Genomic DNA, 56,078 nt, shown 5'->3' on the forward strand with positions numbered 1-56,078 from the left:
CAGCCAGGCGGTCTGGTAGGAAACCCAGCCATAGGCGGCGGAGTGGGATTTGTTGAAGCCATAACCGGCGAACTTCTCCACCAGATCGAAGATGTTGCCCGCCAGCTCGGCATCGATGCCATTGCTGGCACAACCTTCGATGAAGCCGCCGCGCTGCTTGGCCATTTCCTCGGGCTTCTTCTTGCCCATGGCACGACGCAGCATGTCCGCGCCGCCGAGGGTGTAGCCCGCCATCACCTGGGCGATCTGCATCACCTGTTCCTGGTACAGGATGATGCCGTAGGTGGGCTTGAGCACCGGTTCGAGGCCGGCGTACTGGTAGTCCGGGTGCGGGTAGGAGAGCTCGGCACGGCCGTGCTTGCGGTTGATGAAGTCGTCCACCATGCCGGACTGCAGCGGCCCCGGACGGAACAGGGCCACGAGGGCGATCATGTCTTCCAGGCAGTCGGGCTTGAGCTTCTTGATCAGCTCCTTCATGCCGCGGGATTCAAGCTGGAAGACCGCTGTGGTCTCCGCCTTCTGCAGCATGTCGTAGGTCTTCTTGTCATCCAGCGGGATGCGGTCGATGTCCACCAGCGGCAGGCCGTTCTTCTCCTGCTCGCGGTTGATCATCTCCATGGCCCACTTGATGATCGTCAGCGTGCGCAGGCCGAGGAAGTCGAACTTCACCAGGCCGGCCGCCTCCACGTCGTCCTTGTCGAACTGGGTCACCAGGCCGCCGCCTTCCTCGTCACAGGCGATGGGCGCGAAGTCGGTCAGCTTGGTGGGGGCGATCACCACGCCACCGGCGTGCTTGCCGGTGCCCCGGGTGATGCCTTCGAGCTTGAGGGCCATGTCCCAGATTTCCTGGGCTTCCTCATCGGACTTGAGGAAGTCCCGCAGGACCTCTTCCTGGTTGTAGGCCGCCTCCAGGGTCATGCCCACTTCGAAGGGGATCATCTTCGACAGGCGATCGGCCAGGCCGTAGGACTTGCCCTGCACACGCGCCACGTCACGCACCACCGCCTTCGCCGCCATGGAGCCGAAGGTGATGATCTGGCTCACCGCATTGCGGCCATACTTCTCGGCCACGTAGTCGATCACGCGGTCGCGGCCGTCCATGCAGAAGTCGACGTCGAAGTCGGGCATGGAGACGCGCTCGGGGTTGAGGAAACGCTCGAACAGCAGGTCGTAGGCCAGCGGGTCGAGGTCGGTGATCTTCAGCACGTAGGCGACCAGCGAGCCGGCACCCGATCCACGGCCAGGCCCCACCGGGACGCCGTTGTTCTTCGCCCACTGGATGAAGTCGGCAACGATCAGGAAGTAGCCGGGGAAGCCCATCTGGATGATGGTGCCCAGTTCGAACTCCAGGCGGTCGATGTAGAGCTGGCGCTTCTCTTCGTAGTCCGGGGTCGTCTCCTTCGGCCAGAGCACCGCGAGGCGTTCTTCGAGGCCTTCGTAGGAGGCGTGGCGCAGGTAGTCGTCGATGCCCATGCCATTGGGCGTCGGGAAGTCGGGGAGGAAGTGCTTGCCCAGGCGCACGTCGATGTTGCAGCGCCGGGCGATCTCGACGGTGTTCTCGATGGCGTCGGGGAGGTCGCTGAACAGCTCGGCCATCTCTTCCGGTGACTTCAGGTACTGCTGGTTGGAGTAGTTGCGCGGACGGCGGGGGTCGTCGAGGGTCCGGCCTTCGCCGATGCACACGCGGGTCTCGTGGGCCTCGAAGTCGTCGGCCTTGATGAAGCGCACGTCGTTGGTCGCCACCAGCGGTGCTCCGCAGCGATCCGCCAGGGCCACGGCCGCGTGCACATGTTCCTCGTCATTGACGCGGCCGGTGCGTTGCAGCTCCAGGTAGAAGCGATCCGGGAACACCGCCTGCCACTCCGCCAGCAGGCGTTCGGCGGCTGCCGGGTCGCCGTTGAGCAGCGCCATGCCGATCTCGCCTTCCTTCGCGCCGGACAGAGCGATCAGGCCTTCGGCGGCCTCCTTCACCCAATCGCGCTGGATGATCACCAGGCCGTTGCTCTGGCCATCGGACCAGCCACGGGAGATCAACTCGGTGAGGTTGCGATAGCCCTTGCCGTCCATCGCCAGCAGCGTCATACGGCTGAGGGGGCCGTCTTCGTCCAGGCTCGCCAGCCAGATGTCGGCGCCACAGATGGGCTTGATGCCGCCACCCTGGGCCGCCTTGTAGAACTTGACCAGGGAGCACATGTTGCTCTGGTCAGTGACCGCCACCGCTGGCATGCCGGCAGCCGCCACGGCCTTGATCAGGGGCTTGACCCGCACCAGGCCGTCGACCAGGGAGTACTCGGAATGGAGACGGAGATGCACGAAGGAAACGGTCATGACGATCCTTTGGAAGAGGCAGAAACGGCAGGGCCCGGATTGTACCGGGCCCGATGGTAAAGCTACAGGTTTGCGCTCAGCGGGGAACCGGGGTCAGCGGCGATCGTCCCAGATGCCGGGTTCCAGCTTGTCCTGGATCTCCGGGTACTGGCTGGCATCGAAGGTCGGCAGCTTGCCGGCCTTGCGCTGGGCGTTGTAGTCCCGGGCCAGCTTGATGGCCAGGTTGGAGAGCAACAGGATGGCGATCAGGTTGGTGATCGCCATCAGCCCCATGGACACGTCCGCCAGGTTCCAGACGAAGGGCAGCGACGCCAGGGCGCCGAACATCACCATCCCCAGCACCGCCAGGCGGAAGACCAGCAGACCGCCCGGGTGGTTGTGCTCGAGGAACACCAGGCAGTTCTCGGCGTAGAAGTAGTTGGCGACGATGGAGGTGAAGGCGAAGAACAGGATGATCACCGCCAGGAAGTACTTGCCCCACAGGCCCACCTGGCTGGTCAGCGCGTTCTGCACCAGCATGATGCCCTCGCCTTCCTGCGGGCCGGCCAGGAGGATGATGGCCGCCGACGCGGTGCAGATCAGCAGGGTGTCGATGAACACACCGGCCATCTGCACGTAGCCCTGGGAGGCCGGGTGCGGCGGATAGGGCGTCGCCGAGGCGGCCGCGTTGGGCGCCGAGCCCATGCCCGCCTCGTTGGAGAACAGGCCACGCTTGAAGCCGTTCATGATCGCCGCGCCAATGCCGCCGGCCGCCGCTTCGTGCCAGCCGAAGGCACTCTTGACGATCATCACCAGGATGCCGGGCAGTTCGCTGGCCTGGGTGATGATCAGCACCACGGCCACCAGCAGGTAGGCGACCGCCATGAAGGGCACCGCCAGCTCGGAGAAGCGGGCAATGGAGCGCAGGCCACCGAAGATGATCAGTGCCGTGATCGCCACCAGGGCGAGGCCGCTGATCCACAGCGGCACGCCGAACGCACCCTGCATGGCGCCGCTGATGGTGTTGGCCTGGACCGAGTTGAAGACGAAGCCGAAGGCCAGGATCAGGAACAGCGAGAACAGCACGCCCATCCAGCGGGCACCGAGGCCTTTCTCCATGTAGTAGGCCGGGCCACCACGGAACTGCCCCTTGTCGTCACGGATCTTGAACAGCTGGGCCAGGGTCGCCTCGACGAAGCCGGTGGCCATGCCGACCATCGCGATCATCCACATCCAGAACACCGCGCCAGGGCCACCCAGGGTGATGGCGACGGCCACACCGGCGACGTTGCCGGTACCGACCCGTGCGGCCAGCGAGGTGCACAGGGCCTGGAAGGAGGAAATGCCGGAATCATCGGCCTGGCGGCTGCCCTTGAGCACGCTGAAGGTGTGCCCGAAGTGGCGGAACTGGATCAGCCCGAGGCGGACGGTGAAGTACAGGCCGCAGCCCACCAGCAGCCAGATCAGGACCTTGCCCCAGATGAAGCCGTTGAGCGAGTTGACCACCAGGTTGGCCATGTCTTGCATGAGGAACTCCTTGGGCCGCTTATGGCGGCACTCAGTGAAACGCTGGAATACCCGGATGAAGTATCGCAGCGGAAAGATGATCTCGCTGGGGCGCCCGGTTGCCGACTGAGAGGCAGCGCATGGCGTCCGCGAAGCCACGCGGGCCTTGAGACGAGATCAGACGATCAGGGTGGCGGATCAGTGCCCGGTTTCGAGCAACTCCCGGACGGGCGCGAACGAACGCCGGTGGATCGCCGTAGGACCGAGGCGTTTCAGCGCCTCGAGGTGCACCGGGGTCGGGTAACCCTTGTGCCCGGCCAGGCCGTAGCCCGGGTAGAGCGCGTCCAGCTCGGCCATTTCACGGTCCCGGGAGACCTTGGCCAGGATGGACGCGGCCGCAATCGCGGGGACTTTCGCATCACCCTGGACAACAGGCGCGCTGGGTACCGCGAGCCTGGGGCAGCGGTTGCCATCGATGAGGGCCAGTTTCGGGGTCACGGAGAGCCCCTCCACCGCACGCTGCATGGCCAGCATGGTGGCGTGCAGGATGTTCAGCTGGTCGATTTCCTCGACCTCGGCCCGGGCGATGCACCAGGCCAGTGCCTTCTCGCGAATCTCATCGAACAGCGCCTCGCGGCGTGCCTCGGAGAGCTTCTTGGAGTCGTTCAGGCCCAGGATCGGGCGGGCCGGGTCGAGGATGACGGCAGCCGTCACCACCGGACCGCACAGCGGGCCGCGACCGACTTCGTCGACGCCTGCCACCAGTTCCTCGACCAGGTCGAAATCCATGCCCATCTGCATCAGCGCGCCTCCGCCAGTTGCAACACCGCCTGGGCGGCTTCTTCGGATGCATCGCGACGCAGGGCGCGATGAATGGTGTCGAAACCCTCGGTCTGCGCCTCGCCGCCGTCGAGCAACGGCGACAGGGTCTGGGCCAGGGCTTCGGGGGTTGCGGCGTCCTGGATCAGCTCCGGCACGAGCAGGCGCTGGGCCAGCAGGTTCGGCAGCGACACATAAGGGCTCTTCACCAGGCGCCGCAGGATCTTGTAGGTGAGTGGCGCCAGCCGGTAGGCCACCACCATCGGGCGCTTGTAGAGCAGCGCCTCCAGGGTGGCGGTGCCGGAAGCGATCAGAACGGCATCGCAGGCGGCCAACGCCTGGTGCGAGCGTCCATCGAGCAGGGTCAGCGGCAGGTCGCGCCCAGCCAGCATCTGCTCCAGCTGCTCACGGCGCGCAGCATTGGCGCACGGCAGTACGAACCGGATTCCGGGACGCAGCGTGCGGAGCTGCTCGGCAGCATCGAGGAACAGCGCACCGAGCTTGCCGACTTCGCCACCCCGGCTACCGGGCATGAGCGCGACGACACTGCCCTCGGCAGGCAGGTCAAGGGCCTGCCGGGCGGCAGCGCGGTCCGCCTCAAGGGGGATGGTGTCCGCCAGCGGATGCCCGACGAAGCGGACCGGCACCTGGTGCTCTTCGTAGAAGCGCGCTTCGAAGGGGAACAGGGTGAGCATGAGGTCGCAGGCGTCGCGGATCTTCAGCACCCGCTTCTGCCGCCACGCCCATACCGAGGGGCTGACGTAGTGCACGGTGCGGATACCCGCCTGACGCAGCTTGAGCTCGACACCCAGGGTGAAATCAGGCGCATCGATGCCGATGAAGACGTCGGGCCGGGCCTCGATCAGGGTACGGATGAGGTGCTTGCGCCGACGGAGCAGTTCGGGAAGGCGTCCGAGCACCTCCACCAGCCCCATCACCGCCAGGCGCTCCATCGGGAAGTAGGAAACCAGCCCCTCGGCCTCCATCAAGGGACCGCCAACGCCGATGAACTCGATATCGGGGCGGTGGGCCTTGAGGGCCTTCATCAGGCCGGAGCCGAGGATGTCACCGGACGCCTCGCCAGCGACCAGCGCGATGCGCAGGGGACGGGCCATGGCTCAGCGGGTGATGCCGCGGGTTGAAGACTGGATGGAGTCGCGGAACACGGCCACCTCGGGGAACTGGGCGGCGGACTCGGCCAATTCGGCCAGGGCCTGCTCGACCGTCAGCCCCTGGCGATAGACCACCTTGTAGGCCCTGCGCAGGGCCTGGATGGCCTCGGCACTGAAGCCACGACGGCGCATGCCCTCGAAGTTCATGCTGCGAGCTTCGGCAGGGTTACCGAAGACGGTAACGTAGGCCGGGACATCCTTGCCGATGGCGGTGCCCATGCCGGAAAAGCTGTGGGCGCCGATGCGGCAGAACTGGTGGACCAGGGTGAAGCCGGAAAGGATCGCCCAGTCGTCGACATGGACATGCCCCGCGAGCGCGGTGTTGTTGACCAGGATGCAGTGGTTGGCGATGACGCTGTCATGCCCGACGTGTACATAGGCCATCAGCAGATTGTGATCGCCGATGGTGGTCTCCGCGCGGTCCTGTATCGTGCCGCGATGGATGGTGACGCCTTCGCGGATCACATTGTGATCGCCGATCACCAGGCGAGTGGGCTCGCCCTTGTACTTCAGGTCGGGGGTGTCCTCCCCGACCGAGGAGAATTGGTAGATGCGGTTGTGCCTACCAATGCGGGTCGGTCCCTTGATGACCACGTGCGGACCGACCACGGTGCCCTCGCCGATTTCCACATCGGGTCCAACGATCGACCAGGGGCCGACCTGAACGCCATCCGCCAGCTTCGCCGACGGATCGATGATGGCGCGAGGGTCAATCAAACTCATAGCTTGCGTTCCGCACAGATGATCTCGGCCGAGCAGACTTCCTTGCCATCGACGTTGGCCTTGCATTCGAACTTCCAGATCCCGCGTTTGACGCTGAGGAATCGCGCCTCGAGGATCAGCTGGTCACCCGGCAGCACTGGCTGGCGGAAACGCAGCTTGTCCGAACCGACAAAGTAGTAGAGGGTGCCGTCGGCCGGCTTGACGTCGAGCATCTTGAAACCAAGGATCCCCGCCGCCTGGGCCATTGCCTCGATGATCAGCACGCCCGGCATGATGGGGTGCTCAGGGAAATGGCCGTTGAAGAATGGCTCGTTGATGCTGACATTCTTGTAGGCGCGAATGCGCTTGCCTTCGATATCCAGGTCCACGACCCGATCCACCAGAAGGAAAGGGTAGCGGTGCGGCAGATATTCGCGAATCTCGTTGATGTCCATCATATTCCTGGAGCCTTGAATGGGGATTTGGGACGCGCGGCGCTGCGCGGGTCACGCATCAGATGAAGCATCCCCGCCCGGGGTCACTGCCGCCAGGCGCTTTTCCAGCTGTTGCAGACGACGCGCCATGTCGTCCAGTTGACGAATCCGGGCGGCGCTCTTCTTCCAGTCCGCTGCTGTCTGCATGGCGGTACCGGAGGAATAGGCACCCGGTTCAGTGATGTTGCGGGTCACCATGGTCATCCCGGTGACGAACACGTTGTCGCACACCTCGATGTGCCCGACCATGCCGACGCCGCCTGCGATCATGCAGTTGCGGCCGATCTTGGTGCTGCCGGAGATGCCCACGCAGCCGGCCATGGCGGTATTGTCACCGACCTGCACGTTGTGGGCGATCATGATCTGGTTATCCAGTTTCACGCCGTTGCCGATGAGCGTGTCGGACAGGGCGCCGCGGTCGATGGTGGTGTTGGCACCAACTTCGACATCGTCACCCAGGGTCACGCCGCCGATCTGGGCGATCTTCTGCCAGACACCCTTTTCCTTGGCGAAGCCGAAGCCTTCACCACCGATCACGGCACCGGACTGGATGACCACGCGCTTGCCGATCTTCACGTCGTGATAGAGGGTCACGCGCGGTGCCAGCCAACCGCCTTCACCGATGACGCTGCGCGCACCGATGACGCTATAGGCACCGATGGTCACGCCTGCCCCGATACGGGCGCCCGACTCGATCACCACCCCCGGCCCGATGCTCGCGCTGGGGTCGACCTGCGCATCCGCTGCAACGACGGCAGACGGGTGGATGCCCGCAGCAGCGACCGGTTTGGGATCGAACAGGTGCGACAGGCGCGCATAGGCCAGGTAGGGGTCCGGCACCACCAGCGCATCCCCCGCAAAGCCTTCGGCATCGCCTGCAGTGAGCAGGACGGCACCAGCACGGGTTTCTGCGAGGAACTTGCGGTACTGGGGGTTGGCCAGGAAGGTCAGTTGATCCGGGCTGGCATCCTGCAGGGTGGCCAGCCCGCTGATCACGCGCGCTTCGTTGCCGCGCACGGCGACACCGAGGCGCTCGGCCAGTTGGCCGAGGGTGTAGGAGACGGCTGTCATGTTCAGCGCAGCTGGTTCATGCGCTCGATGACCTGGCGGGTGATGTCGAACTGAGGCTTCACGTCAATCACGGCACCACGCTCCAGCACCAGGTCATAGGAGCCCTTCTTCAGGACCTCCTCGACGGCCTGGTCCAGCTTCGGCTTGAGCTGCTTGAGCATGTCACGGTCAGCCACGGCCTTGGCTTCGTTCAGTTCCTTGGACTGGAACTGGAAGTCACGGGCCTTCTGCTTGAATTCGAGCTCGAGGCGCTCACGCTCGGCCTGCTGCATCTTCTCGCCTTCCTTGACCAGGCGGTCCTGAATGCGCTTGGCGTCGCTTTCCAGGGTCTTGAGCTTGTTCAACTGGGGACCGAACTTCTTCTCGGCGTCGACGGCGTACTTCTTGGCAGCGTCGGACTCCAGGAGCGCCATTTGGTAGTTCAGTACCGCGATCTTCATTTCGGCGAACGCCGGGGTGGCCATCATGGCCGCGGCTACCAGAACGAGTTGAGTCAACTTACGCACGATGCACTCCTGCAACAAATACTGTTGTCGTCTTGATCAAAACACTTAGAAGGTCTGGCCCAGGGAGAACTGGAACACCTGGGTGTCGGCATTGTCGGGCTTCTTGATCGGCATGCCCAGGCTGAAGCTCAGCGGGCCCAGCGCCGTGATCCAGGTCAAGCCCACACCCACCGAGCTGGCAAGCTCGCCCAGGTTGATGTTGCTGCAGTTCTTCGCCGTGGACGAGCAACTGGTGTCGAACACGTTGCCCACGTCCCAGAACAGCACGGTCCGCAGCTGGCGCTGGTCCTTCACGAACGGCAGCGGGAACAGGTACTCGACGCCGCCCTGCACCAGCACGTTGCCACCGAAGGGCAGCGGATCCTGATCCGGGTCGGCTAGGGTACCAGTGTTACCAGTTACCGCAGCACCACGGCTAGGAGTACTGCGCGGACCAAGGCTGCTGTCCTTGAATCCACGTACGGAGTTGAAGCCACCCGCGAAGTAGTGCTCGTAGAACGGTAGCTCAGACGTGGAGCCATAGCTGTCGCCGTAGCCCAGCTCGGTATGCCAGCGCAGCGCGGTGTTCTGGGTCAGCGGGGTGAAGACCTGACCGCGGTAGTCGAGCTTGTAGAACGACAGGTCACTGCCGGGAATGGTGGTTTCCAGCACCAGGCTCTGGGAATGGCCACGGGTTGCCATCACGCCCTTGTTCAGGGTGGACTCGGACCAGCCGATCGATCCCTTGAAGTTCAGGTACTTGTCACCTTCTTTCTTGATGAAGTTGAAGATCTCGTCGACGGTGTAGCGGCCGGTGCCGATCTCGTCCTGCTGTACGGTCAGACCGAAGGTCAGGCGGGACGTCTCGCTGATCGGGTAGCCGACGCTCACACCACCACCCAGGCTATCCACGGAGTAGCTGGAAACGTCCACATCCAGCTTGTTGTAGTCAGTGGTGCGGTAGAAGGCGTTGTAGCCCAGGCTGACGCCATCGACGGTCCAGTAGGGGTCGACGAAGCCGAAGTTGTAGCGGGTCTGGTACTCGGAGCGGGTCAGGCCGATGCTGACCTTGTTACCGGTACCGAGGAAGTTGTTCTGGCTGATGGAGCCGCCCAGGATCAGGCCCGCGCTCTGGGCGAAGCCCACGCTGGCGGTGATGGAGCCGGAAGGCTGCTCTTCGACGGTGTAGTTCACGTCTACCTGGTCATCGGTACCCGGCACCTGCGGGGTCTCGACGTTCACTTCCTTGAAGAAGCCCAGGCGCTCGAGGCGGGTCTTGGACTGGTCGATAAGGTAGGTCGACGCCCAGCCCCCTTCCATCTGGCGCATTTCACGGCGCAGCACCTGGTCTTCGGTCTTGGTGTTGCCACGGAAGTTGATGCGGTTGACGTAGGCACGCTTGCCCGGGTCGACGGCGAAGGTCACGGAGACGGTGTGGTCTTCGTCGTGGGTCTGGGGGATGCCGTTGACGTTGGCGAAGGTATAGCCCTCGTTGCCCAGGCGACGGGTGATCAGCTCGGACGTGGTGGTCATCACCTTGCGGGAGAACACCTGCCCTTCCTTGACCAGCAGCAGCGCCTTCACTTCCTCCTCGGGCACCTTGAGGTCGCCGGAGAGCTTCACGTCGCGAATGGTGTATTTCTGGCCTTCATCGACGTTGACGGTGATGTAGACGTGCTTCTTGTCGGGGGTGATGGACACCTGGGTGGAGGAGATGTCCATGTTGATGTAGCCGCGGTCCAGGTAGTAGGAGCGCAGGCGCTCCAGGTCACCAGAGAGTTTCTCGCGGGCGTACTTGTCGTCGTTCTTGAAGAAGGACAGCCAGTTGGTGGTCTTCAGCTCGAACAGGTTGATCAGGTCTTCGTCGGGGAACACGGTGTTGCCGACGACGTTGATGTGCTGGATCGCAGCGACCGTACCTTCGTTGATGTTGATCTTCAGCGCGACACGGTTGCGCGGCTGGGGAATCACGTCGGCCTCGATCTCCGCGGAGTAACGACCCTGGGCCACGTACTGGCGCTGCAGCTCGTTACGCACACCCTCGAGGGTCGCACGCTGGAAGATTTCACCCTCGGAGAGGCCGGACTGCTTGAGGCCCTTCAGCAGGTCTTCGGTACTGATGGCCTTGTTGCCCTCGATCTCGATGCTGGAGATGGACGGACGTTCGACTACGCTGATGACCAGTACACCGCCGTCGCGGCCGAGCTGGATGTCCTGGAAGAAACCGGTCTTGAACAAGGCACGGGTGGCTTCGACCAGGCGGCGATCATCAGCCTGGTCGCCTACGTTCAGCGGCAGGGCGCCGAAGACGCTGCCTGCGGATACACGCTGCAGGCCGTTGACGCGGATGTCGGATATGGTGAAGGACTCGGCGTGAACTTTGCCGATCATGAGTGCGGCAAACACCGCGGTTAGCAGCAGGCGTTTCATGAAGTCCTTTTTTTCCAACTGATAATAAGGAATCTGCCGCATAGGGCGGCAGATCCGGAATTCAGTGACGCGTTACAGCCGGCTCAGGTCGTTCACCAAGGCCAATAGCATGACCCCGACGACCAGACTGATACCGATCTGTACCCCCCAAGCTTGCACCCGTTCTGACAATGGCCGGCCACGCGCCCATTCGATCAGGTAGAACAGCAGGTGCCCCCCGTCCAGGACGGGAACTGGCAGTAGATTGAGAACCCCCAGGCTTATGCTCAGGTAGGCCAGGAAATTCAGGAAATCCCCCACGCCCGACTGGGCCGAAGCGCCCGCCACTTTAGCAATGGTTATCGGCCCGCTCAAGTTTTTTACCGAGAGCTCGCCGAGCAACATTTTCTTTAGGGAATCCAGAGTTAGCAGACTCATGGACCAGGTGCGTGCCGCCGCCTCGGCGACCGCATCCAGCGGCCCGAAAGCCACTTCGCGCAGCATCTCCGGCGGCCAGTCGACCGGCTTGACGCCTACGCCCATGAAGCCGCGGCGCGCCTCGCCTTCCCCGGCACTGCCCAGGGTGATGGAGACGTCGGCCACCTGCCCGGCACGCTCATAGCGGACAAGAACCGCCTGACCAGCACGGGGGCGGACGTAGTCCACCAGTTGCTGCCAGTCGTCCAGACGAACATTGTCCAGCGCGAGAATGCGATCCCCCACCTGCAGCCCGGCGGCCTTGCCGGGGCCGTCAGGCACCTCGCCTACCACAGGCGGCAAGGCCGGGCGCCACGGCGTGATGCCGAGCGAGCCGATGGTGTCAGGCTCTTCGGCCCCCTTGAGCCAGTTGTCGAGCCGCAACTGCACGGACGTATCCACAGTCGAGCCAGCCTCGCGAACCTGCACATCCAAGGTCCCGGACTCGCCCAGACGGCGCACGAGCTGGAGATTGACGCCGCCCCAGCCGGTCACTGCCTTGCCGTCCACCGAGACGATTTCCTGCCCGGGCACCAGGCCGGCACGCGCCGCGATGCTGTCCGGCGCTACGGCACCGATCACCGGGCGAACCTGCTGGCTACCCAGCATGGCCAGCACCCAGAAGAACACCAGCGCCAGGATGAAGTTGGCCACCGGCCCTGCCGCAACGATGGCGATGCGCTGGCCGACACTCTTGCGATTAAAGGTTTGACCGAGCTGTTCGGGCGGAATCTCGACGTCGGTCTCGCGCTCGTCGAGCATCTTGACGTAGCCGCCCAAGGGGATGGCCGCGATGACGAACTCAGTGCCATGGCGATCATGCCAACGCACCAGCGGCGTACCGAAGCCGACCGAGAATCGCAGCACCTTGACGCCACAGCGGCGCGCCACCCAGAAGTGACCGAACTCGTGGAAAGTCACCAGCACCCCGAGTGCCACCAGGGTGCCCACGAACATGTAGAGCGCGTTCATCGAACCACCTTCGGGCTCAGCGCCCGTTCCGTACCAGCCATTGCTGAGCCGCTGCACGAGCGCGGGCGTCCGCCTCGACCACGGCGTCGAGCGATTCGACCGCCAGCGCCGCCTCTCGGTTCAGCACCTGGTCGATGATACTCGCGATCTCGGTGAAGCGAATCCGCCGCCCAAGGAAGGCCGCAACGGCAACTTCGTTGGCAGCATTGAGCATGGCCGGTGCACTGCCACCCGCCTCGGCCGCCTGACGAGCCAGGCGCAGGCAGGGAAAGCGCCCCTCATCGGGCTCCTGGAAATCGAGCCGACCGACACGGAAAAGATCGAGCGGCGCGACACCGGAATCCACCCGCTCCGGCCATGCCAGCGCATGAGCGATCGGGGTCCGCATGTCGGGGTTACCGAGCTGTGCCAGCACCGAACCATCGACGTAGTCGACGAGGGAATGAATGACGCTCTGCGGGTGGATCACCACCTCGACCTGGGACGGCGCCGCATCGAACAGCCAGCAGGCCTCGATCAACTCCAACCCCTTGTTCATCATGCTGGCCGAATCGACGGAGATCTTCCGCCCCATGGACCAGTTGGGATGGGCGCACGCCTGCTCCGGCGTGACATTGGCCAGCGCGTCCAGAGGCGTCTCGCGGAAAGGGCCTCCCGAGGCCGTGAGCAGGATGCGCCGCACACCGACCTGTGCAAGGCCACGCCCGTAGTCCCCGGGCAGGCACTGGAAGATCGCATTGTGCTCGCTGTCGATCGGCAGCAGCACCGCACCATGGCGGCGCACTGCCTGGATGAACAGTGCGCCGGACATGACCAGCGCCTCCTTGTTGGCCAGCAGTACACGCTTGCCTGCCTCGACCGCCGCCAGGGTCGGACGCAACCCTGCCGCACCGACAATGGCGGCCATCACCGCGTCCACGTCCGGATGCGCGGCGATCTCACACAGTCCCGCTTCTCCCGACAGCACACGGGTGTCGAGACCGGCACTAATCAGCACGTCCTGCAGGACGCGCGCGGCCGATACATCGGGTACCACCGCGAAACGCGGTCGATGCCGGATGCACAGGGCTTGCAGCTCCGTCAGGCGGGAAAAGCCGCTGATGGCGAAGACTTCATAACGCTGGGGATGGCGGGCGATCACATCCAGGGTGCTGAGCCCGATGGAGCCCGTGCCCCCCAGCACTGAAACGCGCAGAGGACGACTCACAATGCGCCCCAGCCCGCGACCCACAACAGGGTGGCGAACACCGGAATGGCAGCGGTGAGGCTGTCGATGCGATCCAGCACGCCGCCATGGCCAGGCAGCAGGTTGCTGCTGTCCTTGATACCGGACTGGCGCTTGAACATGCTCTCGGTCAGGTCACCCACCACCGAGATCAGCACCACCACTGCCGCACCCAGTAGCCCCAGCACGAGCTCACCGCCTGACCAGCCGCGGTAGAGGCCCACACACAACGTGATGAGGAGGCAGGTGACGAGCCCACCGATCAGCCCCTCCCAGCTCTTGCCAGGGCTCACCGCCGGGGCCAGCTTGCGCTTGCCGAAGGTCTTGCCGGAGAAGTAGGCACCGATGTCAGCAGCCCAGACCAGCACCATCACCGCAAGGATGAGCAGGTTCGCCAGCGGCCACTGCTTGAACAGCACCAGCCCTTGCCAGGCCGGCAGCAGGATCAGCAGACCGATCACCCACTTGCTGGCCTGGGCCCGCCAATGGCGGCTGCTTTCGGGGTAGCCCAGCACCAGGACGGTGGCAGCCCCCCACCAGAGCACACCCAGCAGCAGGACCAGCGGCGCCAACGCCGGCAATTGATAAAGGGCCAGCAGCGCCACGGCGACGACAGCGGCATAGCCGACACGGACGCCCTGGGACTCATGTCCTGCCAGGCGCGCCCACTCCCAGGCCCCAAGCGTCACCACGGCGCCGATGAACAGCGCAAAGGCCGCACCATCCAGGAGGAAGAAGCCCCCAAGGGCGATCGGCAGCAGCACCAGGGCAGTGATGATTCGTTGCTTGAGCATCAGGGACGGGCCTCGGCCTCTATTTGTTCACTGGTCTTGCCGAAGCGGCGCTGGCGCGTGGCGAAGTCCGCCAGGGCCTTGCGCATAGCGTCGTGCTTGAAGTCGGGCCAGAACAGGTCGGAGAAATAAAGCTCGGCGTATGCCAGCTGCCAGAGCAGGAAATTGCTGATGCGGTGCTCGCCACCGGTGCGGATGCACAGGTCGGGAAGCGGCAGGTCACCCGTTGCCAGGCAGTTCTGCAAGAGCCCGGGCGTGATCTCGTCCACCTGGAGGTGGCCGGCCTGGACTTCACGCGCAAGCCGTTGGGCAGCCTGGGTGATATCCCATTGCCCACCGTAGTTGGCGGCGATCTGCAGGGTGAAACGATTGTGCCCCGCTGTCAGCAGCTCGGCCTCGCGCATGGCGGCCTGCAGCTCAGGGTGAAAGCGGGAACGGTCGCCAATGATGCGCAGGCGGATACCGTTGTCGTTGAGTCGCCGCGCCTCGCGCCGCAAGGCACCGAGGAACAGCTCCATGAGCGCACTGACCTCGTCGGCCGGGCGCTGCCAGTTCTCACTGGAGAAGGCGAACAGGGTGAGCACATCCACCCCTGCATCCGCGCAGACCTCGATGACTGCACGGACCGCGTCGACACCGGCCTTGTGGCCGGCGACGCCGGGGAGCAGGCGCTTCTTGGCCCAGCGATTGTTGCCATCCATGATGATCGCCACATGCCGCGGGACCGCTGGAGAAACGCCTTTCTTTTCCATTTCAGAACGCCGTCAGACCGCCATCAGGTCGGCTTCTTTGGCCTCCAGGGCCTTGTCGATCTCGCCAACGTACTTGTCGGTGAGCTTCTGGACCTCATCAGCAGCACGACGCTCTTCGTCTTCGCTGATTTCCTTTTCCTTCACCAGGTCCTTCAGCTGGGCGAGCGCATCACGACGGATGTTGCGCACGGCCACGCGGGAGTTCTCGGCTTCGGCACGGGCCTGCTTGGTGTAGCCCTTGCGGGTTTCCTCGGTCAGGGCCGGCATGGGAACGCGGATGGTGGTACCGGCGGTGGCCGGGTTCAGGCCCAGGTCGGAGGTCATGATGGCCTTCTCGACCGCCTGGATCATGCTCTTGTCGAACACGGTCAGGGCCAGGGTGCGGGAGTCCTCGGCCACCACGTTGGCGACCTGGCGCAGAGGAGTATCGGCGCCGTAGTAGGAGACCATCACGCTGTCCAGGATGCTCGGGTGAGCGCGGCCGGTGCGGATTTTGGCGAAGGCGTGATCCAGGGCCTCCAGGGTTTTCTTCATGCGCTCCTGCGCGTCCTTCTTGATCTCGTTGATCATTGTTCGCCCTCCTCGATCAGGGTTCCTTCGGCGCCACCCACCACGATGTTCAGCAGGGCACCGGGCTTGTTCATGTTGAAGACCCGCAGCGGCATCTGCTGGTCACGGCACAGGCAGATGGCGGTCAGGTCCATCACCCCCAGCTTGCGATCCAGCACCTCGTCGTAGGTCAGGCGCTCGAACTTCTCGGCATTGGGGTCCTTGAAGGGATCGGCAGTGTACACGCCATCCACCTTGGTCGCCTTCAGCACGACGTCGGCGTCGATCTCGATGGCCCGCAGGCAGGCAGCCGAGTCGGTGGTGAAGAAGGGGTTGCCGGTGCCGGCGGAGAAGATCACCACTTCGCCACTCTTGAGGTGGCGCATCGCCTTGCGGCGGTCGTAATGATCGGTCACGCCGACCATGGAGATGGCCGACATCACCAGCGCGGGAATGTTGGAGCGCTCCAGGGCATCGCGCATGGCCAGGCCGTTCATCACGGTGGCGAGCATGCCCATGTGGTCGCCGGTCACCCGGTCCATGCCGGCCGCACTCAGGGCCGCACCACGGAACAGGTTGCCGCCACCGATCACCAGGCCGACCTGTACACCGATGCCGACCAGTTGACCGATCTCCAGCGCCATGCGGTCCAGGACCTTCGGATCGATGCCGAACTCCTCGGACCCCATCAGCGCTTCGCCGCTGAGTTTGAGCAGAATGCGTTTATAGCGAGGTTGACGACCACTCACCTGCTGAGCCATTACGAGTCTCTCCTGCGGCGTTTTTCGAATTCATGGGCCAGAGGCCCGATACGCGGGGCATGGCGCTGGCCATGCCGATGGCGAACGCCAGGCGCACGCCACGGAACCTGCCCCAAATGGGTTCCCCAGTTTGACGAAGAGGCCGCGCGCGTGAGCGGGCAGCCTCTTGCGGGGCGACAGCCGAGGCCGTCTTATTGCTGGGTGGCAGCGACCTGGGCAGCTACTTCGGCAGCGAAGTCCACTTCCACCTTCTCGATGCCCTCGCCCACTTCGAAGCGAACAAAGGAAACGATTTCGGCACCGGCTTTCTTGGCCAGCTCACCAACCTTGACTTCCGGATCCTTGACGAACGGCTGCTCGACCAGGCTGGCTTCGGCCAGGAACTTGGAGATACGGCCTTTGACCATGTTCTCCACGATGTTCTCCGGCTTGCCGGCGATCTTGTCGGCGTTCAGGGCCAGGAAGATTTCCTTTTCCTTGGCGATGGCTTCTTCGGAAACCTCGGAAGCGTTCAGGAACTGCGGGTTGCTGGCAGCGACGTGCATGGCGATGTCTTTGGCCAGCTCGACGTTGCCGCCCTTCAGGTTCACCAGAACACCGATGCGGTGGCCGTGCAGGTAGGCACCTACTACGTCACCCTCGACACGGGCCAGACGACGGATGTTGACGTTCTCGCCGGTCTTGGCAACCAGGGCCAGGCGGGCCTCTTCGCGGGAGGCGACCAGCGGAGCAGCGTCGGTCAGCTTCTCGTTGTAGGCCTGCTCGACGGAGGCGGCAACGAAGGCCTTGAAGTCGTCCTGCAGAGCCAGGAAGTCGGTCTGGGAGTTGACTTCGATGATGACGGCAGCCTTGTTGTCGTCGGCAACCTTGACCGCGATGGAGCCTTCGGCAGCGATGTTGCCGGACTTCTTGGCGGCCTTGATGGCGCCAGCGGCGCGCATGTCGTCGATGGCCTTCTCGATGTCGCCGTCAGCGGCGGTCAGGGCCTTCTTGCAATCCATCATGCCCAGGCCGGTACGCTCGCGCAGTTCTTTCACCAGGGCTGCAGTAATCTCTGCCATGTCGCAATCCTCTTGAATAGGTTTTCAACCATTCAGCCCGGCAACCCGGGCAAACAATTCTGTGAGGTGGCAAAAAGGGGGCCTAGCCCCCTTCCTGCGCACCGGGTAACGCTGGAGCGCTCCGAAATCAGCCTTCGGCTGCCTCGGAAGCGGCTTCCTCGACGAACTCGTCCGGACCGCCAGCGGCGTTCTGACGGCCGCGGATGACGGCGTCGGCCATGGCAGCCAGGTACAGCTGAACGGCGCGGATGGCGTCGTCGTTACCGGGGATGACGTAGTCAACGCCTTCCGGGCTGCTGTTGGTATCGACAACGCCGATGACCGGGATGCCCAGCTTGTTGGCTTCGGTGATGGCGATACGCTCGTGGTCGACATCGATCACGAACAGAGCATCCGGCAGACCGCCCATGTCCTTGATACCACCCAGGCTACGCTCGAGCTTCTCGAGGTCGCGGGTGCGCATCAGGGCTTCTTTCTTGGTCAGCTTGGCGAAGGTGCCGTCCTGGGCCTGGGTTTCCAGGTCGCGCAGGCGCTTGATGGACTGACGGATGGTCTTGTAGTTGGTCAGCATGCCGCCCAGCCAGCGGTGATCGACGTACGGGGAGCCGCAACGAGCAGCTTCTTCGCGGACGATCTTGCCAGCGGAACGCTTGGTGCCGACGAACAGGATCTTGTTCTTGCCTGCAGCCAGCTTCTCAACGAAGGACAGGGCCTCGTTGAACATCGGCAGGGTTTTTTCCAGGTTGATGATGTGGATCTTGTTGCGCGCACCGAAAATGTACTTGCCCATTTTCGGGTTCCAGTAACGGGTCTGGTGGCCGAAGTGCACACCGGCCTTCAGCATGTCGCGCATGTTGACTTGGGACATCTCAATTCCTCGATAAGTCGGGTTAGGCCTCCACGTATCCCGATATCCAACCCTTGCGGGCACCCAGGAGACCGTGTCGATACGTGTGTGGGTTTGAGCCTTGCGGGCACCACTGCCCGTAAAGCGGCGCGTTTTATAGCATAAAAAGTGGCGGCAAGCTACATGAAACCGGCAAGCCGGACAGGGCGCGCCGCGCCCTCGCGGCTTCTGGCTTGCCGCTCGAAGCTGATAAGATTGCCGTCTTCATACGGATACGCCTGAGAACCGCCATGACCGTCACCATCAAGACCGCCGACGAAATCGAGAAAATGCGCGTGGCAGGCCGCCTGGCCGCCGAAGTGCTGGAGATGATCGGCGAGCACGTCAAGCCCGGGGTGACCACCGAAGAGCTCGACCGCATCTGCCACGACTACATCGTCAACGTCCAGAAGGCGATTCCCGCCCCGCTGAACTACAAGGGCTTCCCCAAGTCCATCTGCACCTCCATCAACCACGTCGTCTGCCACGGCATCCCCAACGAGAAGCCGCTGAAGGATGGCGACACCCTGAACATCGACGTGACCGTCATCAAGGACGGCTACCACGGCGACACCAGCCGCATGTTCCACGTCGGCAAGGTGCCGGTCTGGGCCGAGCGCCTGTCCCAGGTGACCCAGGAGTGCATGTACAAGGCCATCGAACTGGTCAAGCCGGGCTGCCGCCTGGGCGACATCGGCGAGGTGATCCAGAAGCATGCCGAGAAGAACGGCTTCTCGGTGGTCCGCGAGTTCTGCGGCCATGGCATCGGCGCCGTGTTCCACGAAGAGCCCCAGGTCCTGCACTACGGCCGTGCCGGCACCGGCATGGAGCTGAAGGAAGGCATGACCTTCACCATCGAGCCGATGATCAACCAGGGCCGCCCCGAGACCAAGGTGCTGGGCGACGGCTGGACCGCCATCACCAAGGACCGCAAGCTCTCCGCCCAGTGGGAGCACACCATCCTGGTGACCGCCGACGGCTACGAGATCCTCACCCTGCGCAGCGACGACACCCTGCCGCGCACCGCCCCCTGATCGTCCCCTCTATATAAGGAAGGCCGTAGATGCCGCAGGTTGATCCCGAGCTTTTCGACCGCGGCCAGTTCCAGGCCGAACTGGCGCTGAAGTCCAGCCCCATCGCCGCGTTCAAGAAGGCCATCCGCCAGGCCAAGGATGTACTCGACGCCCGTTTCGCCAACGGCCGGGACATCCGCCGCCTGGTCGAGGACCGCGCCTGGTTCGTCGACCAGATCCTGCGTGAGGCCTGGGCCCGCTTCGACTGGAGCGAAGACGCCGACATCGCCCTGCTGGCGGTCGGTGGCTACGGCCGGGGCGAACTGCACCCCTACTCCGACATCGACCTGCTGATCCTGCTGGACAGCGCCGACCACGAGACCTTCCGCGAACCGATCGAAGGCTTCCTCACCCTGCTCTGGGACATAGGCCTGGAAGTCGGCCAGAGCGTGCGCTCCGTCGACGAATGCGCCGAAGAGGCCCGCGCCGACCTCACCGTCGTCACCAACCTGATGGAAAGCCGCACCATCGCCGGGCCGGAATCCCTGCGCCGGCGCATGCAGGAGGTCACCAGCCCGGAACGGATGTGGCCCAGCAAGGACTTCTTCCTCGCCAAGCGCCAAGAGCAGAAGGCCCGCCACGCCAAGTACAACGACACCGAGTACAACCTCGAGCCCAACGTGAAGGGCTCCCCCGGCGGCCTGCGCGACATCCAGACCATCCTCTGGGTCGCCCGCCGCCAGTTCGGCAGCCTCAACCTGCACGCCCTGGTCAAGGAAGGGTTCCTCGTGGAGAGCGAATGCAGCATGCTCGCCTCCAGCCAGGAGTTCCTCTGGAAGGTCCGCTACGCCCTGCACATGCTCGCCGGCCGCGCCGAAGACCGCCTGCTGTTCGACCACCAGCGCAAGCTCGCCGGGCTGCTCGGCTTCCACGGTAGCGACGCCAAGCAGGCCATCGAACACTTCATGCAGAAGTACTACCGCGTGGTCATGGCCGTCGCCGAACTCAGCGACCTGATCAACCAGCACTTCGAAGAGGTCATCCTGCGCAGCGGCGAGAACGCAGTCGCCCAGCCGCTCAACAGCCGCTTCCAGCTGCGTGACGGCTACATCGAGGTGGCCCACCCCAACGTCTTCAAGCGCACCCCCTTCGCCCTCATGGAGATCTTCGTGCTGATGGCCCAGCACCCGGAGATCAAGGGCGTGCGCGCCGACACCATCCGCCTCTTGCGTGACAGCCGCCACCTGATCGACGACGACTTCCGCAGCGACATCCGCAACACCAGCCTGTTCATCGAGCTGTGCAAGTCACCCCAGGGCATCCACCGCAACCTGCGCCGCATGAACCGCTACGGCATCCTCGGGCGCTACCTGCCCGAGTTCGGCCACATCATCGGGCAGATGCAGCACGACCTCTTCCACATCTATACGGTCGACGCCCACACCCTCAACCTCATCAAGCACCTGCGCAAGCTCAAGTGGCCGGAGCTGGCGGAGAAATTCCCCCTCGCCAGCAAGGTCATCGACAAGCTGCCCAAGCCCGAGCTGATCTACATCGCCGGGCTCTACCACGACATCGGCAAGGGCCGCGGTGGCGACCACTCAGAACTGGGCGCCATCGACGCCGAGGCCTTCTGCGCCCGCCACCAACTGCCGGCCTGGGACTCGCGCCTGGTGGCCTGGCTGGTGCAGAACCACCTGGTGATGTCCACCACCGCCCAGCGCAAGGACCTCTCCGACCCGCAGGTGATCCTCGACTTCGCCCGCCTGGTGGGCGACCAGACGCACCTCGACTACCTCTACGTGCTCACCGTGGCCGACATCAACGCCACCAACCCGAGCCTGTGGAACTCCTGGCGCGCCAGCCTGCTGCGCCAGCTCTACACCGAGACCAAGCGCGCCCTGCGCCGCGGCCTGGAGAACCCCCTGGACCGCGAAGAGCAGATCCGCCAGACCCAGGTCGCCGCCATCGACATCCTCGTGCGCAACGGCATCGACCAGGACGACGCCGAACAGCTCTGGGCCCAGCTCGGCGACGACTACTTCCTGCGCCACACCGCCAACGACGTGGCCTGGCACACCGAAGCCATCCTCCAGCACCCGGACGGCAACGACCCGCTGGTGCTGATCAAGGAAACCGCCCAGCGCGAGTTCGAAGGCGCCACCCAGATCTTCATCTACGCCCCCGACCAGCACGACTTCTTCGCCGTGACCGTTGCCGCGATGAGCCAGCTCAACCTGAACATCCACGACGCGCGGATCATCACCTCCACCAGCCAGTTCACCCTCGACACCTACATCGTGCTGGACACCGCCGGCGGCTCCATCGGCAACGACCCGGCACGCATCCAGGAAATCCGCGAGGGCCTGATCGACGCGCTGAAGAACCCCGACGAGTACCCGGCCATCATCCAGCGCCGCGTCCCGCGCCAGCTCAAGCACTTCGCCTTCCCGCCGGAGGTCACCATCTCCAACGACGCCCAGCGTCCGGTGACCGTGCTGGAAGTGATCGCCCCCGACCGCCCCGGCCTGCTGGCGCGCATCGGGCGCATCTTCCTCGACTTCGACCTGTCGCTGCAGAACGCCAAGATCGCCACCCTCGGCGAACGGGTGGAGGACGTCTTCTTCATCACCGATGCCGACAACCAGCCGCTGTCCGACCCCGAGCTCTGCCAGCGCCTGCAGGCGGCCATCGTCTCCCAGCTCTCCGAGGCCAGTGGCCAGAACGCCCAGCTCGGCCGCATCAGCATCTGACGCGCCCGACCGCACCACCAGGAACCGCACATGAACGACGCCCTGAACCAGCTGCAGCCCTACCCCTTCGAAAAACTCCGCGCCCTGCTCGCCGGCGCCCAGCCCCCGGCCGACCGCGCGCCCATCGCCCTCTCCATCGGCGAACCCAAGCACCGCTCCCCGGACTTCGTCGCCAAGGCCCTGGCCGACAACCTCGACCAGCTCGCCGTCTACCCCACCACCCTGGGCATCCCCGCCCTGCGCGAAGCCATCGCCGCCTGGTGCGAGCGCCGCTTCAAGGTGCCTGCCGGCTGGCTCGATGCCACGCGCCACGTGCTGCCGGTCAACGGCACCCGCGAAGCGCTGTTCGCCTTCACCCAGGCCGTGGTCAACCGCGCCGACAACGGCCTGGTGGTCAGCCCGAACCCCTTCTATCAGATCTACGAAGGCGCAGCCCTGCTGGCCGGAGCCGAACCCCACTACCTGCCCTGCGAGGCGGAAAACGGCTTCAACCCCGACTTCGACGCCGTGCCGGTCGAGGTGTGGAAACGCTGCCAGATCCTCTTCCTCTGCTCCCCGGGCAACCCCACCGGCGCCCTGGTACCGGTGGAGCAATTGAAGAAGCTGATCGCCCTGGCCGACGAGCATGACTTCGTCATCGCCGCCGACGAGTGCTACAGCGAGCTGTACTTCGACGAAGCCAACCCGCCGGCCGGCCTGCTCACCGCCTGCGCCGAGCTGGGCCGCAGCGACTTCGCACGCTGCGTGGTGTTTCACAGCCTGTCCAAGCGCTCCAACCTGCCGGGCCTGCGCTCCGGCTTCGTCGCCGGTGACGCCGCCATCCTCAAGGCCTTCCTGCTGTACCGCACCTACCACGGTTGCGCCATGCCCGTGCAGACCCAGCTGGCCAGCGTCGCCGCCTGGAACGACGAGGCCCACGTACGCGCCAACCGCGACCTGTACCGCGAGAAGTACGACGCCGTGCTCGACATCCTCGGCGGCGTGCTCGACGTGCAGCGCCCGGACGGCGGCTTCTACCTCTGGGCCAAGACCCCGGTGGACGACACGACCTTCACCCGCGAACTCTTCGCCCGCGAGCACGTCACCGTGGTGCCCGGCTCCTACCTCTCCCGCGAAGTGAATGGCATCAACCCGGGCGCCGGCCGCGTGCGCATGGCCCTGGTCGCCCCGCTGGCCGAGTGCGTCGAAGCCGCCGAACGCATCCGCCGCTTCGTCCGCAGCCTCTGACCGGACTGCCCGGTCATCAACCGGGCCAATGTCACAAAGCGGGACATCCGGGCTTGCCTCCAGGCGCCCGGCCCTCGACTATCCGAGCGTTCATCCAGGGACGGATGGGCAAGCAGCCCCGGCAGATGCCGGGTGCAGCCACCATGGAACGGGAGTCAGCATGAAAGTCTTCGAAGTCACCATCACCGTCGGCGGCGCGGTCGGCCACATCATCATCGGCGGCGGCATCTTCAACGCCAAGGTGCGCGACACCAGCAACAACCGCACCTCGCTCTACACCATCTACATGGCCGGCATCGGCGTCGGCCTGCCCGCCTTCCGCGCCACCTCCAGCACCTTCCGTTTCACCGATGACGACAGCAAGTCCTCCGACAGCTTCGAGGGCTACGGCTACATGGGCGGCGTCTCCGTGGAGGCCGGTGCCGGCGTCAAGATCGGCGGCGGCATCAAGATCCCCAACGGCCCGCTGATCCCCACCACCGTTTCCACCGACTACGGCGGCGTTGACATCAGCGTGTCCCACAACGTCACCCGCTGGGCGCTGTGAAGGAGGCTGCATGGACCTCGCACTCAGACTGATCATCGCCGCGCTGTTCCTGGCCCTGGCGCTCTACCTGCTGCTGCGCCCGGCCCAGGCCGGCGCCGCGCTGGCGCGGTTCTACGGGCGCTACCCGCTGGTGCGCCTGGCACCGACCGAGCAGCTCGCCTCGCGCCCCGCCCTGCTGCGCCTGCTGGGGCTGGGTATGGCTGTGCTGGGCGCCGCTGCCCTGCTCCTGTAGCACGCTCCCACGCGGCGCCGGGCGTGGCATAATCGCCGACCGACGCCGCGCGGCCCCTCGCCGCGCGCCCCATGGCCCACCGCGAACCGAGCTGCTCAATGACCATTACCCTCTATGGCATCAAGGCCTGCGACACCATGAAGAAAGCCCGCACCTGGCTCGACGAGCAGGGCGTGAGCTACGCCTTCCACGACTACAAGACCGCCGCCATCGACCGCGCCAGCCTGAAGAAATGGTGCGACGAACACGGCTGGGAGACCGTGCTGAACCGCGCCGGTACCACCTTCCGCAAGCTCGACGATGTGCAGAAGGCCGACCTCGACCAGGCCAAGGCCATCGACCTGATGCTGGCCCAGCCCTCGATGATCAAGCGCCCGGTGCTCGACCTCGGTGACCGCACCCTGGTCGGCTTCAAGCCGGACCTCTACGCCGCCGCGCTCAAGTAACCCCGAACACCGAACGGACGTCCGACAGCCAGGCACGCGACCGGCAGCGGGCGTCCGAACCACCCTTTCAGAACGAGGAATGTCCATGTCCCACGCACTCTTCAGCATCGCCTTCGGCGTTGGCACCCAGAACCGCCAGGGCAACTGGCTGGAAGTCTTCTACGCACAGCCGCTGCTCAAGCCCACCGAAGCACTGGTCGCCGCCGTGGCCCCGCTGCTCGGCTACACCGGCGGCAACCAGGCCATCACCCTCAGCAACACCCAGGCCGCTGACCTGGCCAGCGCCCTGAAAGAGATCGACGCCACCCAGGCCGCCCTGCTGACCCGCCTGGCCGAGAGCCACAAGCCGCTGGTCGCCACCTTGCTGGCCGAAGATGCCGCGCTGACCTCCACCCCCGAGGCCTACCTCAAGCTGCACCTGCTCTCCCACCGCCTGGTCAAGCCCCACGGCCTGAACCTCACCGGTATCTTCCCGCTGCTGCCCAACGTGGCCTGGACCAGCGAAGGCGCCGTAGACCTGGCCGAACTGGCCGAGCGCCAGCTGGAAGCCCGCCTGAAGGGCAACCTGCTGGAAGTCTTCTCCGTGGACAAGTTCCCGAAAATGACCGACTACGTCGTCCCCGCCGGCGTGCGCATCGCCGACAGCGCCCGCGTACGCCTGGGCGCCTACATCGGTGAAGGCACCACCGTGATGCACGAAGGCTTCGTCAACTTCAACGGCGGCACCGAAGGCCCAGGCATGATCGAAGGCCGCGTCTCCGCAGGCGTCTTCGTCGGCAAAGGCTCCGACTTGGGCGGCGGCTGCTCCACCATGGGCACCCTCTCCGGTGGCGGCAACATCGTCATCTCCGTGGGTGAAGGCTGCCTGATCGGCGCCAACGCCGGCATCGGCATCCCGCTGGGCGACCGCAACATCGTCGAAGCCGGCCTGTACATCACCGCCGGCACCAAGGTCGCCCTGCTGGACGACCAGAACGCCCTGGTGAAAGTGGTCAAGGCCCGCGACCTGGCCGGCCAGCCCGACCTGCTGTTCCGTCGCAACTCGCAGAACGGTGCCGTCGAGTGCAAGACCAACAAGACAGCCATTGAGCTGAACGAAGCCCTCCACGCCCACAACTAAGCTGCACAGGGAAGCCGGCGTCGGACGCTCCACAGCCTCCGGCACCGGCTTTTCACTTCCCGCCGTCCGGCTTCAGGCCCATCGTCATGCTCCCATCTCCCTGGCGCTCCGACTTCCCCGCCCTCTCGGCCCTCGACGCCGAGGGCCAGACCTACCTGGACAGCGCCGCCACCTCGCAGAAGCCCCAGGTGGTGCTGGATGCGCTGCTCGGCTACTACGCCAGCGGTGCCGCCAACGTGCACCGGGCCCAGCACCTGCCGGGCGAGCGCGCCACCCGCGCCTTCGAAGGCAGCCGCACCCGCGTTGCCCAGTGGCTGAATGCCGAGCATCCGGCGCAGATCGTCTTCACCCGGGGTACTACCGAAGCGCTCAACCTCCTGGCGTACGGGCTGGAGCAGCAGTTCCGACCGGGCGAGCGCATCGCCGTCAGCGCCCTGGAACACCACGCCAACCTCCTGCCCTGGCAGCAACTGGCACGCCGACGCCAGCTCGAACTGGTGGTGCTGCCGCTGGATGCACGGGGTGACATCGACCTCGACCAGGCCCGCCAGCTGATCGACTCGCGCACGCGCCTGCTGGCCGTCAGCCAGCTGTCCAACGTGCTCGGCCGCTGGCAGCCCCTCGGCGAGTTGCTGGCCATGGCCCGTCAGCAAGGCGCGCTGACCGTGGTGGATGGCGCCCAGGGAATAGTCCATGGCCGCCATGACGTGCAGGCCCTGGGCTGCGACTTCTACGTGTTCTCCGGGCACAAGCTCTACGGCCCGGAAGGCGTCGGCGTGCTCCACGGTCGCACCGAGGCCCTGGCCCGCCTGGCCCATTGGCAGTTCGGCGGCGAGATGGTGCGCCGTGCGGGCTACCACGATGCCGACTTCCACGACGCCCCGCTGGGCTTCGAGGCCGGCACCCCGGCGATTGCCTCGGTGATCGGCCTCGGCGCCGCGCTGGACTACCTCGGCAGCCTCGACGCCGCAGCGGTCAGCGCCCACGAGACGGTGCTCCACGCCAAGCTGATGGCCGGCCTCGCCGCCCGCGACGGCGTGCGCCTGGTGGGCGAGCCCCAGGTGGCGCTGGCCTGCTTCAGCGTCGATGGCGTGCACAACGCCGACCTCGCCCACCTGCTCACCGAACAGGGCATCGCCGTGCGCGCCGGTCACCACTGCGCCATGCCGCTGTACCAGGGGCTCGGGCTCAGCGGCGCGATCCGCGTATCCCTCGGCCTCTACAACGACGGCGCTGACGTGGAGCGCTTCCTCTCAGCCCTGGACAAGGCCCTGGAGCTGCTGCGATGAACCTTCCCCCGCAAGCCACCGAAGCCCTGGCAGCCTTCGGCGCCGCCGGCAGCTGGGAACAGTGCGCGCGCCTGCTGATGCAATGGGGTGAACGCCTGGAGCCCCTGAGCGACGCCGAGCGCAGCGAAGCCAACCGCGTGCACGGCTGCGAAAGCCAAGTCTGGCTGGTGGAGGAGATAAAGGAAGGGCGCCGCCACTTCCGCGCCGCCAGCGATGCGCGGCTGATCCGCGGCCTGCTGGCCGTGCTGCTGGCGCGGGTCCAGGGCCTGGCGCCTGAGGAACTGGCCACGCTGGACCTCAGCGACTGGTTCACTCAGCTCGGCCTCTCCCGCCAGCTCTCACCATCCCGCACCAACGGCCTCAACGCCGTGCTCGACAGGATGCGCAAGGCCGCACCGTGAAAGGCGGGTTAATGAATCCGCTCGCGCCTGTCAGAGCGAGCTCTGCTCGCGAAGCCTCCGGCCCGGTAGCCCGGGCTTCAGCCCGGGAGCGGCGTGGCACGTCCCGGACTGAAGTCCGGGCTACATCAGGCTCACCCATGGGGCTGCGGGGGACTCCGATGGTGGGCTGAAGCGGAACGCCGCCCGGCCCCCCCTACGGGGAATGCCCCTGAATCGCGTGGTAACACCCAATGGGAGAGGCGAATTCATTCGCGAAACAGCTCCCGGCGCAAACGCGCTAGCCCGCAGCCCGCTCCGACGGCCGCCGCGCACCGGCCACCAGCTTGTCCACCGTCTTCGCCGCCGCAGCCATGCCGAAGCTGGCGGTGACCATCATCACCGCGCCAAAGCCGCCAGCGCAGTCCAGCTTCACGCCCTCCCCCACGAAGCTCTTCTGCTGGCACACCGAGCCATCGGGCTTGGGGTAGCGCAGCTGCTCGGTGGAGAACACGCAGGGCACGCTGTAGGTGCGCCCCGGCGTGCGGGAGAAGTTGTAGTCGCGGCGCAGCATGGAGCGCACCTTGGCCGCCAGCGGGTCGTTGAAGGTCTTGTTCAGGTCGGTGACCTGGATCTGCGTCGGGTCCACCTGGCCGCCGGCGCCGCCGGTGGTGACGATCTGGATCTTGCGCCGCTTGCACCAGGCGATCAGCGCCGCCTTGGCCGCCACGCTGTCGATACAGTCGATCACCGCGTCCAGCTCCACAGTGATGTACTCAGCCATGGTCTCGCGGGTGACGAAGTCGGCTACCGCATGGACCACACAGGCCGGGTTGATGGCGCGGATGCGCTCGGCCATCACCTCCACCTTGGCCTTGCCGACGCTACCGGCGATGGCATGCACCTGGCGGTTGGTGTTGGTGATGCAGACGTCGTCCAGGTCGAACAGGGAAATCTCCCCGACGCCGGAGCGTGCCAGCGCCTCGGCCGCCCAGGAGCCGACGCCGCCGATGCCGACCACGGCCACATGGGCGGCCTGCAGGCGCGCGAAGCCTTCCTGGCCGTAGAGGCGGGCGATACCGCCGAATCGTTCGTCTGTCATCTCGTCACTCCGTCGCCCACCGGCGGGCGGCGCGCATTATAGGAAGGGCCCCGCTCCGCCCCAAGCCCATCCCAGCTGAATGGCAGCCCATAGATTCGCCCTGGGTCGGCCGACGCTATAGTCCCTGCACACCGACAGGGGGAGCCCCATGCGCAACTTCACCTTCTACAACCCGACCCGCATCCACTTCGGCGAAGGCCAGATCGCCAAGCTGTCCCGGGAGATTCCCGCCGGCAGCCGGGTGCTAGTCACCCACGGCGGCGGCAGCATCTTCCAGAACGGCGTGTGGCAGCAGGTGGAGCAGGCGCTGGCCGGCTACAGCCTGGTGCGCTTCGCCGGCATCGAGCCCAACCCGCAGTTCGATACCCTGGTGCGCGCCGTCGAACTGGCCCGCCAGGAGCAGTGCGACTTCATCCTCGCGGTGGGCGGCGGTTCGGTGATCGACGGCAGCAAGTTCATCGCCGCCGCCCTCTGCCATGATGGCGACCCGCTGGACCTGCTCACCGGCACCCGCGCCCAGGCCGCCGTGCCGCTGGGCTGCGTGCTGACGCTGGCGGCCACCGGCTCGGAGAGCAACCCCCACGGCGTGGTCACCCACGTCGCCCGCCAGGAGAAGCTGCCCTTCTCCAGCCCGCTGCTGTACCCCCGCTTCGCCATCCTCGACCCGCACACCACCTTCAGCCTGCCGCCCCGGCAGATCGGCAACGGCGTGGTGGATGCCTTCGTCCACACCCTGGAGCAGTACCTCACCTACCCCGCCGACGCGCCCCTGCAGGACCGCCAGGCCGAGGGCCTGCTGCTGACCCTGATCGAGGAAGGCCCCAAGGCCCTGGCCAACCCCGAGGACTACGCCGTGCGCGCCAACCTCATGTGGTGCGCCACCCAGGCCCTGAACGGCCTGCTCGGCTGTGGCGTCCCCCAGGACTGGGCGACCCACATGATCGGCCACGAACTCACCGCCCTCTATCACCTGGACCACGCCCAGACCCTGGCCGTGGTGCTGCCCGCGCTGCTGGACGAACGCCGCGACGCCAAGCGCGAGAAGCTGCTGCAGTACGCCGAGCGGGTCTGGGGGCTGAGCGGTGACGAGGCGGCGCGCATCGACGGTGCCATCCACGCCACCCGCGCCTTCTTCGAGCGCATGGGCGTGCCCACCCGCCTGGCCGACCATGGCCTCGACGCCGACGCCATTCCCCGCGTCCTGGCCCAGCTGGAACGCCACGGCATGACCGCCCTTGGCGAGCGTCGCGACCTGGACCTGGCGGCCAGCGAACGCATCCTGCTGAAGGCGCTCTGACCCCCTTCGCAGCGGTGCCGTGCACACCGCTGCGAAACTTCCGCAGGCGCCGAAGGACAAAGGGTTTGTGCAGCGACGGAGCGGTACGTCTATCGTTCGTACACAATCTATACAGTCGCCGGACGCCGGAGTAGCATGCGCGCCGACCAGCGCTCGCTGGCGCTATCTCCCCCGTTCCACGCTTCGGAACCCGAAATCCCTATGTCATCGCGTAAATTTGGTCTCAACCTGGTGGTCTTCGTGGCGGTCGCCGCGTTGTTCACCGGACTCTGGGCGCTCTACAACCGTCCGGTCAGCGCGCCCGACTGGCCCGAACAGATCTCCGGCTACTCCTACTCGCCGTTCCGCGCGGACCAGAACCCGCAGCAGAACCGCTACCCCACCGACGAGCAGATCCGTGAAGACCTGGAGCTGCTGAGCAAGCAGACCGACAACATCCGCACCTACTCGGTGGACGGCACCCTGGCGGACATCCCCCGCATCGCCGAGGAATTCGGCCTGCGCGTGACCCTCGGTATCTGGATCAGCCCGGACGAAGCACGCAACGAGCGCGAAATCACCAAGGCCATCGAGATCGCCAACACCTCCCGCAGCGTGGTTCGCGTGGTGGTGGGCAACGAAGCCCTGTTCCGCCGCGAGATCAGCCGCAAGGACCTCTCCGCCTACCTCGACCGCGTACGCGCCGCCGTGAAGGTGCCGGTGACCACCTCCGAGCAGTGGCACATCTGGCTGAAGTACCCGGAGCTGGCCAACCACGTCGACCTCATCGCCTCCCACGTCCTGCCCTACTGGGAATTCATCCCCATGCAGGACTCCACCCAGTTCGTGCTGGAGCGCGCCAAGGACCTGAAGAAGGCCTTCCCGAAGAAGCCGCTGCTGCTGTCCGAAGTGGGCTGGCCGAGCAACGGCCGCATGCGCGGTGGCGCCGACGCCACCCAGGCCGACCAGGCCATCTACCTGCGCACCCTGGTCAACGCCCTCAACGCCCAGGGCTACAACTACTTCGTGATCGAGGCCTTCGACCAACCGTGGAAGGCCAGTGACGAAGGCTCCGTGGGCGCCTACTGGGGCGTCTACAACCTCGACCGCCAGCCCAAGTTCAACTTCGAAGGCCCGGTGATCGCCATCCCGCAATGGCGCATGCTCGCCGTCGCCTCGGTGGTCATGGCCCTGCTGGCCCTGGCCCTGACCCTGATCGACGGCAGCGCCCTGCGCCAGCGCGGTCGCACCTTCCTCACCTTCGTCGCCTTCGCCGGCGGTTCCGCCCTGGTGTGGATCGCCTACGACTACAGCCAGCAGTACAGCACCTGGTTCAGCATGACCGTCGGCGTGCTGCTGGGCATCGGCGCCCTGGGCGTGTTCATCGTGTTGCTCACCGAGGCCCACGAGCTGGCCGAGGCCGTGTGGGTCCGCGCCCGTCGCCGGCCGTTCATGCCGGTGCTGGCCGACAGCGCCTACCGTCCCAAGGTCTCCATCCACGTGCCCTGCTACAACGAGCCGCCGGAGATGGTGAAGCAGACCCTCGACGCCCTGGCCAACCTCGACTATCCGGACTTCGAAGTCCTGATCATCGACAACAACACCAAGGACCCGGCCGTGTGGGAGCCGGTGCAGGCCTATTGCGAACAGCTCGGCCCGCGCTTCCGCTTCTTCCACGTGGCTCCGCTGGCCGGCTTCAAGGGCGGCGCGCTGAACTACATCCTGCCGCACACCGCCCCGGACGCCGAAGTGGTCGCGGTGATCGACTCGGACTACTGCGTCAACCGCAACTGGCTGAAGCACATGGTCCCGCACTTCGCTGACCCGTCCATCGCCGTGGTCCAGTCCCCGCAGGACTACCGCGACGGCAACGAGAACACCTTCAAGAAGCTCTGCTACGCCGAGTACAAGGGCTTCTTCCACATCGGCATGGTGACCCGCAACGACCGCAACGCGATCATCCAGCACGGCACCATGACCATGATCCGCCGCAGCGTGATGGACGAACTGCAGTGGGCCGACTGGACCATCTGCGAGGACGCCGAGCTGGGCCTGCGCGTGTTCGAGAAGGGCTATGCCGCCGCCTACGCCCACGACAGCTTCGGCCAGGGCCTGATGCCCGACACCTTCATCGACTACAAGAAGCAGCGCTTCCGCTGGGCCTACGGCGCCATCCAGATCATGAAGGGCCACGCCCGCAGCCTGTTCATGGGCAAGGACTCCGAGCTCAAGCGCGGCCAGCGCTACCACTTCATCGCCGGCTGGCTGCCGTGGATCGCCGATGGCCTGAACATCTTCTTCACCGTCGGTGCCCTGCTCTGGTCGGCTGCGATGATCATCGTGCCGCAACGGGTCGACCCGCCGCTGCTGATCTTCGCCATCCCGCCGCTGACGCTGTTCTTCTTCAAGCTCGGCAAGATCGTGTTCCTCTACCAGCGTGCGGTGGGGGTCAACCTGAAGGACGCCTTCTGTGCCGCCATCGCCGGCCTGGCGCTGTCGCACACCATCGCCAAGGCGGTGCTGTACGGGTTCTTCACCAAGACCATCCCGTTCTTCCGCACACCGAAGATGCGCACCAACCACGGCCTGCTGATGGCCCTGGCCGAAGCCCGCGAGGAAGTGTTCATCATGCTGCTGCTGTGGGGGGCCGCCATCGGCATCGCCATCGTGCAGGGCCTGCCCAGCTCCGACGTGAAGTTCTGGGTCGCCACCCTGCTGGTGCAGTCGCTGCCCTACGCTGCCGCACTGGTCATGGCACTGCTGTCCTCGGCGCCGAAACCGGTGGTGGCCGAGCAGCCCCAACCCGCCGCGGCCTGACCTCCGCGAGCGTCCTAAACGGCGGCCAATGGCCGCCGTTTATGTTTTAAGATGTCGCCCTTTTCCGCCTTGCCGCCCCGGAGCCCCTGCATGACCGCCCTCTCCCCCACCCTGGAACTCGCCTGCGACCTGATCCGCCGCCCGTCGGTCACCCCGGTCGACGAAGGCTGCCAGGAGCTGATGATGCGCCGCCTGGAAGCCGCCGGCTTCCGCATCGAACGCATGCGCATCGAAGAGGTGGAGAACTTCTGGGCGGTCCGTGGCGGCGAGGGCCCGGTGCTGTGCTTCGCCGGCCACACCGACGTGGTGCCCACCGGCCCGGTGCAGGCCTGGCAACACCAGCCGTTCGAGGCCCTGGTGGACGAGCACGGCATGCTCTGCGGCCGTGGCGCCGCCGACATGAAGGGCAGCCTGGCCGCCATGGTGGTGGCGGTGGAGCGCTTCGTTGCCGAGCACCCGGACCACAAGGGCGCCATCGCCTTCCTCATCACCAGCGACGAGGAAGGCCCGGCGCACCATGGCACCAAGGCCGTGGTGGAACGCCTGGCCGCCCGTGGCGAGCGCCTGGACTGGTGCATCGTCGGCGAGCCCTCCAGCACCACCCTGGTGGGCGACGTGGTGAAGAACGGCCGTCGCGGTTCCCTCGGCGCCACCCTCACCGTGCGCGGCGTGCAGGGCCACGTGGCCTACCCGCACCTGGCGAAGAACCCGATCCACCTGGCCGCCCCGGCGCTGGCCGAACTGGCGGCGGAGCACTGGGACGACGGCAACGCCTTCTTCCCGCCCACCAGCTTCCAGGTCTCCAACCTCAACGCGGGCACCGGCGCGACCAACGTCATTCCCGGTGAACTGAAGGCGGTGTTCAACTTCCGCTTCTCCACCGAATCCACCGTCGAAGGCCTGCAGCAGCGGGTCAACGCCATCCTCGACAAGCACGGCCTGGACTACCACGTGGAGTGGGCCCTGTCCGGCCTGCCGTTCCTCACCGAGCCCGGCGAGCTGCTGGACGCGGTGGCCGCCAGCATCAAGGCCGTGACCGGCCGCGAGACCACGCCCTCCACCAGCGGCGGCACCTCCGATGGCCGCTTCATCGCCACCATGGGCACCCAGGTGGTGGAACTCGGCCCGGTCAACGCCACCATCCACCAGGTCAACGAACGCGTCCTGGCCAGCGACCTGGACCTGCTGACTGACATCTACCAACAGACCCTCGTCCGCCTGCTGGCCTGATCATGCTCACCTGCCCCCTCTGCCAGGGCGCCCTCACGGCGCTCGACAACGGCGTCGCCTGCCCCGCCGGCCACCGCTTCGACCGCGCCCGCCAGGGCTACCTCAACCTGCTGCCGGTGCAGCACAAGAAGAGCCGCGACCCGGGCGACAACGCCGCCATGGTGGAAGCCCGCCGGCGCTTCCTCGATGGCGGCCACTACGCCCCCCTGGCCCGCCGCCTGGCAGAACTGGCAGCCGAGCGCCAGCCGGGCCGCTGGCTCGACATCGGCTGTGGCGAGGGCTACTACACCGCCCAGCTCGCCGACGCCCTGCCGGAAGCCGACGGCTACGCGCTGGACATCTCCCGCGAGGCGGTCAAGCGTGCCTGCCGCCGTACACCCAACCTCACCTGGCTGGTGGCGAGCATGGCCCGCGTGCCACTGGCCGATGCCAGCTGCCAGTTGCTGGCCAGCGTCTTCAGCCCGCTGGACTGGCAGGAAGCGCAGCGCCTGCTGGCCCCGGGCGGCGGCCTGCTGCGCATGGGCCCGACCCGCGGCCATCTGATGCAGCTGCGCGAGCGCATCTATGACGAGGTGCGCGACTACGACGACCAGAAGCACCTGGCGCTGATTCCCGCCGGCATGGCCCTGGCCCACAGCGAAACCCTGGAGTACACCCTGCACCTGGACAGCGCCGAGGCCCGTGCCGACCTGCTGGCGATGACGCCCCACGGCTGGCGTGCCAGCGCCGAGCGCCGCGCTGCGGTGATCGCCGAACCGTTCGACGTGACGGTGTCCATCCGCTACGACTGGATCGTCAAGGCCTAGCCCCGGCGGGCTCGAAATAGCGCCCACTCCCCCTTAAACTTGCAGCCTCACGAGTGACCGCCCCGCGCACCGGCCGGGGCCCCGCCAGGACATTCCCATGCGCCAACCCGATATCGAGATCTACCTGAAGGACGCCGAACAGGACGCCGTCACCGCCTGGCTGACCGAAGCCATCGGTCCCTGCAGCGACTGGCAGGCGCGCGGCCAGACCTTCAAGTGCCGCGCGGGCGACATCCCGGTGACCTGGCTGCCCAAGGCCGTGGGCAAGTGGCACAGCCTCCTGCTGGAAAGCGATGCAACCCCCTGGGACAGCGACCTGGCCTGCGCCCAGGCGGCCCACCAGGCGCTGGGCGTGGAGATCCGCTGCGCCCCCGGCGGCTGGGACGAAGCCCAGGGCGAGGAAGACGCCGACCGCTGGCTCAAGGTCAATGCCGACGGCGTCAGCGAGATCACCTGGCGTACGGACTGACCCTCCCGCTGCAGACGAACCCGGCCCCGGCCGGGTTCTTTCATTCCGGCCCTCTTACGCCGCCTTGTTCATGAAGCCGCTGCAGCTTCATCCCCGAATCAGCCGCTGCACATCGCCTTCGGATTCGACACCCCCCGCGTGAAATGACCTACACGCGGAGCAGACGGACGGACTTTGACAATCATTCTCATTCTAATTAGTATCGCCATCCATCGAAGCCAACCACAGGTGCCGGTCCCCATGTACGTCTGCCTCTGCCAAGGTGTCACCGACGGTCACATCCGCGAAGCGATCTACGAAGGTTGCTGCAGCTACCGTGAGATTCGCGAGACGCTCGGCGTCGGCACCCAGTGCGGCAAATGTGCCTGCCTGGCCAAGCAGGTGGTGCGCGAGACCCTCACCGAGGTCCAGAGCAGCCAGGCCGCCCTCGCCTACCCGGCCACTTTCGTACCGGCCTGACCCCCCCTTTATGAAGAACCGGACCTCGAGTCCGGTTTTTTTATGCCCGCAAATCAAGCAGTTAGCGACAAGACGCGGACTTTAAGCGTTCGTATTCACATTCAAATTATCTTATATATCAATCACTTACGTTGACACCCCGGCGGAACTGGTTAAAATTCCGTCACTCAACCCCTTGCGTGGCAGGACCCCCTCATGAAAGGCGACAAGAAAGTCATCCAGCATCTCAACAAGATCCTCGGCAACGAACTGGTGGCCATCAACCAGTACTTCCTGCACGCACGGATGTACGAGGACTGGGGCCTGAAGAAGCTCGGCGAGCACGAGTACCACGAGTCCATCGACGAGATGAAGCACGCCGACAAGCTCATCAAGCGCATCCTCTTCCTGGAAGGCATCCCGAACCTGCAGGACCTGGGCAAGCTGATGATCGGCGAGAACACCAAGGAAATGCTCAGCAGCGACCTGAAGCTGGAGCACAACGCCCTGCCGGACCTGAAGGCCGCCATCGCCTACTGCGAAAGCGTCGGCGACTACGGCAGCCGCGAGCTGCTGGAAGACATCCTCGAGTCCGAGGAAGAGCACATCGACTGGCTGGAAACCCAGCTGGGCCTGATCGAGAAGGTCGGCCTGGAAAACTACCTGCAGTCGCAGATGGACGAGTAAGACACCCGCCCATGAAAAAGCCCCGCATCAGCGGGGCTTTTTCATTTCAGCGGGAGGCTCAGGCGCCGGCCTTGCTCACCGCATCCTTGATCAGTTGCTGCAACTCGCCCTTCTCGTACATCTCGACGAGGATGTCGCTGCCGCCGACCAGCTCACCCGCCACCCACAGCTGCGGGAAGGTCGGCCAGTTGGCGTACTTGGGCAGGTTGGCGCGGATTTCCGGGTTCTGCAGGATGTCGACGTAGGCGAACTTCTCGCCACAGCCCATCAGGACCTGGGCAGCACGGGCGGAGAAACCGCACTGGGGAGCATTGGGAGAGCCCTTCATGTACAGCAGGACGGTGTTGTTGGCGATCTGCTCTTTGATGGTTTCGATGATATCCATGGCTACCTCGGCTGAACTATCCGACTACAGGGTCGGCGCGGTGGCGGCATTGTAACGGAAGTCCGAGCATGTCGCTCGGACTTGCACGGGCACTTTTCAGGCCGCCACCACCTCCACCGGCACGCCATTCAGCGCGGCATTGCCGGACACGGCATCGAGGAACCGCTCGTCGGTCAGGTCATTGGCACTGGCCCCTGGCAACTCGGTGGCGATGGCCATCATCACACCGGGCCGCCCATGGCCCCAGCCGTGGGGCAGGCTCACCACACCGGGCATCATCTCCAGGCTCGCGGCCACCTCCACCTCGATGCTGCCGACCCGCGAACGCACCCTCACCCGCTGGCCATCGCTCAGCCCGCGCCGGGCAAGATCGTCCGGGTGCATGAGCAGCTGGTGGCGCGGCTTGCCCTTCACCAGGCGGTGGTAGTTGTGCATCCAGGAGTTGTTGCTGCGGACATGCCGCCGGCCGATCAGCACCAGCTCGCCGGCCACCGGAGCGGGTTGCTCGGCGAAGCGCGCCAGGTCCTGCATGAACAGCGCCGGGTCGGCCACCACGCGGCGCGCCTCGGTCTTGAGGCGGCCGGCCAGGTTCGGCTTGAGCGGCCCCAGGTCCAGCCCGTGGGGGTGCTCCGCCAGGCGCTCGACGGAAAGCCCCCAGCTGGAGCGCTCGCCATAGGGGCCGAAGCGCAGCCCCATGTCGATCATCTGCCGTGGCGGCAGGGTCGGCTTCAGCTCCACGCCGGTGCGCGCCGCGAAGGCCTTCGCCAGCCCGACGAAGATCTCCCAGTCATCCAGCGCACTGGCCGGCTTGGCCAGCACCGGCTCGTTGAAGCGGGTGACGTTGCGCACCGCGAACAGGTTGAAGGTGGTGTCGTAGTGGTCGTGCTCCAACGGCGCGGTCGGCGGCAGGATCAGGTCGGCGTAGCGCGTCGTCTCGTTGATGTAGAGGTCGACACTGACCATGAACTCCAGCCCGTCCAGCGCCTGCTCCAGGCGCCGCCCGTTGGGGGTGGAGAGCACCGGGTTGCCGGCCAAGGTGACCAGGGCGCGGATCTGCCCTTCGCCTGGGGTCAGCATCTCCTCGGCCAGGGCCGAGACGGGCAGTTCGCCGCCGTACTCGGGCAACCCGGAGACGCGGCTGTGCCAGCGCCCGAAGTGGCCGCCGGAGGTGGTCGCCACCAGGTCCACTGCCGGCTCGGTGCAGAGCACGCCGCCAGGCTGGTCAAGGTTGCCGGTGACCAGGTTGATCACCTGGATCAGCCACTGGCACAGGCTGCCGAACGCCTGGGTGGACACCCCCATGCGCCCGTAGCACACCGCCCGTTCGGCAGCGGCGAAGTCACGCGCCAGCTGGCGGATCACCGTGGGCTCGATGCCGCAACGCGGCCCCATGGCCTCGGCGGTGAAGGGCGCCACGGCCTGGCGCACGGCGTCGAGGCCGTCCACCGGCAGGTGGCTGGCCCGGCCGAGGCCTTCCTCGAACAGGGTGCTGAGCATGCCCAGCAGCAGGGCGGCGTCCTGGCCCGGCCGCACGAACAGGTGCTGGTCGGCGATGGCGGCCGTCTCGCTGCGCCGCGGGTCCACCACCACCAGGCGCCCGCCCCTGGCCTTGACCGCCTTCAAGCGCTTTTCCACGTCCGGCACCGTCATGATGCTGCCGTTGGAGGCCAGCGGATTGCCGCCGAGGATCAGCATGAAATCGGTGTGGTCGATGTCCGGGATCGGGATCAGCAGCCCATGGCCGTACATCTGGTGGCTCACCAGGTGGTGGGGCAGCTGGTCCACCGAGGTGGCGGAGAAGCGGTTGCGGGTCTTCAGCAATCCGAGGAAGTAGTTGCTGTGGGTCATCAGCCCGTAGTTGTGCACGCTGGGGTTGCCCTGGTAGACGGCGACCGCCTGCTGCCCGTGGCGGGCCTGGATATCGGCCAGTCGCTCGGCCACCAGCGCAAAGGCTTCGTCCCAACCGATGGGCTGCCACTCGCTGCCCGCCCGGCGCATGGGCTGGCGCAGGCGATCAGGGTCGTTCTGGATGTCTTGCAGGGCCACGGCCTTGGGGCAGATATGCCCACGGCTGAAGCTGTCCTGCGGGTCGCCCTTGATGGAAAGGATGTGCCGCGAGCCGTCCGCCCGGTCCTCGGTTTCGATGGCCAGGCCGCAGATGGCCTCGCACAGGTGGCACGCACGGTAGTGAACGGACTTGGTCATGGCCTTGCCTCATGTTCTTGTTCGAGACGACCGGTCGGGTCGCAATCGCTGAACTATGGAAGCAGGGCTGCCGCTTGACCAGCGGCTTAAGCGATGTGAATCGGCAGGCATCAAGCCTGCCGATTCGGGTGGTGCGGGCTTACTTGATGGAGCGGATGGTGCCCTTGTTGCCCACGACCTTGGCGCTGACTTTCTTGAACACGAAGTAGTCGTCGATGTTCAGCTCGTAGCGCGGGGCGACGATCAGGTCGGCGCCGGAGTTCTTCACGGCCTTGAAGGCAGCAGCGGACTTCACCGCGCCAACCGGATCGGGACCGAACGGCAGGCCGGAGGAAGCGCCGCCGTAGGTGACGCCGTCAGCGAACTGGCTGTCGCCACCGAACTGGATGAAGTTGAACAGGATGTTCACTTCGGACTGCCCGCTGATCGACTCACCGACGGCAACGTCGGCTTTCAGGTCGGTCTGGACTTCGGCTTCCAGGGCGGAAGACGGCTGGCTGATGTGGTAGCTGCTGCAGCCGGTTACCGAAGCAATCAGCGCCATCAGGGCAGCGGGCATCAGGAACTTTTTCATGTGGTACTCCATGTCTGGGAATGTGCCTCGGTCCTGTTCCACGTCTTGATGGACCGAGCCCCGGACCGGGTCCGATCCGGGGAGGCGACACCCTACAGCCCTGGTTTTTTTCCCATCAGTTCATGACTTCCCAAGCTGCCGTCAGGCTACTCCCCGCCGCTTCGACGAAGCATCTGCGGGGCAATTTGCGCCTATGCGTAATTTCCTTATAAGATCGCGCCTTCCCCATTCCGTCGCCCCCGAGCGGCCCAGCCCGCCGGTCCCGCCTGCTTTTCCTCGAAAAACCCGGCCCGGACTTGCGGCCAGCGGCAACAAAAAGGTAGTCAGCAATGAGCGCAAGGCATTTTCTCTCCCTGATGGATTGCACCCCCCAGGAGCTGAGCAGCCTGATCCGTCGAGCCATCGAGCTGAAGGATCTGCGCCATCGAGGGGTGCTCTACGAGCCGCTCAAGAGCCGCGTGCTGGGGATGATCTTCGAGAAGGCCTCCACCCGTACCCGCCTGTCCTTCGAGGCCGGCATGATCCAGCTCGGTGGCCAGGCGATCTTCCTGTCCCCGCGCGATACCCAGCTGGGCCGTGGCGAACCGATCAGCGACTGCGCCATCGTCATGTCGCGCATGCTCGATGCGGTGATGATCCGCACCTTCGCCCACAGCAAGCTGGTGGAGTTCGCAGCCCATTCCCGCGTGCCGGTGATCAACGGCCTGTCGGACGACCTGCACCCCTGCCAGTTGCTGGCCGACATGCAGACCTTCCAGGAGCACCGCGGCTCGATCCAGGGCAAGACCGTGGCCTGGATCGGCGACGGCAACAACATGTGCAACTCCTATATCGAGGCGGCGATCCAGTTCGACTTCCACCTCAACGTCGCCTGCCCCGAGGGCTACGAGCCCAGTGCCGCGCTGGTGGCCCAGGCCGGCGAGCGTGTCCGCGTGATGCGCGACCCGCGCGAAGCGGTGCGTGGCGCCCACCTGGTGAGCACCGACGTCTGGACCTCCATGGGCCAGGAAGAGGAAACCGAGCGCCGCCTGGCCCTGTTCGCGCCCTACCAGGTGAACAAGGAAATGCTGGACCTGGCCGATGAAGCGGTTATCTTCATGCACTGCCTGCCAGCACACCGGGGCGAGGAAATCAGCATGGACCTGCTGGACGATCCCCGTTCAGTGGCCTGGGACCAGGCAGAAAACCGCCTGCACGCCCAGAAGGCGCTGCTGGAATTCCTCGTCGAACACGCGTCCAGAGCATGAGCCACGAACTGCTACTCAACCTGCGTGACCTGAGCTGCGGCTACCAGGATCAGCGCGTCGTCCAGAACCTCAACCTCCACCTCAACGCCGGGGACATCGGTTGCCTGCTGGGCCCCTCGGGTTGCGGCAAGACCACCACCCTGCGCGCCATCGCCGGCTTCGAACCGGTGCTGGAAGGCGAGATCAGCCTCGCCGGCGAGGTCATCTCCCGCGCCGGCTACACCCTCGCCCCCGAGCGGCGGCGCATCGGCATGGTGTTCCAGGACTACGCCCTGTTCCCCCACCTCACCGTGGAAGAGAACGTCGGCTTCGGCATCCGCAAGCACCCGCAGCGCGAGCGCATCGTCGGCGAGCTGCTGGAGCTGGTGAACCTCTCGGCCCTGGCCAAGCGCTTCCCCAACGAGCTGTCCGGCGGCCAGCAGCAGCGCGTCTCCCTGGCCCGCGCCCTGGCGCCGGAGCCGGCCCTGCTGCTGCTCGACGAACCCTTCTCCAACCTCGATGGCGAACTGCGTCGGCGCCTCAGCCACGAGGTCCGCGACATCCTCAAGGCCCGTGGCACCAGCGCCATCCTGGTCACCCACGACCAGGAAGAAGCCTTCGCCGTCAGCGACCAGGTCGGCGTGTTCAACAAAGGCCACCTGGAGCAGTGGGACACCCCCTACAACCTCTACCACGAGCCGGCGACCCCCTTCGTCGCCAGCTTCATCGGCCAGGGCTACTTCATCCGCGGCCAGCAACTGAGCCCCGACACCGTGCAGACGGAGCTGGGCACCATCCGCGGCAACCGTGCCTACACCTGGCCGGAAGGCAGTGCGGTGGACGTGCTGCTGCGACCGGACGACATCGTCCCCGCCAGCGATGCCGGGCTGAAGGCCACCGTCACCGGCAAGACCTTCCTCGGCGCCGCCACGCTCTATCGCCTGCAACTGCCCACCGGCACCCAGCTGGAAGCCATCTTCCCGAGCCATGCCGACCACGCACCGGGCCAGGAAGTGGGCATCCGCATCGCCGCCGATCACCTGGTGGTGTTCCCTGCCCAGGGCAGCGTCGCCGCCCAGTTGCCGGTACAGGACAGCGGCGTCCGTCGCTACGTCACCGCCGGCTGATCCCGCCGCGCGTCGGCGAGCCGCTCAAGGCTCGCTGACGCCGTAGCGCCCCATCACCTCACGCAGCTTGCCGTTCTCCCGGTAACGGGCCAGGCCGTCCTCGAAGATCGCGGCGTAGCGTGCGCTGGCAGTCAGCGCCGGGGAAAAGGCCAGGTAGATGGCCACGTCCGGCGAACGGCAGCCCGCCAGGCGCAGGCGCTCCGAGGGCGGCAGGGTGGATTGCAGGTTGTCCATCACCCAGCTGTTCTCGATGGTCGCATCGAGCCGACCGTGACGGACCTTCTCCATGTTCATGTCCAGCGCCTGGTCGCCCGCCACCACCTGCACCCGGTCGCCGCGACTGCGGTGCATGCGGATATAGGTGTCGATTTCCTGACCGTAGCTGTAGCTGTTGATGCTGCCCAGGCGCACCTGCGGCAGCGAGGGCAGCCCCTGGTAGCGCCACGTGGCATCCAGCGCCGTGTAGAAGCACATGCGCGAGATGCCGGGTGCAGTAGGGGTGTAGACGAAATCCGGTGCGTCCTGGATGCCGGCACCGATCACCGCGTTGACCTTCCCCGCCCGCGCATCGCTCAGCGCCCGGGCCCAGTTGACCACCCGGTACTCCACCTCGATGCCGGACTCGGCAAAGATCTCCCGGGCCAGCTCGACGAAGATCCCCGGGCGGGGCGAATCGGGTTGGCAATTGATCGGGCACCACAGGTCACCGGCAATGACCAGGGTCTCCGCCTTCGGGGAGCCGGAGGCGAACAGGGCAGCCAGGCCGAGGACCAGGGCTGCCGGGATCAGACGTGCATCCTTGATGAACAAGACGAACTCCCTTCATGAGCGGCCAGCCAGGCGTGGAACGCTACCCCTGGGAAGCCTCGCTGCGTACCCGCTGGACGGCATCCAGCCATCCCTCGTAAAGCTTCGCCCGGTGGGCCTCGGCCATGCGCGGCGCAAAGCGCTGCTGGCGATGCCAGTGACGGGCGATTTCGTCCAGGTCCCGGTACAACCCCGCCTTCAGGCCCGCCAGGTAGGCGGCGCCCAGGGCGGTGGTCTCGGTCACCTCGGGGCGTTCGACCGCCACACCGAGGATGTCCGCCAGGAACTGCATGACCCAATTGTTCTCCACCATCCCGCCGTCCACGCGCAGGGCGCTGGGCGCGGCGGCCCCGTCCTGGCGCATGGCTTCCAGCAGATCACGGGTCTGGTAGCACACCGACTGCAGGCCGGCGGTGACGATCTCCTTGATCCCGGTGTCGCGGGTCAGGCCGAAGATCGCGCCCCGGGCCTTCGGGTCCCAGTAGGGCGCACCGAGTCCGGTGAAGGCCGGCACCAGGTACACGCCACAGGCATCCCCGGTCTGTTCCGCCAGTGCCTCGGTATCCCGGGCATGGCTGATCAGCTTGATGCCATCGCGCAGCCACTGAACCGCCGCGCCGGCAACGAAGATACTGCCTTCCACAGCGTAGGTCACCTTCCCATCCAAGCGGTAACCCACAGTGGTCAGCAGGCGGTTGCGCGAGGTCACCGGCGTGTCGCCGGTGTTCTGGATCATGAAGCAGCCGGTGCCGTAGGTGCTTTTCACCATGCCCGGCTGGAAGCAGGCCTGGCCGATCAGCGCTGCCTGCTGGTCGCCGGCCATGCCCAGCACCGGGATGGCGCTGCCCAGCAGCCCGGCCTCGGTGACGCCGAACTCGGCGGAGCAGTCCAGCACCTCCGGCAGCAGGCTCGGCGGAATGTCGAACAGCCGCGTCAGGTGATCGTCCCAACGCTGCTCATGGATGTTGAACAGCAGCGTGCGCGAGGCGTTGGTGGCGTCGGTGCGGTGCACCTTGCCGCCGGTCAGGCGCCACAGCAGGAAACAGTCCACCGTGCCGAAGCGCAGCTCACCGCGCTCGGCGCGCTCACGGGCGCCCGGCACGTTGTCGAGGATCCAGCGCAGCTTGGTGGCAGAGAAATACGGGTCGATCAGCAAACCAGTGCGCCGCGCCACTTCCTCGTCGTGCCCATCGGCCTTGAGGCGGGAGCAGTAGTCGGCGGTGCGGCGGTCCTGCCAGACGATGGCCGGGTGGATCGGCGTGCCGGTCTCGGCGTCCCACACCAGGGTGGTCTCGCGCTGGTTGGTGATGCCGATGGCCGCGATCTGCGATGCCTGCAGCCCGCTCTGGCGGATGGCCTCGCGGCAGACCTTGAGGGTCGTCAGCCAGATTTCCTCGCCGTCGTGCTCCACCCAGCCGTCCTTCGGGAAGTACTGCTTGAACTCCGTCTGGGCGCGGGCGACAGGCAGGCCCTGGGCACTGAATACGATGGCGCGACTGCTGGTCGTGCCCTGGTCGATGGCAAGAAGGTACTGGGCCATTCCGGCTTCCTTGTTGTTATGGAGGGGTCATTCCCGCCCGATGGCGGCGAACTGGGCCTGGGTGTGTTCGGCCAGCACCTGCGCCGCCAGCTCCACTTCCAGGCCGCGCCGACCGGCGCTGACATGAATGGTGGGGTGGTCCAGCGCGGAGCGGTCGATGAAGGTGCGCAGGCGCTTCTTCTGCCCCAGCGGACTGATGCCGCCCACCAGGTAGCCGGTGGCGCGCTGCGCCGCATCGGCCGGGGCCATGTCGGCCTTCTTGGCGCCCGCCGCATGGGCCAGGGCCTTCAGGTCGAGGCTGCCAGCCACCGGCACCACGGCCACCAGCAGCTCGCCCTTCTCGGTGGCCGCCAGCAGGGTCTTGAACACCCGCGCCGGGTCCAGCCCGAGCTTTTCCGCCGCCTCCAGGCCATAGGAGGGCGCCTTCGGATCATGGGTATAGCTGAGCACACGGTGCTCGGCCTTGGCCTTCTTGAGCAGGTCGATGGCTGGAGTCATGTTCGATAGTGAAAACAATGCGACGAAGTGGTCGTACCTTAGCTGAAAAGTCGCTCTTCGACAGCCCGCCGCTATAATGCGCGTCAAAAATCCGGGACCCCGTTCATGACCCTGGCACCCCGCCAACAGAACATCCTCGACCTCGCCCGCGAACGCGGCTACGTCAGCATCGACGAACTGGCCCAGGCCTTCGCGGTGACGCCGCAGACCATCCGCCGCGACATCAACCAGCTCGCCGAACAGGGCCTGCTGCGACGCACCCATGGTGGCGCGGCCGCCGATGCCTCAAGCATCCAGAACACCGCCTACGCCATGCGCGCCGGGCAGATGCGCGACGAGAAGCAGCGCATCGCCGAAGCCGTGGCGGCGCAGATCCCCGACCACGCCTCGCTGTTCATCAACATCGGCACCACCACCGAAGCCATCGCCCGCGAATTGATGGGGCACAAGGGCCTGAAGGTGATCACCAACAACCTGCACGTCGCCGCCCAACTCGCCGACCGACCCGATTTCGAAGTGCTGGTGGCAGGCGGCACGGTGCGCAGCGACGGCGGCATCGTCGGCCCCTCGGCGGTGGACTTCATCCGCCAGTTCAAGGTCGACTTCGCCATCGTCGGCATCAGCGGCATCGACGAGGACGGCAGCCTGCTGGACTTCGACTACCAGGAAGTGCGCGTCTCCCAGGCCATCATCGACAACGCCCGCCAGGTGTTCCTCGCCGCCGACTCCAGCAAATTCGGTCGCAACGCCGTGGTGCGCATGGGCTCCATCGCCCTGGTGGACCGCCTGTTCACCGACCACGCCCCCTCCCCCGCCCTGGCCCGGCTGATGGCCGAGCACAAGGTCCAGCTCGAACCGGTCTGACCCCGCCTGCCTTTCGTCGCCCATCCCGCCGTGACCGCTTGGCGGGGGTGGCGATTCGCCTTCGCTTCGTCTAGCATTTTTCGGAAACGAACATTCAAAGTTCACTTTCGATTCAGGTGCCTTGCCATGCCCGCCTCGACGAAGCGCTCCGCGCCCATATCCGAAGTCTATGACCTGGCCGTGATCGGCGGCGGCATCAACGGTGTCGGCATCGCCGCCGATGCAGCCGGGCGCGGCCTGTCGGTGTTCCTTTGCGAACGCGACGACCTGGCCCAGCACACCTCCTCTGCCAGCAGCAAGCTCATCCACGGCGGCCTGCGTTATCTGGAGCACTACGAATTCCGCCTGGTGCGCGAGGCCCTGGCCGAGCGCGAAGTGCTGCTGGCCAAGGCGCCGCACATCGTCCGCCCGATGCGTTTCGTGCTGCCCCATCGCCCGCACCTGCGCCCGGCGYGGATWATCCGCGCCGGCCTGTTCCTCTACGACCACCTCGGCAAGCGCGAGAAGCTGCCCGGCTCCCGTGGCCTGCGCTTCGGCGTCGGCAGCCCGCTGCAGGCCGGCATCAGCCGTGGCTTCGAATATTCGGATTGCTGGGTCGACGACGCGCGCCTGGTGGTGCTCAACGCCATGAGCGCCCGCGAGCACGGAGCCCACATCCACAGCCGCACCCGCTGCGTCAGCGCCCGGCGCAGCAAGGGCCTGTGGCACATCCACTTGGAACGTGCCGACGGCACCCTGCTGTCGATCCGCTCCCGGGCCCTGGTCAACGCCGCTGGCCCCTGGGTCGCCCGCCTGCTGAAGGACGACCTCAAGCAGAAGTCGCCCTACGGCATCCGCCTGATCCAGGGCAGCCACATCGTCGTGCCCCAGCTCTACGAGGGCGAGCACGCCTACATCCTGCAGAACGAGGACCGCCGCATCGTCTTCGCCATCCCCTACCTGGGGCGTTTCACCCTCATCGGCACCACCGACCGCGAGTACCAGGGCGACCCGGCGAAGGTGGCCATCACCGAGGAAGAAACCCGCTACCTGCTCGACGTGGTCAACCAGCACTTCAAGAAGCAGATCAGCGCCGACGACATCCTGCGCACCTACTCCGGCGTGCGCCCGCTGTGCGACGACGAATCCGACGACCCGTCCGCCGTCACCCGCGACTACACCCTGGCGCTGGACGCCCACCCGGGCGAAGCCCCGCTGCTCTCGGTGTTCGGCGGCAAGCTCACCACCTACCGCAAGCTCGCCGAGTCGGCCCTGGCGCAGCTCGCCCCCTTCTTCCCGACCATGGGCGGCAGCTGGACTGCCACCGCCACCCTGCCCGGCGGCGAGTCCATGGACAGCCAGGAGGCCCTGGCCGAAGCCCTGTGCGAACGCTACGGCTGGCTGCCCAACAGCCTGGCCCGACGCTGGGCCGGCACCTACGGCAGCCGCGTATGGAAACTGCTGGAAGGGGTCGCCAACCTCACCGACCTGGGCGAACACCTGGGCGGTGGCCTCTACACCCGCGAAGTGGACTACCTGTGCCGCGAGGAATGGGCGCAAGACGCCGAAGACATCCTCTGGCGCCGCACCAAGCAAGGGCTGTTCATGACCCCCGGCCAGCAGGAACGCCTCGCCCAATACCTGATCCACCGAGCCCAGGCCGACGCGGCCTGAGGCCTTGCGAGCAGCGCTCGCGCCTACATCCCCGCCATGAATCGATGCGGTTCGCCGAGCTCACGGCATCCTACGGGCTGCTCCGTAGGATGGGCTGAGCTGTGCGAAGCCCATCGCTGGGGCTGCACAGCGCCATGGGTGAACCTGGCGTAGCCCGGACTTCAGTCCGGGAAGCCCCACCCGCTCCCGGGCTGAAGCCCGGGCTACGAAGACCAAAGGCTTCGCGAGCAACGCCAGCGCCTACATCCCCGCGATGAATCGATGCGGTTCGCCGAGCTCACCGCATCCTACGACTGCTCCGTAGGATGGGCTGAGCTGTGCGAAGCCCATCGCTGGGGCGGCACAGCGCCATGAATGAACCTGGCGTAGCCCGGACTTCAGTCCGGGAACCCCCACCCCGCTCCCGGGCTGAAGCCCGGGCTACGAAGGCCAGAGGCTTCGCGAGCAACGGTCGAACCTATGTAGGCGGCGCACTCACAACTGCGCGAAGTGCCCGTCCGCCGGCTGTCGGTGGGCCATCAGGTGCGGCAACACGGCGGCCAGCAGCGGCTCCTTGAAGGCGTCCTGGAAGCGATGGGCGAGCCCGGGGATCAACCGCAGCTCCGCGCCCTTGATATGCGCCGCCACATGCACCCCGTGCATCACCGGCAGCAGCGGGTCGGCGGTGCCGTGCACCACCAGGGTCGGCACGTGCAGGCGGTTGAGCAGTTCCACCCGGCTCGGCTCGGCGAGGATCGCCAGCATCTGCCGCTGCACGCCTTCGGGGTTGAACGCCCGGTCATAGGCCCGCGCGGCCTGCTCCAGCAGTTGCGCCCGGTCATCGGTCACCTGCGGGCTGCCCAGGGCGGCCAGCAGGTCGGCCTGCTGTTCCAGCGCCACCTGGCGGTTCGGCGCCTCGCGGCGGGCCAGCAGCGCCAGCAAGGCATCGCTGGGCGCCGGCAGGCCCTGGGCGCCGGAACTGGTCATCACCAGGGTCAGGCTCAGCACCCGCTCCGGGGCCATGTCCGCCAGATGCTGGGCGATCATCCCGCCCATGCTGGCGCCGAGCACATGAGCCTCGCGCACCTTCAAGGCGTCCATCAGGTGCAGCGCATCGCCGGCCATGTCCCGCAGGCTGTAAGGCGCCTCCACGGGGAAGCCCAGGCGGTAGCGGATCACTTCATAGGTCAGGTTCGCGCTGGGCGCCGTCTGGGCCCAGGCGGACAGACCGACATCCCGGTTGTCGTAGCGGATGACGCGAAAACCCTGCTCGCACAGCGCCGCCACCACCTCGTCCGGCCAATGGATGAGCTGGCCGCCCAGCCCCATGATCAGCAGCAGGGCGGGGTCATCGGCATCACCGATGCTCTGGTAGGCCAGGCGCACGTCTCCCAGCGCCACCGTCTCGGTGGGTACGTGGGTGTCGCAGCGCGCAGCGGCAAAGGCTGGCAGGCCGCCCAGCAGGGCGACGAGAAGAATGAACAGGCGCATGGTGGAAATCCGGAATGCAGAACCCCAGTGAAGCGCGATTCTGATGAATTCCCGTCGTGCCCTCTGCCACAGAACCGTGACAGTTTGATGAAGGGCGCCCAACGGTCATGGCGCCCTCCTCGCCTCAGCCCCAACGGCGCGTCAGGCGAACTCCGCCCGCAGCTGCCGCGCCGCGGCCACCATGTTCACCAGCGCCGCCTCGGCCTCGGGCCAGCCACGGGTCTTCAGGCCGCAGTCGGGGTTGACCCAAAGGCGCTGCGGGTCGATGCGCCGCGCCGCCTTGCGCATCAGCTTGACCATCTCGGCGGTGTCCGGCACCCGGGGCGAGTGGATGTCGTAGACCCCCGGACCGATCTCGTTGGGGTAGGCGAAGGCCTCGAAGGCCTGCAGCAGCTCCATGTCCGAACGGGAGGTCTCGATGGTGATGACGTCCGCGTCCATCGCCGCGATGGACTCGATCACATCGTTGAACTCGCTGTAGCACATGTGGGTGTGGATCTGCGTGTCGTCGCGCACCCCGCTGGCCGCCAGGCGGAAGGCCTCGGTGGCCCACTCCAGGTAATGGGCCCAGCCGCTGTGGCGCAGGGGCAGCCCCTCGCGAAAGGCCGCCTCGTCGATCTGCACGATGCGGATGCCCGCCGCCTCCAGGTCCAGCACCTCGTCGCGGATGGCCAGCGCCAGCTGGCGCGCCTGCACTTCGCGGGGCACATCCTCGCGGGGGAAGGACCACATCAGCATGGTCACCGGCCCGGTGAGCATGCCCTTCATCCATTTGCCGGTCAGGCCCTGGGCATAGCGGATCCACTCCACCGTCATCGGCGCCGGACGCGACAGGTCGCCGATGATGATCGCCGGCTTCACACAGCGCGAGCCGTAGCTCTGCACCCAGCCGAAACGACTGAACACGTAGCCGTCCAGCTGCTCGGCGAAGTACTCCACCATGTCGTTGCGCTCCGCCTCGCCGTGCACCAGCACGTCCAGCCCGAGGCGCTCCTGCACCTCCACCGCGTGGCGGATCTCGGCCTGCATGGCCTCGGTGTAGGCCGCCGCCGACAGGCTGCCCTGGCGGTAGGCCTGGCGTGCCAGGCGGATGGAAGCCGTCTGCGGGAAGGAGCCGATGGTGGTGGTGGGGAACGCCGGCAAGCCCAGGCGCTCGCGCTGGCGGAGGATGCGCTGCTCGAAAGGCGACTGGCGCTGGCTGTCCTGCGGGCGGATGGCCGCCAGGCGCGCCGCCACATCGGGCTTGTGGATGCGGGTGCTGGCCGCACGGGCCGCCAACGCTTCGCGGTTTGTAGCCAGGGCGGCGAGCACCTCGGGGTGCTCCGGTTCGCGCAGGGCGCGGGCCAGCAGCGCCAGTTCGGCGCACTTCTGCACGGCAAAGGCGAGCCAGCCCTTCACCTCGGTGTCCAGGCGATCCTCACGGGTCAGGTCCACCGGGCAGTGCAACAGCGAGCAGGAAGGCCCGACCCACAGCCGATCCCCCAGGCGCTCATGGGCGTGGCGCAGCACCTCCAGCGCGCGGTCCAGATCGCAGCGCCAGACGTTGCGGCCGTTCACCACGCCGAGGGACAGCACCTTGTAGGCCGGCAACCGGTCGAGGATGGTCGGGTACTGCTCGGGGGCGCGCACCAGGTCGATGTGCAGGCCGTCCACCGGCAGGCTGGCGGCCAGCCCGAGGTTGTCCTCCAGGCCGCCGAAATAGGTGGCCACCAGTTTGCGCAGCGGCTCGCGCTGCAGCAGGTTGTAGGCCCGCTCGAAGGCGGTGCGCCAGTCCTGGGGCAGGTCCAGGGCGAGGATCGGCTCGTCGATCTGCACCCACTCCACGCCCTGCTCGGCCAGGCGCTGGAAGATCTCGCCGTACACCGGCAGCAGCTGCTCCAGCAGGTCCAGGCGGTCGAAGGCGCCGCCCTTGGCCTTGCCCAGCCAGAGGTAGGTCAGCGGGCCGAGCACCACCGGCTTCACCGCGTGCCCCAGCGCCAGGGCTTCGTCGACCTCCTCGAAGAGCTGTTCCCAACCGAGGTGGAAGGTCTGGCCGACGCTGAACTCGGGGACCAGGTAGTGGTAGTTGCTGTCGAACCACTTGGTCAGCTCCTGGGCGTGTCCGCCGCAGCAGCCAGCCCCCACACCGCGGGCCATGGCGAACAGGGTCGCCAGGGTGGCGCGACCGTCGGCCGGGCGGAAGCGCTCCGGCACCGCGCCAACCATCAGGGAATGGGTGAGCACCTGGTCGTACCAGGCGAAGTCGCCCACCGGCAGCAGTTCGATGCCCGCCTCGGCCTGCAGGCGCCAGTGCTCGGCGCGCAGGGTGCGGCCCACGTCGCGCAGGCCGGCTTCGTCCAGCTCGCCCTTCCAATGGGCTTCAAGGGCCTTCTTTAGCTCGCGACCGCGACCAATGCGGGGAAAGCCGAGGGAATGTACCCGGACCATGTCTGTCTCCTTGTCTGTGAATGCCGGGCATTCTGGGCACCCACAGAACATGAGACAAACTCATAAAATTCTCTTTCAACTCAAGAAACTCTCATGCAGAGCCGAATACTCAGGTGCCCGACTTGAAGCGTGTGAAGGCCCGGGTCAGGGCGCGGTTGAAGGCCGAGCCGTTATCGTTCTTGGTGTACAGCCGGGCGCGCACCTCGGCCGGCGGGTAGGTGCCGGGGTCGGCGAGGATGGCCGGGTCCACCGTGGCCGAGGCCGCCGTCACCGCGTTGGCGTAGCCGATGCTGTTGGTGATCGGGCCGATCACGTCCGGCCGCATGAGGAAGTCCATCAGCGCCAGCCCCTCGCGGGGGTGCGGCGCATCCGCCGGGATGACCATCGCATCGAACCAGATCTGCGCGCCCTCCCGCGGAATCGAATAGCGGATGTGGTACGGCTTGCCGGCCTGGGTCGCCTGGCTGGCAGCCACCGTGGCGTTGCCGTTCCAGGCCATCGCCAGGCAGGTATTGCCGTTGGCCAGGTCGTTGATGTTGCGGTCGTTGGCGAAGTAGCGGATCGAGGGGCGGATCGTCGCCAGGTGCTCGGCGGCCTTCTTCAGGTCGTCCAGGTTCTGGCGGTTGATGTCCAGGCCGAGGTAGCGCATGGCCGCGCCGAACACCTCGTTGGGGTCGTCCAGCAGGCTCACCCCGCAGTCGGCGAAGCGCGCCACCACCGCCGGGTCCATCAGCATCGCCCAGCTGTCCACCGGGGCATCGGCCATGCGTGTGCGGATGGCCTCCTCCTGATAGCCGAAGCCGGTGGTGCCCCAGGCGTAGAGCCCGGCGTAACGGTTGCCCGGGTCGAAGGCCGCCATGTGCTGGACGAATTCATCCCCCAGCCCGGCGAAGTTCGGCAGCGCACCCTTGTCCAGCGGCTGGATGGCGCCGCTGCGGATCGCCCGCTGCAGGTGCTGGCCGGCGGTCAGCACCAGGTCGTAGCCGCTGTGGCCGGTGAGCAGCTTGGTCTCCATCGCCTCCAGGGAGTCGAAGTGGTCGGCCACCACGCGGATGCCCGTCTCGGCCTGGAAGCGCGAGAGGGTATCCGGTGCCATGTACTCGCCCCAGATGAACAGGTTGACCTGCCGGGGCGCGTCCTCGGCCTGGGCACACAGGCCCAGGCCGAGCAGGAGTGCGGCTGCGAGCGAGCGCATGGTGAGCCTCCTAGCGCTGCCGCGCGGCGTATTGCGGCATGGTGATGCAGGCGACGTTGCCGCCCCCCAGGAGGATCTCGCGGGAGAAGCCGATGCCGAGGATGCGGTGCTGCGGGAACAGCTCCGCCAGGGTGGCCTGGGCGACCACGTCGCACGGGTCGTTGAACAGCGGCAGCACGATGGCCGAGTTGCCGGCGTAGTAGTTGATGTACGACGCACAGATGCGGGTGCCGGCCTCGCGCAGGTGGGTGCCGTCCACCTGGTCCAGCCCCTCGGCCTCCTCCGCCGTCCACTCCAGCACACGCGGTTGCGGCAGCTTGTGCACCTCCAGCGCGCGACCACGGGCGTCACGGGTGCTGCGCAGGATGTCGTAGGCCTCCTGGTAGATCTCCCACTGCGGGTCGCTGCGGTCGTCGGTCCACTGCATCACCACCACGCCGGGGCGCACGAAGCAGGCCAGGTCGTCGATATGGCCATCGGTCTCGTCGAACTTGCAGCCACGGGGCAGCCAGATGACCTGGTCGGCGCCCAGGTAGTCGCACAGGCGCCCGGTCACTTCCGTCTTGCCCAGGTGGGCGTTGCGGTTGCGGTTGAGCAGGCATTGCTCGGTGGTCAGCAGGGTGCCCTGCCCGTCGCTCTGGATGCCGCCCATCTCGGCGATGAAGGGGGCGCGGTAACGGTCGTAGCCCTCGATCTCGAGGATCTTCTGGGCGATCTGGTCGTCCTTGTCCCAGGGGTAGTAGAGGCCGCCATCGAGGCCGCCGTAGGCGTTGAACTCGAAGTCCACGCCGCGCACCTCGCCGGTGGCGTCGTTGACCAGGAAGGCCGGGCCGCTGTCGCGGAACCAGGTGTCGTTGCAGGTCATCTCCACCACCCGCACGTGCTCGGGCAGCAGCCGGCGGGCGTTGGCGTATTGCGCTGCCGAGGCGCAGACGGTGACCGGCTCGCTGCTGGCGATGGCGCTGACGATCTGCACCCAGACCTTCTGCGCCGGCTTGGCGCCGTTGCGCCACACGTCCGGGCGCTCCGGCCAGCCGAGCCAGCAGCGGGCCTTGGGTTCGAATTCACCGGGCAGGCGGAAGCCGTCGGCCTTGGGCAGGGAAGTCAGGGTGCGTGCCATGTTCAGGTCCTCGTGGGGGATGGGAATGCCCCGACAGTACCCGCGCCGACGCGGCGGCGACCAATGACCTTTTTCGCTTAACCCCTGAATTCAATTCACATATCGGCCAGCTGATCACTGAACCAATCGACGAATTGCGCCACTGCCGGCTTGTCCAGCCGCAGGCGCTCGCACACCAGAGCGTACTGCCCGAGGGACGGCACCTGGGCCGCGAACGGCCGCACCAGCCGGCCGCTGGCCAGGTCCTCGGCGCTGGTGAGGTTGTCGCCGATGGCCACCCCCTGGCCCCGCGCCGCCGCCTCCATGGTCAGCCCCGCGTGGCCCAGGTACAGGTGCCGGGCCGGACGCAGGTCAGCGGCGTGGGTGGCAAGCCAGGCGTTCCAGGTCTTGCCGTCCTGGTCGTCGTGCAGCAGGCAGTGGCGCGCCAGGTCGCGGGGGTGCTTGAGGGGCGACTGGTTGAACAGGCCCGGGCTGCACACCGGGAAGAACTGCAGGGTCGGCAGCGGCCGCACGAAGTAGCCGCTGGCGTCCTCCGGGCCGGTGCCGTAGATGATCGCCAGGTCCATCTCCGCACCGGGCAGTTGCGCCTCCAAAGGCTGCTCGTGCAGGTGCAGGGTGATCTGCGGGTGGCGCTCGGCAAAATCCGCCAGCCGCCCCACCAGCCACTTCTGCGCCAGCTCGGTGGTCACCGCCACCCGCAACTGGGCCTGGGAACCGGGGTCGCGCAACTCGTCGCAGGCATCGAGGATCAGCTCGAAGGCCTGCTGCAGGCTGTGCAGCAGGCGCCGCGCCGGCGCACTGGGGCGAACCTGGCGCCCCTCGCGCTCGAACAGCGTCACCCCGAGCTGCTCCTCCAGCTGGCGGATCTGGTGGCTCACCGCGCTGTCGGTGACGCACAGTTCCTGGGCCGCACGGCCGAAATGCGCATGGCGCGCGGCCGCCTCGAAGGTGCGCAGGGCGGTGAGCGAAGGCAGGCGACGCATGGCAGAAGGCTCCCGGAAACGGACGGCGCATGCTGGCGCAAGCCACAGGCTGCGGCAAGGGCGCCGCTCGACACCCACGCGGTGGATGAAGGAAACTCATGGCCCTTCGATTCTTCACCAGTTCCATTCATGGACGGGAGCCCACGCATGCTCGAAGTACGCCACCTCAAGACCCTGCATGCCCTGCGCGAGGCCGACAGCCTGGTGGAGGCCGCCGAGCGCCTGCACCTCACCCAGTCGGCCCTCTCCCACCAGTTCAAGGAGCTGGAGGAGCGCCTCGGCCTGCCCCTGTTCATCCGCAAGACCAAGCCGGTGCGCTTCACCAGCGCCGGCCTGCGCCTGCTGCAACTGGCCGACAGCCTGCTGCCGCAGATGCGCGCCGCCGAACGCGACCTGGCGCGCCTGGCCGGTGGCACCGCCGGGCGCCTGCACATGGCCATCGAGTGCCACAGCTGCTTCCAGTGGCTGATGCCCACCATCGACCAGTTCCGCGACGCCTGGCCGGAAGTCGAGCTGGACCTGGCCTCGGGCTTCTCCTTCGCCCCGCTGCCGGCCCTGGCCCGGGGCGACCTGGACCTGGTGGTGACCGCCGACCCCATCGAACTGCCGGGCATCAGCTACGTGCCGCTGTTCACCTACGAGGCACTGCTGGCCGTGGCCAACCAGCACCCGCTGGCGGGCAGGCCCTACGTGGTGCCCGAGGACCTGGAGAGCGAAATCCTCATCACCTACCCGGTGGAGCGCGACCGCCTGGACGTGTTCACCCGTTTCCTCGAACCGGCCGACGTCGAGCCCGCGCAGATCCGCACGGCCGAGCTGACGGTGATGATGATGCAGCTGGTGGCCAGCGGCCGCGGCGTGTGCTGCCTGCCCAACTGGGCGCTGCACGAGTACAGCTCGCGGGGCTACGTCACCGCCAAGCGCCTGGGCGACAAGGGTCTGTACGCCACCCTACACGCCGCCATCCGCGCCGACATGCTCGACGCCCCCTTCATGCGCGACTTCCTCCTCACCGCCAAGGACACCTCCTTCGCCACCCTCGAAGGCGTCAGCGCCGCACGTTGACGCACAACCCACCGACACCCTCCCTGTAGAGGGGCGACTTCAGTCGCACAGCGGTGAGCAGCGCCGCCAGTGGCTTCGCGAGCAGAGCTCGCTCCTGGGGGCAAACCTCCACCCAAAGCCGCTCCGCTGCGGTAACCCGCCGTAGGGTGGGCTTCAGCCCACCATCGGAGCCACCCGCCGCACCGCTGCCAGACGCAAAAAGCGATGTCCACCCAACGCCCCAACTGGCGACACACCGGCCTGTGGGAGAAGCGAATTGAGTCCCTCCGCCCCCGACAGGTCTCACCCTAGGACATACAAGCGAATTCATTCGCGATGGACTCCCCAGCGGCCAAGAACCGACAGGCAGCCCTCCGGCCTGCTTTCGCGAATGAATTCGCTCCCACCATAAATCGCTCCGCTGCGGTAACCCGGACCTCCGCGCGTAGATACCGTCTTGATTGCTAGTGAGCAAGGGCCAGTTTTGCGTCAAACGGCTGGCCCGATTTCAGCACGCCATAGGCGATGTTCAGTAGCTTGCGCATCGCTGCGCAGACGATCTGCTTGCCGGTCTTGCCCCGCTCCCTTAGCCGTTCGCCCATGGCTCTGATCGCTTCGTTGTAGGTCAGGGCGCTGATCGCGGGCATGTACAGGCCGGCCCTCAGGCGCGATGAGCCCATCTTGGAGATGCG

General features: G+C 66.4%; 50 protein-coding genes and 1 pseudogene (1 of these 51 cut by a window edge). 21 read left to right on the forward strand and 30 right to left on the reverse strand.

Features of this window, described 5'->3' with window-relative positions:
* The 17 genes from dnaE to rpsB all read right to left on the reverse strand — a co-directional run.
* Positions 1-2,328, reverse strand: the 5' portion of a protein-coding gene (gene dnaE / locus SZ55_RS26760; protein ID WP_044414346.1) for a DNA polymerase III subunit alpha. It extends 1,197 nt beyond the left edge of the window; 2,328 of the gene's 3,525 nt are visible here — the first part of the coding sequence; its start codon is at positions 2,326-2,328; the stop codon falls past the left edge of the window.
* Positions 2,329-2,421: 93 nt separating this feature from the next.
* Positions 2,422-3,834, reverse strand: coding sequence for an alanine/glycine:cation symporter family protein (locus tag SZ55_RS26765; RefSeq protein WP_044414349.1), 1,413 nt, complete (start codon positions 3,832-3,834; stop codon positions 2,422-2,424).
* A 177-nt stretch (positions 3,835-4,011) separates the two neighbouring features.
* Positions 4,012-4,614, reverse strand: a complete 603-nt coding sequence (gene rnhB / locus SZ55_RS26770; RefSeq protein WP_044414351.1) for a ribonuclease HII — start codon at positions 4,612-4,614, stop codon at positions 4,012-4,014.
* Positions 4,614-5,747 carry a lipid-A-disaccharide synthase gene (gene lpxB, locus SZ55_RS26775; RefSeq protein WP_044414353.1) on the reverse strand — a complete coding sequence of 378 codons (1,134 nt, stop codon included), beginning with the start codon at positions 5,745-5,747 and terminating at the stop codon, positions 4,614-4,616. Before lpxB ends, rnhB begins: the two co-directional genes overlap by 1 nt.
* A gap of 3 nt (positions 5,748-5,750) precedes the next feature.
* The gene (gene lpxA, locus SZ55_RS26780) at positions 5,751-6,527 is read right to left on the reverse strand and encodes an acyl-ACP--UDP-N-acetylglucosamine O-acyltransferase (RefSeq protein ID WP_044414356.1); all 777 of its coding nucleotides are present in this window, start codon (positions 6,525-6,527) and stop codon (positions 5,751-5,753) included.
* The gene (fabZ, locus tag SZ55_RS26785; RefSeq protein WP_044414358.1) at positions 6,524-6,964 is read right to left on the reverse strand and encodes a 3-hydroxyacyl-ACP dehydratase FabZ; all 441 of its coding nucleotides are present in this window, start codon (positions 6,962-6,964) and stop codon (positions 6,524-6,526) included. Before fabZ ends, lpxA begins: the two co-directional genes overlap by 4 nt.
* A 48-nt stretch (positions 6,965-7,012) precedes the next feature.
* Positions 7,013-8,071, reverse strand: coding sequence for a UDP-3-O-(3-hydroxymyristoyl)glucosamine N-acyltransferase (gene lpxD / locus SZ55_RS26790; protein WP_044414361.1), 1,059 nt, complete (start codon positions 8,069-8,071; stop codon positions 7,013-7,015).
* Between the two features lie 2 nt (positions 8,072-8,073).
* The gene (locus tag SZ55_RS26795; RefSeq protein WP_044414364.1) at positions 8,074-8,577 is read right to left on the reverse strand and encodes an OmpH family outer membrane protein; all 504 of its coding nucleotides are present in this window, start codon (positions 8,575-8,577) and stop codon (positions 8,074-8,076) included.
* 45 nt (positions 8,578-8,622) lie between these two features.
* Positions 8,623-10,986 carry an outer membrane protein assembly factor BamA gene (gene bamA / locus SZ55_RS26800; RefSeq protein WP_044414368.1) on the reverse strand — a complete coding sequence of 788 codons (2,364 nt, stop codon included), beginning with the start codon at positions 10,984-10,986 and terminating at the stop codon, positions 8,623-8,625.
* Positions 10,987-11,058: 72 nt separating this feature from the next.
* Positions 11,059-12,414 (reverse strand): RIP metalloprotease RseP, encoded by a 1,356-nt coding sequence (rseP, locus tag SZ55_RS26805; protein WP_044414371.1) that lies wholly within the window; start codon positions 12,412-12,414, stop codon positions 11,059-11,061.
* 16 nt (positions 12,415-12,430) lie between these two features.
* On the reverse strand, positions 12,431-13,621 hold the full coding sequence (gene ispC, locus SZ55_RS26810; protein ID WP_044414467.1) for a 1-deoxy-D-xylulose-5-phosphate reductoisomerase: 1,191 nt from the start codon (positions 13,619-13,621) through the stop codon (positions 12,431-12,433).
* A complete protein-coding gene (locus SZ55_RS26815) occupies positions 13,618-14,433 on the reverse strand; it encodes a phosphatidate cytidylyltransferase (RefSeq protein ID WP_044414373.1) in 816 nt (271 codons plus the stop codon). Before SZ55_RS26815 ends, ispC begins: the two co-directional genes overlap by 4 nt.
* Positions 14,433-15,182, reverse strand: coding sequence for a polyprenyl diphosphate synthase (gene uppS, locus SZ55_RS26820; protein WP_044414376.1), 750 nt, complete (start codon positions 15,180-15,182; stop codon positions 14,433-14,435). Before uppS ends, SZ55_RS26815 begins: the two co-directional genes overlap by 1 nt.
* 12 nt (positions 15,183-15,194) lie before the next feature.
* The gene (gene frr, locus SZ55_RS26825; protein WP_044414379.1) at positions 15,195-15,752 is read right to left on the reverse strand and encodes a ribosome recycling factor; all 558 of its coding nucleotides are present in this window, start codon (positions 15,750-15,752) and stop codon (positions 15,195-15,197) included.
* Positions 15,749-16,492: a UMP kinase gene (gene pyrH / locus SZ55_RS26830; protein ID WP_044414381.1), complete on the reverse strand. Its 744-nt coding sequence runs from the start codon at positions 16,490-16,492 to the stop codon at positions 15,749-15,751. The genes frr and pyrH overlap by 4 nt, the downstream gene beginning before the upstream one ends.
* Before the next feature lie 191 nt (positions 16,493-16,683).
* On the reverse strand, positions 16,684-17,553 hold the full coding sequence (gene tsf, locus SZ55_RS26835) for a translation elongation factor Ts (protein ID WP_044414384.1): 870 nt from the start codon (positions 17,551-17,553) through the stop codon (positions 16,684-16,686).
* Positions 17,554-17,680: 127 nt separating this feature from the next.
* Positions 17,681-18,421: a 30S ribosomal protein S2 gene (gene rpsB, locus SZ55_RS26840; RefSeq protein WP_044414387.1), complete on the reverse strand. Its 741-nt coding sequence runs from the start codon at positions 18,419-18,421 to the stop codon at positions 17,681-17,683.
* A 269-nt stretch (positions 18,422-18,690) separates the two neighbouring features.
* Between rpsB and map the strand changes: the two genes are divergently transcribed.
* The 9 genes from map (at position 18,691) to SZ55_RS26885 (ending at position 27,467) form a co-directional block, all read left to right on the forward strand.
* Positions 18,691-19,473 carry a type I methionyl aminopeptidase gene (gene map / locus SZ55_RS26845; protein ID WP_044414390.1) on the forward strand — a complete coding sequence of 261 codons (783 nt, stop codon included), beginning with the start codon at positions 18,691-18,693 and terminating at the stop codon, positions 19,471-19,473.
* Between the two features lie 29 nt (positions 19,474-19,502).
* Positions 19,503-22,205 carry a [protein-PII] uridylyltransferase gene (locus SZ55_RS26850; protein WP_044414391.1) on the forward strand — a complete coding sequence of 901 codons (2,703 nt, stop codon included), beginning with the start codon at positions 19,503-19,505 and terminating at the stop codon, positions 22,203-22,205.
* Positions 22,206-22,235: 30 nt separating this feature from the next.
* Complete coding sequence (gene dapC, locus SZ55_RS26855) at positions 22,236-23,432, forward strand: succinyldiaminopimelate transaminase (protein WP_044414392.1); 1,197 nt, start codon at positions 22,236-22,238, stop codon at positions 23,430-23,432.
* A 160-nt stretch (positions 23,433-23,592) separates the two neighbouring features.
* Positions 23,593-23,979, forward strand: coding sequence for a hypothetical protein (locus tag SZ55_RS26860; RefSeq protein ID WP_044414394.1), 387 nt, complete (start codon positions 23,593-23,595; stop codon positions 23,977-23,979).
* Positions 23,980-23,989: 10 nt separating this feature from the next.
* On the forward strand, positions 23,990-24,211 hold the full coding sequence (locus tag SZ55_RS26865; protein ID WP_044414396.1) for a hypothetical protein: 222 nt from the start codon (positions 23,990-23,992) through the stop codon (positions 24,209-24,211).
* A gap of 98 nt (positions 24,212-24,309) precedes the next feature.
* Complete coding sequence (locus tag SZ55_RS26870) at positions 24,310-24,657, forward strand: ArsC family reductase (RefSeq protein ID WP_044414397.1); 348 nt, start codon at positions 24,310-24,312, stop codon at positions 24,655-24,657.
* 85 nt (positions 24,658-24,742) lie between these two features.
* Positions 24,743-25,777, forward strand: a complete 1,035-nt coding sequence (dapD, locus tag SZ55_RS26875; protein WP_044414400.1) for a 2,3,4,5-tetrahydropyridine-2,6-dicarboxylate N-succinyltransferase — start codon at positions 24,743-24,745, stop codon at positions 25,775-25,777.
* 86 nt (positions 25,778-25,863) lie between these two features.
* The gene (locus tag SZ55_RS26880) at positions 25,864-27,066 is read left to right on the forward strand and encodes an aminotransferase class V-fold PLP-dependent enzyme (RefSeq protein WP_044414402.1); all 1,203 of its coding nucleotides are present in this window, start codon (positions 25,864-25,866) and stop codon (positions 27,064-27,066) included.
* Positions 27,063-27,467 carry a SufE family protein gene (locus SZ55_RS26885; RefSeq protein WP_044414404.1) on the forward strand — a complete coding sequence of 135 codons (405 nt, stop codon included), beginning with the start codon at positions 27,063-27,065 and terminating at the stop codon, positions 27,465-27,467. The genes SZ55_RS26880 and SZ55_RS26885 overlap by 4 nt, the downstream gene beginning before the upstream one ends.
* Positions 27,468-27,744: 277 nt before the next feature.
* On the opposite strand, the gene tcdA is transcribed toward SZ55_RS26885, so the two are convergent.
* Complete coding sequence (gene tcdA / locus SZ55_RS26890) at positions 27,745-28,545, reverse strand: tRNA cyclic N6-threonylcarbamoyladenosine(37) synthase TcdA (protein WP_044414406.1); 801 nt, start codon at positions 28,543-28,545, stop codon at positions 27,745-27,747.
* Positions 28,546-28,693: 148 nt separating this feature from the next.
* On the opposite strand from tcdA, the gene SZ55_RS26895 reads away from it, so the two are divergent.
* The 7 genes from SZ55_RS26895 (at position 28,694) to bfr (ending at position 36,268) form a co-directional block, all read left to right on the forward strand.
* Positions 28,694-29,842, forward strand: coding sequence for an iron-containing alcohol dehydrogenase (locus SZ55_RS26895; RefSeq protein ID WP_044414408.1), 1,149 nt, complete (start codon positions 28,694-28,696; stop codon positions 29,840-29,842).
* A 201-nt stretch (positions 29,843-30,043) separates the two neighbouring features.
* Complete coding sequence (locus tag SZ55_RS26900) at positions 30,044-32,638, forward strand: glycosyltransferase (RefSeq protein WP_044414409.1); 2,595 nt, start codon at positions 30,044-30,046, stop codon at positions 32,636-32,638.
* Between the two features lie 90 nt (positions 32,639-32,728).
* Positions 32,729-33,868 (forward strand): succinyl-diaminopimelate desuccinylase, encoded by a 1,140-nt coding sequence (gene dapE, locus SZ55_RS26905; protein ID WP_044414412.1) that lies wholly within the window; start codon positions 32,729-32,731, stop codon positions 33,866-33,868.
* 2 nt (positions 33,869-33,870) lie between these two features.
* Complete coding sequence (locus SZ55_RS26910) at positions 33,871-34,674, forward strand: putative RNA methyltransferase (protein ID WP_044414414.1); 804 nt, start codon at positions 33,871-33,873, stop codon at positions 34,672-34,674.
* A gap of 97 nt (positions 34,675-34,771) precedes the next feature.
* Entirely contained in the window at positions 34,772-35,143 is a 372-nt protein-coding gene (locus SZ55_RS26915; RefSeq protein WP_044414416.1) for a hypothetical protein, read from the forward strand.
* Positions 35,144-35,383: 240 nt separating this feature from the next.
* The gene (locus SZ55_RS26920; RefSeq protein ID WP_044414418.1) at positions 35,384-35,602 is read left to right on the forward strand and encodes a bacterioferritin-associated ferredoxin; all 219 of its coding nucleotides are present in this window, start codon (positions 35,384-35,386) and stop codon (positions 35,600-35,602) included.
* A gap of 195 nt (positions 35,603-35,797) precedes the next feature.
* Positions 35,798-36,268, forward strand: a complete 471-nt coding sequence (gene bfr / locus SZ55_RS26925; protein ID WP_044414420.1) for a bacterioferritin — start codon at positions 35,798-35,800, stop codon at positions 36,266-36,268.
* Positions 36,269-36,326: 58 nt separating this feature from the next.
* Here bfr and grxD read toward each other — a convergent pair whose 3' ends face one another.
* From grxD to SZ55_RS26940, 3 genes are all read right to left on the reverse strand, one after another.
* A complete protein-coding gene (gene grxD, locus SZ55_RS26930; protein WP_044414422.1) occupies positions 36,327-36,653 on the reverse strand; it encodes a Grx4 family monothiol glutaredoxin in 327 nt (108 codons plus the stop codon).
* Between the two features lie 96 nt (positions 36,654-36,749).
* On the reverse strand, positions 36,750-38,858 hold the full coding sequence (locus SZ55_RS26935) for a molybdopterin oxidoreductase family protein (RefSeq protein ID WP_044414424.1): 2,109 nt from the start codon (positions 38,856-38,858) through the stop codon (positions 36,750-36,752).
* 139 nt (positions 38,859-38,997) lie between these two features.
* On the reverse strand, positions 38,998-39,432 hold the full coding sequence (locus SZ55_RS26940) for a lipoprotein (RefSeq protein WP_044414427.1): 435 nt from the start codon (positions 39,430-39,432) through the stop codon (positions 38,998-39,000).
* Between the two features lie 329 nt (positions 39,433-39,761).
* Here SZ55_RS26940 and argF point away from each other — a divergent pair, with 329 nt between their 5' ends.
* Positions 39,762-40,679, forward strand: coding sequence for an ornithine carbamoyltransferase (argF, locus tag SZ55_RS26945; protein ID WP_044414430.1), 918 nt, complete (start codon positions 39,762-39,764; stop codon positions 40,677-40,679).
* On the forward strand, positions 40,676-41,785 hold the full coding sequence (locus tag SZ55_RS26950; protein ID WP_044414432.1) for an ABC transporter ATP-binding protein: 1,110 nt from the start codon (positions 40,676-40,678) through the stop codon (positions 41,783-41,785). Before argF ends, SZ55_RS26950 begins: the two co-directional genes overlap by 4 nt.
* A 24-nt stretch (positions 41,786-41,809) precedes the next feature.
* Here the strand turns inward: SZ55_RS26950 and SZ55_RS26955 are convergent, their stop codons facing one another.
* The 3 genes from SZ55_RS26955 to ybaK are packed head-to-tail and all read right to left on the reverse strand — an operon-like array spanning position 41,810 to position 44,630.
* Complete coding sequence (locus SZ55_RS26955; RefSeq protein ID WP_052807682.1) at positions 41,810-42,595, reverse strand: substrate-binding periplasmic protein; 786 nt, start codon at positions 42,593-42,595, stop codon at positions 41,810-41,812.
* A gap of 40 nt (positions 42,596-42,635) precedes the next feature.
* Positions 42,636-44,132 carry a glycerol kinase GlpK gene (gene glpK, locus SZ55_RS26960; RefSeq protein ID WP_044414434.1) on the reverse strand — a complete coding sequence of 499 codons (1,497 nt, stop codon included), beginning with the start codon at positions 44,130-44,132 and terminating at the stop codon, positions 42,636-42,638.
* Positions 44,133-44,159: 27 nt separating this feature from the next.
* Entirely contained in the window at positions 44,160-44,630 is a 471-nt protein-coding gene (gene ybaK / locus SZ55_RS26965; RefSeq protein WP_044414438.1) for a Cys-tRNA(Pro) deacylase, read from the reverse strand.
* 105 nt (positions 44,631-44,735) lie between these two features.
* Between ybaK and SZ55_RS26970 the strand changes: the two genes are divergently transcribed.
* Both SZ55_RS26970 and glpD read left to right on the forward strand, forming a co-directional pair.
* On the forward strand, positions 44,736-45,494 hold the full coding sequence (locus SZ55_RS26970) for a DeoR/GlpR family DNA-binding transcription regulator (RefSeq protein ID WP_044414439.1): 759 nt from the start codon (positions 44,736-44,738) through the stop codon (positions 45,492-45,494).
* Between the two features lie 126 nt (positions 45,495-45,620).
* Positions 45,621-47,147, forward strand: coding sequence for a glycerol-3-phosphate dehydrogenase (gene glpD, locus SZ55_RS26975; protein ID WP_044414441.1), 1,527 nt, complete (start codon positions 45,621-45,623; stop codon positions 47,145-47,147).
* Positions 47,148-47,621: 474 nt separating this feature from the next.
* On the opposite strand, the gene SZ55_RS26980 is transcribed toward glpD, so the two are convergent.
* The 5 genes from SZ55_RS26980 to SZ55_RS27000 form a co-directional block, all read right to left on the reverse strand.
* A complete protein-coding gene (locus SZ55_RS26980) occupies positions 47,622-48,617 on the reverse strand; it encodes an alpha/beta fold hydrolase (RefSeq protein ID WP_044414444.1) in 996 nt (331 codons plus the stop codon).
* A 141-nt stretch (positions 48,618-48,758) separates the two neighbouring features.
* Entirely contained in the window at positions 48,759-51,044 is a 2,286-nt protein-coding gene (gene metE, locus SZ55_RS26985) for a 5-methyltetrahydropteroyltriglutamate--homocysteine S-methyltransferase (protein WP_044414445.1), read from the reverse strand.
* A gap of 109 nt (positions 51,045-51,153) precedes the next feature.
* A complete protein-coding gene (locus tag SZ55_RS26990) occupies positions 51,154-52,239 on the reverse strand; it encodes an extracellular solute-binding protein (RefSeq protein WP_044414447.1) in 1,086 nt (361 codons plus the stop codon).
* A gap of 10 nt (positions 52,240-52,249) precedes the next feature.
* Positions 52,250-53,359, reverse strand: a complete 1,110-nt coding sequence (aguA, locus tag SZ55_RS26995) for an agmatine deiminase (RefSeq protein ID WP_044414448.1) — start codon at positions 53,357-53,359, stop codon at positions 52,250-52,252.
* A gap of 95 nt (positions 53,360-53,454) precedes the next feature.
* On the reverse strand, positions 53,455-54,342 hold the full coding sequence (locus tag SZ55_RS27000) for a LysR substrate-binding domain-containing protein (RefSeq protein WP_044414449.1): 888 nt from the start codon (positions 54,340-54,342) through the stop codon (positions 53,455-53,457).
* 147 nt (positions 54,343-54,489) lie between these two features.
* Here SZ55_RS27000 and metR point away from each other — a divergent pair, with 147 nt between their 5' ends.
* Positions 54,490-55,407, forward strand: a complete 918-nt coding sequence (gene metR / locus SZ55_RS27005; protein WP_044414450.1) for a transcriptional regulator MetR — start codon at positions 54,490-54,492, stop codon at positions 55,405-55,407.
* Between the two features lie 443 nt (positions 55,408-55,850).
* Here metR and SZ55_RS27010 read toward each other — a convergent pair.
* A pseudogene (locus SZ55_RS27010) lies at positions 55,851-56,078 on the reverse strand (IS110 family transposase); the annotation flags it as partial.

This window comes from Pseudomonas sp. FeS53a (assembly GCF_000931385.1).
GTDB classification, from domain to species: domain Bacteria; phylum Pseudomonadota; class Gammaproteobacteria; order Pseudomonadales; family Pseudomonadaceae; genus Metapseudomonas; species Metapseudomonas otitidis.

Excerpts from the sequence above, each read along its gene's own strand:
- tsf (WP_044414384.1), bottom strand. The coding sequence starts at position 17,553 with ATGGCAGAGATTACTGCAGCCCTGGTGAAAGAACTGCGCGAGCGTACC.
- pyrH (WP_044414381.1), bottom strand. The coding sequence starts at position 16,492 with ATGGCTCAGCAGGTGAGTGGTCGTCAACCTCGCTATAAACGCATTCTG.
- dapE (WP_044414412.1), top strand. The coding sequence starts at position 32,729 with ATGACCGCCCTCTCCCCCACCCTGGAACTCGCCTGCGACCTGATCCGC.
- rpsB (WP_044414387.1), bottom strand. The coding sequence starts at position 18,421 with ATGTCCCAAGTCAACATGCGCGACATGCTGAAGGCCGGTGTGCACTTC.
- rnhB (WP_044414351.1), bottom strand. The coding sequence starts at position 4,614 with ATGCAGATGGGCATGGATTTCGACCTGGTCGAGGAACTGGTGGCAGGC.
- grxD (WP_044414422.1), bottom strand. The coding sequence starts at position 36,653 with ATGGATATCATCGAAACCATCAAAGAGCAGATCGCCAACAACACCGTC.
- glpK (WP_044414434.1), bottom strand. The coding sequence starts at position 44,132 with ATGGCCCAGTACCTTCTTGCCATCGACCAGGGCACGACCAGCAGTCGC.
- SZ55_RS26850 (WP_044414391.1), top strand. The coding sequence starts at position 19,503 with ATGCCGCAGGTTGATCCCGAGCTTTTCGACCGCGGCCAGTTCCAGGCC.
- SZ55_RS27000 (WP_044414449.1), bottom strand. The coding sequence starts at position 54,342 with ATGCGTCGCCTGCCTTCGCTCACCGCCCTGCGCACCTTCGAGGCGGCC.
- tcdA (WP_044414406.1), bottom strand. The coding sequence starts at position 28,545 with ATGACAGACGAACGATTCGGCGGTATCGCCCGCCTCTACGGCCAGGAA.
- dapD (WP_044414400.1), top strand. The coding sequence starts at position 24,743 with ATGTCCCACGCACTCTTCAGCATCGCCTTCGGCGTTGGCACCCAGAAC.
- SZ55_RS26910 (WP_044414414.1), top strand. The coding sequence starts at position 33,871 with ATGCTCACCTGCCCCCTCTGCCAGGGCGCCCTCACGGCGCTCGACAAC.
- SZ55_RS26865 (WP_044414396.1), top strand. The coding sequence starts at position 23,990 with ATGGACCTCGCACTCAGACTGATCATCGCCGCGCTGTTCCTGGCCCTG.
- ybaK (WP_044414438.1), bottom strand. The coding sequence starts at position 44,630 with ATGACTCCAGCCATCGACCTGCTCAAGAAGGCCAAGGCCGAGCACCGT.
- argF (WP_044414430.1), top strand. The coding sequence starts at position 39,762 with ATGAGCGCAAGGCATTTTCTCTCCCTGATGGATTGCACCCCCCAGGAG.
- fabZ (WP_044414358.1), bottom strand. The coding sequence starts at position 6,964 with ATGATGGACATCAACGAGATTCGCGAATATCTGCCGCACCGCTACCCT.
- SZ55_RS26880 (WP_044414402.1), top strand. The coding sequence starts at position 25,864 with ATGCTCCCATCTCCCTGGCGCTCCGACTTCCCCGCCCTCTCGGCCCTC.
- uppS (WP_044414376.1), bottom strand. The coding sequence starts at position 15,182 with ATGGAAAAGAAAGGCGTTTCTCCAGCGGTCCCGCGGCATGTGGCGATC.
- SZ55_RS26980 (WP_044414444.1), bottom strand. The coding sequence starts at position 48,617 with ATGCGCCTGTTCATTCTTCTCGTCGCCCTGCTGGGCGGCCTGCCAGCC.
- lpxA (WP_044414356.1), bottom strand. The coding sequence starts at position 6,527 with ATGAGTTTGATTGACCCTCGCGCCATCATCGATCCGTCGGCGAAGCTG.
- lpxD (WP_044414361.1), bottom strand. The coding sequence starts at position 8,071 with ATGACAGCCGTCTCCTACACCCTCGGCCAACTGGCCGAGCGCCTCGGT.
- SZ55_RS26885 (WP_044414404.1), top strand. The coding sequence starts at position 27,063 with ATGAACCTTCCCCCGCAAGCCACCGAAGCCCTGGCAGCCTTCGGCGCC.
- SZ55_RS26940 (WP_044414427.1), bottom strand. The coding sequence starts at position 39,432 with ATGAAAAAGTTCCTGATGCCCGCTGCCCTGATGGCGCTGATTGCTTCG.
- aguA (WP_044414448.1), bottom strand. The coding sequence starts at position 53,359 with ATGGCACGCACCCTGACTTCCCTGCCCAAGGCCGACGGCTTCCGCCTG.
- map (WP_044414390.1), top strand. The coding sequence starts at position 18,691 with ATGACCGTCACCATCAAGACCGCCGACGAAATCGAGAAAATGCGCGTG.
- SZ55_RS26900 (WP_044414409.1), top strand. The coding sequence starts at position 30,044 with ATGTCATCGCGTAAATTTGGTCTCAACCTGGTGGTCTTCGTGGCGGTC.
- SZ55_RS26920 (WP_044414418.1), top strand. The coding sequence starts at position 35,384 with ATGTACGTCTGCCTCTGCCAAGGTGTCACCGACGGTCACATCCGCGAA.
- SZ55_RS26915 (WP_044414416.1), top strand. The coding sequence starts at position 34,772 with ATGCGCCAACCCGATATCGAGATCTACCTGAAGGACGCCGAACAGGAC.
- frr (WP_044414379.1), bottom strand. The coding sequence starts at position 15,752 with ATGATCAACGAGATCAAGAAGGACGCGCAGGAGCGCATGAAGAAAACC.
- lpxB (WP_044414353.1), bottom strand. The coding sequence starts at position 5,747 with ATGGCCCGTCCCCTGCGCATCGCGCTGGTCGCTGGCGAGGCGTCCGGT.
- dapC (WP_044414392.1), top strand. The coding sequence starts at position 22,236 with ATGAACGACGCCCTGAACCAGCTGCAGCCCTACCCCTTCGAAAAACTC.
- SZ55_RS26950 (WP_044414432.1), top strand. The coding sequence starts at position 40,676 with ATGAGCCACGAACTGCTACTCAACCTGCGTGACCTGAGCTGCGGCTAC.
- metE (WP_044414445.1), bottom strand. The coding sequence starts at position 51,044 with ATGGTCCGGGTACATTCCCTCGGCTTTCCCCGCATTGGTCGCGGTCGC.
- bamA (WP_044414368.1), bottom strand. The coding sequence starts at position 10,986 with ATGAAACGCCTGCTGCTAACCGCGGTGTTTGCCGCACTCATGATCGGC.
- SZ55_RS26990 (WP_044414447.1), bottom strand. The coding sequence starts at position 52,239 with ATGCGCTCGCTCGCAGCCGCACTCCTGCTCGGCCTGGGCCTGTGTGCC.
- SZ55_RS26815 (WP_044414373.1), bottom strand. The coding sequence starts at position 14,433 with ATGCTCAAGCAACGAATCATCACTGCCCTGGTGCTGCTGCCGATCGCC.
- SZ55_RS26765 (WP_044414349.1), bottom strand. The coding sequence starts at position 3,834 with ATGCAAGACATGGCCAACCTGGTGGTCAACTCGCTCAACGGCTTCATC.
- metR (WP_044414450.1), top strand. The coding sequence starts at position 54,490 with ATGCTCGAAGTACGCCACCTCAAGACCCTGCATGCCCTGCGCGAGGCC.
- bfr (WP_044414420.1), top strand. The coding sequence starts at position 35,798 with ATGAAAGGCGACAAGAAAGTCATCCAGCATCTCAACAAGATCCTCGGC.
- SZ55_RS26895 (WP_044414408.1), top strand. The coding sequence starts at position 28,694 with ATGCGCAACTTCACCTTCTACAACCCGACCCGCATCCACTTCGGCGAA.
- SZ55_RS26935 (WP_044414424.1), bottom strand. The coding sequence starts at position 38,858 with ATGACCAAGTCCGTTCACTACCGTGCGTGCCACCTGTGCGAGGCCATC.
- SZ55_RS26860 (WP_044414394.1), top strand. The coding sequence starts at position 23,593 with ATGAAAGTCTTCGAAGTCACCATCACCGTCGGCGGCGCGGTCGGCCAC.
- SZ55_RS26870 (WP_044414397.1), top strand. The coding sequence starts at position 24,310 with ATGACCATTACCCTCTATGGCATCAAGGCCTGCGACACCATGAAGAAA.
- SZ55_RS26970 (WP_044414439.1), top strand. The coding sequence starts at position 44,736 with ATGACCCTGGCACCCCGCCAACAGAACATCCTCGACCTCGCCCGCGAA.
- rseP (WP_044414371.1), bottom strand. The coding sequence starts at position 12,414 with ATGAACGCGCTCTACATGTTCGTGGGCACCCTGGTGGCACTCGGGGTG.